This window comes from Amycolatopsis sp. NPDC104819 (assembly GCF_055583145.1).
On sequence record NZ_JBVJON010000001.1, the window covers coordinates 495,510 to 550,256 of the forward strand.

The following is a 54,747-nucleotide window of genomic DNA, read 5'->3' on the forward strand; positions in this document are numbered from 1 at the left end:
CCTCCCCCCCACCCCCCCCCCCCCCCCCCCGCCCTCCCCCCCCCCCCCCCCCCCCCCCCCCCCCCCCCCCCCCCCCCCCCCCCCCCCCCCCCCCCCCCCAGCCCGGGTATCGTGAGGTCGTGACGGACAAGCCCCGCATTCCGAACGTGCTCGCCTCCCGCTACGCCTCGCCGGAGCTGGTCCGGCTCTGGTCGCCGGAGCAGAAGGTCGTGCTGGAGCGGCAGCTCTGGCTCGCCGTCCTCAAGGCGCAGAAGGACCTCGGTGTCGACGTGCCCGACGGTGTCGTCGAGGCCTACGAGCGCGTCCTCGAGAACGTCGACCTCGAGTCGATCGCCGCGCGCGAGCGCGTCACCCGGCACGACGTCAAGGCGCGCATCGAGGAGTTCAGCGCGCTCGCCGGCCACGAGCACATCCACAAGGGCATGACCTCGCGCGACCTCACCGAGAACGTCGAGCAGCTGCAGCAGCTCCGTTCGCTGGAGCTCGTGCGCACCCGCGTCGCGGCCGTGCTGGCCCGGCTTGCCGCCCTCGCCGTCGAGCACGCCGACACGGTCATGGCCGGCCGCTCCCACAACGTCGCCGCGCAGGCCACCACCCTCGGCAAGCGGTTCGCCACGGCCGCGGACGAGCTGCTGGTCGCCTTCGAACGGCTCGACAACCTGATCAGCCGCTACCCGTTGCGCGGCATCAAGGGCCCGGTCGGCACCGCGCAGGACATGCTCGACCTGCTCGGCGACGAGTCCACTTTGGACGAGCTCGAAGACCGTGTGGTGCAGCACCTCGGCTTCAGCCGGCGGTTCGTCAGCGTCGGCCAGGTGTACCCGCGCTCGCTCGACTTCGACGTGCTGTCCACCGTGGTCCAGGTCGCGGCGGCGCCGTCCAGCGTGGCCAAGACGATTCGGCTGATGGCCGGCCACGAGCTGGTCACCGAAGGCTTCAAGCCCGGCCAGGTCGGCTCGTCCGCCATGCCGCACAAGATGAACACCCGCTCGTGCGAGCGTGTGAACGGCCTCGCCGTCGTGCTGCGCGGGTACCTCTCGATGATCGGCGAGCTGGCCGGCGACCAGTGGAACGAGGGTGACGTCTCCGACTCGGTCGTCCGCCGCGTCGCGCTGCCGGACGCGTTCTTCGCGCTCGACGGCCTGCTGGAGACCTTCCTCACGGTGCTGGCCGAGTTCGGCGCCTTCCCGGCGGTCATCGAGCGTGAGCTTGATCGCTACCTGCCGTTCCTCACCACCACGAAGGTGCTCATGGCGTCGGTCCGCGCCGGCGTCGGACGTGAGACGGCCCACGAAGCGATCAAGGAGCACTCCGTCGCCGTCGCGCTGGAGATGCGGGAAGGCCGCGCGGAGAACGACCTGCTCGACCGCTTCGCCGCCGACGACCGCATCCCGCTCGACCGCGGTGAGCTGGACAAGCTGCTCGCCGACCGGATTTCGTTCACCGGCACGGCCGGGCGCCAGGTGGCGCAGGTCGCCGAGCGCGTCGCGCAGGTGCTCGAGCGGTTCCCCGAGGCGGCGGGGTACGCGCCGCAGCCGATCCTGTGAGCTGACGCACCAGTCCACGGACTGGAACGAATCCACACCAACGGGTCAAATCCCTAATCTCGATCGCTGAACCCGGAGCGCCGGGCCGCCCATCCCGCGGCCTGGCGCGCATTCATCGCGCCCCGTGCGCGATCAACCATGGAAGAAGCGATGAGATCCACGCTGTCGAAAATCGCCGCCGTCGTCACTGCGGGCGCGCTGACGCTGACCCTGGCCGCGTGCGGCGGCTCGGACACCTCCGCCGCCGGCCAGACCTTGCGCGTCGGAACCCTGGGCAACGCCCCGCCGTCGATCTACCTGGAGAACGGCCGGTTCACCGGCTACGACAACGAGTTGCTGCGCGACATCGCGAAGCGTGAAGGCTTCGAGGTCGAGTTCGTCGGCACCGAGTTCTCCGGCCTGCTGGCCGGCGTCGCGACCGGCAAGTTCGACATCGGCAGCTCGACGATCTCCAGCACGGAGGCGCGCAAGAAGACCGTCGCCTTCTCGAACGGTTACAACACCGGCTTCACCACGGTCGTCACCGCGAAGGGCGCGAACCTCAAGGACGCCGGCGCGCTGTCGGGCAAGCGCCTCGGCGTGGTCCAGGGCTCGGTCCAGGACGAGTTCGCGGGCAAGGTCGCGAGCGCCCAGGTCGTCCGCTTCCCCGACTACAACGCGGGTTTCGCGCAGCTGAAGAACGGCACGCTCGACGGCTGGGTCGTGCCGCAGGACATCGGCCAGAAGTACCTCGACCAGAACCCGGCGGTCCCGCTGGAGCTCGGTTACACCGTCGAGGACAAGGACACCCCGTCCGCGTTCGCCGTGGCGAAGAAGAACACCGACCTGCTGAAGAAGCTCAACGACGGCCTCGCCAAGGCGATCGCCGACGGCACGGTCGCGCGGATCTACGCGCAGTTCTACAAGAACACGCCGCTGTCCAAGGAGCTCCAGCAGGGCGGCCCCGGCCTGCTCGTCACGAACCCGGGGGTCTGACGTGAAGAAGCTCCTGCTCACCGGCCTGGCCGCCGCCCTCGTCGCCACGCTCACCGCGTGCGGCGGTGGCTCGGACGCCGCTTCCGCGACCCTGCGCGTCGGCACCCTCAGCGACGCGCCGCCGAACATCTTCCTCAAGGACGGCAACTACACCGGCTTCGACAACGAGCTGCTCAAGGCCATCGCGGTCAAGCAGAACCTGAAGCTCGAGTTCGCCGCGACGGATTTCTCCGCCCTGCTCGGACAGGTCGCGTCCGGTCGTTACGACATCGCCAGCTCGGCGATCGCGCAGACCGACGAGCGCAAGAAGACCGTCGACTTCTCCGCGGCCTACGACTTCGAAACGATGAGCATCCAGGCGAAGCAGGGCACGTCGGTCACCGACGAGAAGGGGCTGGCCGGCAAGCGCGTCGCCGTCATCCAGGCGACAGTCGGCGACCACTGGCTGACCAGCACGGTCCCCACCGCGCAGGCCGTGCGCTTCCCCGACTACGCGGCGGCGCTGACCGCGTTGAAGACCGGCGCCGTCGACGCGTACATCCTCGACCAGAGCATCGCCGAGACGAACGTGACCGACAACCCGGACGCCCGGCTCGTCGTGGTGAAGAGCTTCGTCACCGACGTGCCGCACGGCTTCGCGGTGAAGAAGGGCAACAGCGCACTGCTCGGCAAGATCGACGACGGGCTCAAGCAGGTCATCGCCGACGGCACCTGGCTGAAGCTGCACCAGCAGTTCCTCCCGTCCGTCCCGGTGCCGGCCGGGTTCTCGGGAGGAGGAGCGTGAGGAAGGCACTCGTCACGGCCGTCACCGCGACCCTGCTGGCCGCGCTCACCGCGTGCGGCGGCTCGGACAGCGCGTCGGACACCCTGCGCGTCGGCACGCTGAGCGACTCGAAACCCAACGCCTACCAGGAAAACGGCACCTTCACCGGATTCGACAACGAGCTGCTGAAGGCCATCGCGCAGCAGGAAGGCCTCAAGGTCGAGTTCGTCGCGACGGACTTCTCGTCGCTGCTCGGCCAGGTCGCGAACGGCACCTTCGACATCGGCAGCTCGGCCATCGCGCAGACCGACGCCCGGCGCAAGACCGTCGACTTCTCGGCGCCGTACAACTACCAGGCCCTGGGCATCGCGGCCAGGAACACCGCCGGCATCACCGACGAGAACTCGTTGGCCGGCAAGCGGATCGGGGTGGTCCAGGGCACGGTCTCGGACACCTGGCTGGGCTCGAACGCGCCCACCGCCCAGGCCGTCCGGTTCCCGAACGACGCGGCAGCGCTGAGCGCGCTCAAGACCGGAGCTGTCGACGGCGCGGTGTTCGACCAGGCCACCGCCGAGGACTACGCGAAGAACAACGCCGGTCTCGAGGTGACCAAGTCCGTCGTGACGACCATCCCGCACGGCTTCGCCTTCAGGAAGGGCGACAACGAGGTGATCGGCAAGATCAACAGCGGCATCAAGAAGGTCGTCGCCGACGGCACCTGGCTCAAGGTGCACGACCGCTTCGAGCCGACCGCGCCCGTGCCCGCCGAGTTCAAGCCGGGGCAGTAGATGGACCAGTTCCTCGACACCTTCTTCAACTGGGAGTACATCTGGCAGGTCTTCCCGGACCTGCTGAAGACCGGCCTGCTCAACACGCTGATCCTGGCGCTGACGTCCGCGCTGATCGGCATCGTGCTCGGCATGGTCGTCGCGGTGATGGGCCTGTCCACCAAGCCGTGGCTGCGCTGGCCGGCGCGGGTGTACACCGACATCTTCCGCGGCCTGCCGGCGATCCTGACCATCCTGGTGATCGGCCAGGGCCTCGGCACCCTCGCGCGCGACGTCGTCGGAACCAACCCGTACCCGCTGGGCATCTTGGCACTGAGCCTGATCGCGGCCGCCTACATCGGCGAGATCTTCCGGTCCGGCATCCAGAGCGTCGAGAAAGGACAGCTGGAAGCCAGCCGCGCACTGGGGATGAGCTACAGCAAGGCGATGCTGCTGGTGGTCATCCCGCAGGGTGTGCGGCGGGTGCTGCCGGCGCTGGTGAACCAGTTCATCGCGCTGATCAAGGACTCCAGCCTGGTGTACTTCCTCGGCCTGCTGTCCGAGCAGCGCGAGCTGTTCCGGATCGGGCAGGACCTCGCGGCCAACACCGGCAACCTGTCGCCGCTGGTCGCCGCCGGGTTCGTCTACCTGGTGATCACCGTGCCGCTGACGCACCTGGTCAACTACATCGACAAGAAGCTCCGGACCGGCCGCAAGGTCCGGGCGGACGAGGCCGATCCGGTGGAGCTCGGCGCCGGAGGAAGGGTCATGACGTGGTGACGGCAGTCCGCTCGTCCAGTGTGGAACTGCGCGACGTCCACGTGCGCTTCGGCACGCTGGAGGTCCTGCGCGGGGTCGACCTCAAGGTGGCCAGCGGGAAGACGACCTGCGTGATCGGGCCGTCCGGCTCGGGCAAGTCGACCCTCCTGAGGTGCGTGAACCGCTTGCAGGAGCCCAATTCCGGCGATCTGCTCCTCGACGGCGAGTCGGTGATCCACGCCGACCCCGACGCGCTGCGCCAGCGCGTCGGCATGGTGTTCCAGCACTTCAACCTGTTCGGTCACCGCAGTGTGCTCGACAACATCGTGCTGCCGCTGCGGAGCGTGAAGAAGCTGGGCAAGGAGGAGGCGACGGAGATCGCCCGCGCCCGCCTCGCCGACGTCGGCCTCGCGGACAAGGCACCGTACCGCCCGAGCGCGCTCTCCGGCGGCCAGCAGCAGCGCGTCGCCATCGCCCGGGCGCTGGCGATGGATCCCGAGGTGATGCTGTTCGACGAGGCCACCAGCGCCCTCGATCCTGAACTGGTCAAGGGTGTGCTGAACCTGATGGCGGGCCTCGCCGAACGCGGGCTGACGCTCGTCGTCGTCACCCACGAGATGGGTTTCGCGCGGAGTGTCGCCGACGAGGTGGCCTTCATGGACGCGGGCAAGATCGTCGAGCAGGGTTCGCCGGCCCAGATCTTCGACGCACCGCAGAGCCCGCGCCTGCAGCGGTTCCTCTCCCAGGTGCTCTGAAAAGCGCGGGCTTCGGCGGCCGGGCCCCGGGTAGCCTGCGGACATGGCGAGGATCGCGCGGCTGACATACTACCCGGTCAAGGGCTGCGCCGGCACTTCGGTGCCGGCCGCCGAGGTCGGGCCGGCCGGCCTGGCGCACGACCGCGTGTTCCAGGTCGTCGCCCCGGACGGCGACTTCCGCAGCCAGCGTCGGTACCCGGTCCTGGCGTCGGTCCGGCCCCGGGTGCTCGGCGACCGGCTGTCGCTGTCCGCGCCGGGCCTCGACGACCTCGTCCTCGACGTCCGGCGCGAAGGCCCGCGGCACCCGGGCTCGACGTTCTCCTGGCACGGCACCGGAGTCCACCAGGGCGCCGAGGCCGCGGAGTGGTTCTCGGACCTCCTCGGCCTGCCGTCGGTGCTGATCGGGGTGGCGCCGGACCACGAGCGCGTCACCAGCGGCGAGACCCCGGGCACGGCCGCCTTCGCCGACGGCCACGCACTGCTCGTCGCCTCGGAGTCCTCTTTGGATGGACTGAACTCGCGCATCCTCGAACGAGGAGCCGAGCCGGTGCCGATGGACCGCTTCCGGGCCAACGTGATCGTCTCCGGCTGGGTCGAGCCGCACCTGGAGGACGAAGTCCGCGCGATGTCCGTGGGCACCGCGATGTTCGGCTATGCCAAGCAATGCGTGCGCTGCACGGTGCCGATGGTCGATCAGGAGACCGGCGAGAAGGCCGGCCCCGAGCCGATCCGCACGCTCGCCGCCTACCGGCGTCACCCGGACGGCGGGGTGATCTTCGGGATGAAGGCCGCGGTGCTGCGGCCGGGTCAGGTCGCGGTGGGCGACGAGGTGATCGTGCATTCCTGGGCGGGACCCAGCCCCAGCACGTCGGCCGCGGAGCCGCCGTTGACCGCGACGGCCAGCCGGCCGGCCGAATCGGTGTAGAGCACGCTCGCCCCGGCGGGCACGTCCGCGAAGGTCCGCCCGAGCACCGTGGTGACCGCGACCCGTTCGCTGTGCACGGAAACCGCGCCCGACAGACCGGACAGCTCGAGGTCCGCCGGGGTCGCGGCCAGCTGGACGTTCCCGAAGTGGTCGACGGTCAGCACCTCCGACACCAGCTTCCCGGGAAACGCCGCGACGAACGGCTCCGGCATCACGACCAGGTCGGTCACCGGGTCGCCGAAGTCCGCCGGCGCGACACCCAGCGCGAGGTGCGCGGCCGCCGGCGCGAAGACGTCCCGGCCGTGGAACGTCGCCGACGTGACCGCCAGCCGCAGCGACGGCTCAGCCAGCTCGTACGCCGCCCGCACCCCGCCGAGCGCTTGCGCGGCGGGCAGTAGAAGGCCGTTGTCCGGCCCGACCAGCAGCCCGCCTTCGGCCACGACGACCACACCGAGCCGAGCCGTGCCCACACCCGGGTCGACCACGGCGACGTGCACCGCCTCCGGCAGGAACGGCACCGTCTGGGCCAGCGCCATCGCTCCGTGCCGGATCTCCTGGGGCGGCACTTCGTGGGTCACGTCGATCACCCGCACGGCGGGCGCCAGCCGCGCGATCACGCCGTGGCAGGCCGCCACGAAGCCGTCGCGCAGGCCGTAGTCGGTCGTCACCGAGATCCAGTCGTACGCCATGCCAGCATCATCCATGGTGGCGGAGCGTGCCCGTTAGGGTTCAGCGCGTGACCCCCCTCCCCGCATGCCGGGAGCTCGTTCCCGGCAAGGTTCGCGACCTCTACGAAGTCGGCGACGACCTCCTCCTGCTCGTCGCCTCCGACCGCATTTCCGCCTTCGAACAGGTCTTTCCCACCCCGGTCCCGGACAAGGGCCATGTCCTCACCGCGATGAGCGTGTTCTGGTTCACCGAACTGGCCGACGTCCTCCCGAACCACCTGGTGGCCTACGACGGACCCGGGATCCCGGACGAGGTCCGCGGCCGGGCGCTGCTCGTCGAACGGCTCGACATGCTCCCGATCGAGGCCGTCGTCCGCGGTCACCTCACCGGCCGCGGCTACGCGGACTACCGCCGGTCCGGCTCCGTGTGCGGGGTCCCGCTGCCGGCCGGGCTGGCCGAGTCGGCCCGCCTGCCCGAGCCGATCTTCACGCCGTCCACCAAGACCCGGCCCGGCGAACCCGACGTGAACATCGACTTCGCGAAGTTCGCGGAGATCGTCGGCCACCGGCTCGCCGAGGAGGTCCGTGAGGCCTCGCTCGAGCTGTACCGCCGCGGCGCCGCACGGGCCGCTGAGCAGGGCCTGCTGCTGGCCGACACGAAGTTCGAGTTCGGCCTCGGCAGGAACGGCGGGCTCGTGCTCGCGGACGAGCTGCTGACGCCGGATTCGGCGCGCTACTGGCTCGCCGGCGCCCTCCGGCCCGGCCGTCAGCGGCCGTCGTTCGACAAGCAGCAGGTGCGCGACTGGCTCGTCGGCCCGGCGTCCGGCTGGGACTGCGTCTCCGCACTGCCGCCCCTGCCGCCCGAGGTGGTGACCGCCACGCGCGAGCGGTACCTCGAGGCATGCCACCGCATCACCGGGCGTTCCCTGGCAGACTGGTTGGGTGATCCTGCTGATCTGCGGCAGCCTGCGGGCAGGCTCCGGCAATGCGGCGGTGCTGGGGACCGTGGCGACGCTCACCGCGAGCACGACCTATCCCCGTCTTGGCGACCTGCCGCACTTCAACCCGGATGACGACCACGACCCCCTGCACCCCGCCGTCGCGGAGCTGCGCGCCGCGATCAAGGCGGCCGACGCCGTCCTGATCTGCACACCGGAGTACGCCGGCGGGCTGCCGGGGTCCTTCAAGAACCTGCTCGACTGGACCGTCGGCGGCGGCGAGATCTACGGCAAGCCGGTGGCGTGGATCAACGCGTCCTCGGTCGCGGCCCCGACCGGCGGCCGCGACGCCCACGACTCGCTCCGCAAGGTCCTGACCTACGCGGGCGCGCGCATCGTCGACGAGGCGTGCGTGCGGATTCCGATTTCACGCGTGGACGTCGCCGACGGTCAGGTCGCCGACCCCGACCTGCGGGGCCGGATCGCGGTGGCGGTGCAGCGCCTCCGCGAAGGCGGCTGACCCTTCCGGCAAGTGTCGGCCGCCCGTTCTGCGCAGTTCACGCGTGCGTCAGACGCGTGCGTCCCAATGGTGGCGTGGACGCTCGCTTGCTGGTTTCGCTGTCGGGAATCACCCCGCGCACGCTGCACCGGTGCGCCGACCTCGCGGCCGAGCTCGACCGCCGCAAGGTGCCGCTTTCGGTGCTGCACGCCGCTCGCACCGGCGAAGGCCCGGTGACGGAGTGGGTGCGCACCCGCGCCCGCCACGGTGATTCCGTGCTGCTGCACGGTTACGACCACGCCGTCACGCCCACGCACCGCGCGGTGTACCTGGGCAAGAAGGCGGAGTTCGCCACGCTGCCGGCGCACGAGGCCCGGCTCCGGCTCATCGCCGCGAAGGCCGCTTTGGACGCCGCCGGGCTGACCGTCGACGGCTTCGCGCCGCCGCGGTGGATCGCTTCGCAGGGCACGCTGCAGGCGCTGGCCGAGCACGGGTTCCGGCTGTGCGCGGACCTCGGCGCGGTGCGGGACCTCGTCACCGGCGAGGTGCGCCGCGCCCGGGTGCAGGAGTTCACCAGTCAGTCCCACCGCACGGAGACGGTGCGCTGCTTCGCGCTCGTGCTCGCCTCCGCGCGCGCAGCTCGCCGGGGTGGGCTGGTCCGGCTGGGGGTCGACGCGACGGACCTCACCCGCCCCGGCCTCCGCCAGGCTCTGCTCGACGCGGTGGACGTCGCGCTGGAGAACCGCGCGTTCGGCGCCACCTACGGCTCGCTGCGCGCGGTGGCGGCCTGACCGCTACCGCTTCTCTCTGGAGTTTTCAATCAACAAGGGTGCGATCAGGCCTGTCCACTGATCGTTTTGCCGGGCTGTGGGCCGGCCGGCTGTCCAGGAGCACGTCGAGCTGCCCGAAGGCCACGTCGACCGCGGGCGCCAGCGCCGGGGCTTCGGCTCCGGCGAGCCGGCTCCCGGCCTGGTAGCACGCGACCGCGATCTGCGCGGCCAGCACCGCGACTTCCCGCGGAGTGCCGCGCTCCAGCAGGATCGCCTCGCCCAGCTCGGCGAACCGCTGCATCTTCCGCGCACTGCGTTCCCTGAGCTCCGGGTTCTGCTCCAGCAGCCGCCGGTGCATTTCGTAGTGCGCGATGTCCGCAGTGGCCTCGGCGCAGACATCGAGCACCAGCCCGCGGACCTGGTCGAGGGCCGTCGACAGGTCCTGTGGCGCGCCACCCGGCAACGCCCGCTGCCGCTCCGCCAGGTGATCCAGCAGCTGCTGCTCGTCCGAAAACACCACCTCCTGCTTGTCGCCGAAATATCTGAAGAACGTCGTACGCCCCACCTCTGCGCGCTCCGCGATGTCCGTGACCGTGACCTCGGTGAAGCCGCGCTCCGCGAACAGGGCGAAGGCCGCTTCCACGATCTGCTCGCGAGCTTGCTTCTGCTTGCGTTCCCGCAGCGAAGGGCGTTGATCCATGCCCTCACACTAGCGCAACTGGTATCGAGTGCGCTACGGTACCGAGTACCAGTTCGAATCGAGTACCTGTTCGAGTGAGGGAGCGATGACATGACCGAACCGACGAAGACACTGCTGATGTCCGGCGCGAGCCGGGGCTTGGGCCTGGCCGCGGCCGAACGGCTGCTCCGGGACCACCCGGACCAGCTGCTCCTGATCACCGTGCGCGGGGACGCCGGTCAGCGGGTCACGCGGGACCTGGCGGCGCGCACCGGAAACCCGAACGTCCAGGCGGTTTCCTGCGACCTCGGTTCGCTCGCGGAGGTGCGCGCGGCGGCGGAAACCGTGCGAAAGCGCCTCGATGCGGGTGAGATTCCGCCGCTGACCGGGTTCCTGGCCAACGCGGGTGTCCAGATGGCCTCTAGTACTAAGGCCACCGCGGACGGCTTCGAGGCCACCTTCGGGATCAACGTCCTGGCGAACTACCTGTTGATCCGCCTGCTGGCCGACCGGTTCGAGCCGGGCGCGCGGATCGTCGTGACCGGCAGCGAGTCGCACTTCGGCGACTTCCGGCACAACCTCGGCCTGGTGCCGGCGCCGCGTTGGACCAGCCCGCGGAGCCTCGCCACGCCGGGAAGCGGGCCGGAGGCGGACACCCTCGACGCGGGCCGCCGGGCGTACTCGACCAGCAAGCTCGGGGTGCAGTACCTCGTGCATGCGCTCGCGAGGCGGCTGCCGAACGTCGACGTCTACGCCTACACGCCGGGGCTGGTGCCGGGCACGGGTCTGGTGCGGGATGCGAGCGCCATCCAGCGCTTCGGCTTCCGGTGGCTGATGCCGGCGTTGTGGGCGACGCCGATCGCGTCCAGCCCGCGGACGGCGGGGGTGAAACTCGCGGCGGCCATGGGCGGGGCGCGGCCCGCGGAGTCCGGGGCCTACCTCGACCGCGGCCGGGTGGTGCCGTCGTCGAAGGAGTCCTACGACGAAGGGCGAGAGGAGGAGCTGTGGCGTGACGCCGCCGAACTGTGCGGCGTGCCGGCGGACTCGAGGTCCTGAGCGGGCACGCCGCACGGGGTTCAGACGGTGGTGAGCCCACCGCGGTCGAGCACCTTGAGCTCGGTGCCCTCCGGCGCGAGATTGCCGAACAAGCCGTAGTGCATGGCCGGGTTGGCGAGCACGGCTTCGTGGATCGGCACGGCGATCCGCGGCGCTACCGCGCGCAGGTAGTCGACGGCTTCGCCGGCCTTGAGCCACGGCGCGCCCGTCGGCAGGCCGAGGACGTCGATCTTCTGCTCGGGCACGAAGAACGAGTCGCCCGGGTGGTAGAACGCGCCGTCGTCGACGAGGTAGCCGATGTTCGGGATCACCGGAATGTCACTGTGGATGACGGCGTGCTCGCCGCCGACGGCCTTGAGGGAGGTGTCGCCGATCGCGAAGGAGTCGCCGACGTTGGCGATGTCGAACGGGACGCCGAGCTTCTCGACGGCTTCGGCCGAGCCGGGGTCGACGATCAGCTTCGCGCCGGGGTTGGCTTCGAGCACCTTCGGCAGCCGCTCGACGTCGAGGTGGTCGAAGTGCTGATGGGTGATCAGCACGGCGGACAGCTCACGCTCGCCCTCGAAGTCCGTGGAGAACGTGCCCGGGTCGATCAGGATCCGCTCCGAGCCGGTCTCCACCAGCACGCAGGCATGTCCGAAATGGACGATACGCATTGATGATTCTCCTTAGGGGGTGGTCGATTCCAGCCTAGTCCCGGTTCGTCAGATCTTGCCCGTGAGCAACGCGTCGCCCAGCTCCGTCCGCCGGTACAGCACCCGGTGACCCCGGCGTTCCGAGGCCAGCAACCCGGCCCCGCGCAACGCTGTGAGGTGCGCCGAAACCGTCGCCGGGGCCAGGCCGTGGCGCTGGGCGAGGTCGGTCGTCGCGGCCGGCTGGTCGAGCGTTGTCAGCAGCAGGGCCCGGGTCCGGCCGAGCACCTCGGTCAGCGGCTCCGGCGGAGTCGTGACCGACGTCCACAACGAGGCGACACCCCGAGCGGGGTAGAGAAGGGAGATCTGCCACGGCGGAACCGTGACCACACCGACGTTCGGCCAGGCGAACACCGCCGGGATCAGCAGCAGCCCGCGTGAGTCGATCTCCAGCCGTTCGCGGGATCGGACGTCCACCAGCAGGGACGTCCCGGTCAGGCGGACGCGCGGGTGGAGCTCGGCGAGCATCGTCGCGACACCCCCTTCGCCGAGCACCCGGGTCCGGTGGGCGATGTCGGCCGCCAGCAGCTCGCGCAGGCGAGGCCACTGCGGTGCGAGCATCGTGTGCCAGACCGTCTCGAGCTGGTCGGCGAGCAGGTCGCGCGCGGCTGCCGGGTCGGCGGGCAGGCTGCTCAGGTCGGCGTCGACCATCGCCAGCTCCAGGGCGACCTGGTGCGGCGGCGTCGCGCGGACCGCGCGCAGCTGGGCTTCGGCGGTCGTTTCCGGGCCGTCGGGCGGCGGGCTCAGGAACTCGGTGAGGTAGTGCCGGGCGCTGAGCACCGCGGCGAGCTCCGGGACGTCGACGCCGGGCGCGCCGGACACCCACGGCAGGTGGGCCGGGTGCGTGCGGACGCCGAGCAGCGTCTGGACGGCGCCCAGCACCTCCTCCAGCGGCGAGATCGCGAAGCGGACTCGTTGGGCGCCGGCCGCGGTCAGGATCAGCTCGATCATCGGCGATTCGCTCTCACCCGAATAAGTGTGCCTCGGCCCGGGGACACGCGAGGTTACGAACATGTCGTTGTTCACCCATCGCGCCTACTGGCGCTGGTCGGCGGGCGTCCAGTTCGCCCGGCTGCCGGCGACCATGGCGCCGCTCGCGTTCACCCTGCTGACCACCGCGACGACCGGCTCGTACCGCCTCGGCGGGGTGCTGATGTCGGTCTACGTCGTGGCCGAGATGGCCGGCGCGGTGCCGGTCGGGCGGCTGATCGACCGGGTCGGGCCGGCCCGTGGCCTGCCGGCGCTGCTGGTCCTGACCGCCGTGGGCTTCGTCGTGCTGGCCGCGGCCGCGGCGGCGGACGCGCCGAACGCCGTGCTGCTCGGGCTCGTCCTGCTGCCCGGGACCACGGCGGGAGCGTTGTCGGGCGGCTTCCGGACGCTGCTCGCCGACACCGTCGACGACGCGCTGCTGCCGCGGGCGATCTCCGTGGACGCGATGATCCTCGAAGGGGTGCTTATCGGCGGTCCGGCGCTGGTTGCGCTGCTCGACCTGGCCGGCACGTTCGTCCCGCTCGCCGCGATGGCCGTCGCCTGCGTGGCCGCCGCCGCGCTCGTCCCGCGCCGCGCGGGTGAGCGCGAACGGGTGGAATCCGGCGCCGAAGGCGGACGGGTGCCGATGAGCGCGTACCTGCCGTGGCTGTGCTGCGCGTTCACCGTCGGGCTGCTGCTGTCGACGATCGAGGTCGCGCCGTTGCCGCTGGTCCAGCGTCTCGGCGCGCCCGAGGCCGCCGCGCCGGTGGTGATCGCCGTGCTGAGCGGGGCGAGCATCGCGGGCAGCGCGCTCTACGCGTGGCGAGGCAAGACCGGCGACGCGCGGCTGTTCCTCGGCGGGTTCGTCGTCGGTGGCCTCACCCTCGCGGCGGACCTCGGCTGGCCGGGGCTGATCGGGTCGGTGGCGGTGATCGGCGCGTGCACCGGGCCGCTGGTCGCGGCGACGTCGGTCAACCTGCAACGGCTGCTGCCGAAGAACCGCAGGTCGGCGGGGTTCTCGCTGAGCTTCACGGTGCAGGCAGCCGGCTTCGGGCTGGGCTCGCTGGCCGTCGGGGTGCTGCCGTTGTGGGTCGCTCCGTTGTTCGGTGTCTTTGCCTCGGCGATCGCCGGTGGAATGCTGGTGCGGAAGCCCGCGCGAGCTATTGGCACGATGTCAGTAACGTCGTAACCTGGGCTGACCCGCGACCTCCAGGGAGACGCCGATGACTGCCGTCCAGCCGAAGCCGACGTCGGTCGGCGAGACCTTCGACTCGCTGAGCCCGGCGACCGACGAGGTGGTCGGAACCTACCCCGTGCACAGCGCCGAAGACGTGCAGGCGGCCGTCGCGCGAGCGCGCGTCGCGGCGCAGTGGTGGGCCGACCTCGGCTTCGCCGGGCGCGCGGAGCGGCTCAAGAGCTGGAAAGGCGTTCTGACGCGGCGGCTGCCGCAGCTGTGCCAGGTGGTGCGCGACGAGACCGGCAAGCCGATCGCCGACGCGCAGCTCGAGAGCGTCCTGGCCATCGAACACATCGCGTGGGCGGGCAAGCACGCGAAGAAGATCCTCGGCAAGCAGAAGCGCTCCGCAGGGTTGCTGATGTCGAACCAGGCGGCGACCGTCGAGTACCAGCCGCTGGGCGTGGTCGGCGTGATCGGCCCGTGGAACTACCCGGTGTTCACCCCGCTCGGCTCGATCGCGTACGCGCTCGCCGCGGGCAACGCCGTCGTCTTCAAGCCCAGCGAGTACACGCCCGGTGTCGGGAAGTGGCTGGTTGACGCCTTCGCCGAGATCGTGCCGGAGCAGCCGGTGCTGCAGCTGATCACGGGCTTCGGCGAGACGGGCGCCGCGCTGGTTGGCGCGGGTGTCGACAAGATCGCCTTCACCGGCTCGACCGCCACCGGCAAGCGCATCATGGCCGCAGCCGCCGAGACGCTGACCCCGGTCGTCATCGAGGCGGGCGGCAAGGACCCGGTGCTCGTCGACGTGGACGCCGACCTCGACGCCGCCGCCGACGCGACCGTGTGGGGCGCGTTCTCCAACTCCGGCCAGACCTGCATCGGCGTCGAGCGGGTGTACGTCCACGAGAAGGTGCACGACGAGTTCGTCGCGAAGGTCGTCGAGAAGACGAAGGACGTCCGCGCGGGTTCGGACGAGGCCGCGCAGTACGGCCCGGTCACGATGCCGTCGCAGCTCGGCGTGATCAAGCGGCACATCCAGGACGCGCTGGCCCGCGGCGGCAAGGCCGTCCTCGGTGGTGAGGAGTCCGTCGGCGACCGCTACGCCCAGCCGACGGTGCTCATCGACGTCCCGGAGGACTCCGAGGCGGTCACCGAGGAGACGTTCGGCCCGACGGTCACCATCGCGAAGGTCCGCGACATGGACGAAGCGATCGAGAAGGCGAACCACACGAAGTACGGCCTGGGCTCGACGGTCTTCTCGAAGTCCCGCGGTGTCGAACTGGCCGAGCGGCTGCGCACCGGCATGACGTCGATCAACGCGCCGCTCTCGTTCGCCGGGATCGCGTCACTGCCGTTCGGCGGCGTGGGCGACTCCGGCTTCGGCCGCATCCACGGCCCGGAAGGGCTGCGCGAGTTCGCCCGCACGAAGGCGATCGCGCGTCAGCGCTTCACGGCGCCGTTGACGCTGACGTCGTTCAGCCGCAAGGAGTCCACGGACGCGCTGGTGGTCAAGCTGGTGACCATCCTCCACGGCAAGCGCTAGCGGCCCCGGATCAGGTCGGCCGCCTTCTCGGCGACCATGATCGTCGGCGCGTTCGTGTTGCCCCGCGGCACCACGGGCATCACGGACGCGTCGACCACGCGCAGGCCCTCGACCCCGAGCACCCGCAGCTGCGGGTCGACCACCGACCCGATCGAGCACGTGCCGACCGGGTGGTAGAGCGTCTGCGTGTTCTCGCGGATGTGGTCGGCCAGCTCGGCGTCGGTCAGATCGTGCCGCGCCGGCAGGAACGGCTGGTCCAGGAACCGCTTCAGCGGGCCGACCCGGCCGATCTCGATCAACGCGCGCAGGCCGGCGATCATCTTGTCCATGTCGGCCGGCTCCGCGTAGTAAGCCGGGTCGATTTCCGGCTTCCACAACGGGTTCGCCGACTTCAGCCGCAGTCGGCCGCGGCTCGCGACGTCCACCAGCGTCGCCGCCGACGTGAACCCGGGGACGGTCGGCTCGCGCAAACCGTTGTCGTAGAACAACGTCGGCGCGACGTGGATCTGCATGTCCGGCGCGGGCAGGCCGTCGCCGGTCGGGAAGAACGCGCCGGCTTCGCCGATGTTCGACGCCAGCGGCCCGCGCTTCGTCAGCTGGTAGCGAACGAGACCGGCCGGCGTGGCGGCGTCGACGAGGTCGGTCGTGCCGCGCGTGGACCAGATGATCCCGCACGCCGGGTGGTCGTGCAGGTTCTCGCCGACGCCGGGCAGCGCCGCGACGACGCTGATGCCGTGCTCACGCAGGTGCTCGGCCGGCCCGACGCCGGAGACCATCAGCAGCTGCGGCGAGTTCACCGCGCCACCGCTCAACAGAACCTCGGCCGACGCGCGTGCCGTGACCTCGACGCCGTTGTCCAAATAGGACACGCCGGTCGCACGCGTGCCCTCGAAGACGACCCGGGTGGCCGGCGCGTTCGTCTTCACCGTGAGGTTCGGCCGCTCCAAGGCGGGCCGCAGGTAGGCGTCGGCGGTCGACCAGCGGCGGCCCTTCTTGCAGGTCACCTGGTAGACGCCGGCGCCTTCCTGGCTCTCGCCGTTGAAGTCGTCGGTGCGCTTGAGGCCCCATGCGACGGCCGAGTCGACCCACGCGCTCGACAGCTCGTGGGTGAAGCGGCGGTCCTCGACGTGCAGCGGGCCGTCGGTGCCGTGCAGCGGGCCGCCGAGCCGCTGGTTGCCCTCGGCACGCTTGAAGTAGGGGAGGACGTCGTCCCAGCCCCAGCCCTCGGCGCCGTGGGAATCGCGCCAGCCGTCGTAGTCGGCGCGGTTGCCGCGGATGTAGATCATCGCGTTGATCGACGAGCAGCCGCCGAGCATCTTGCCGCGCGGCCAGTAGGCCGGCTTGCCGGTGTGCTTCTGCTCGACCGTCTCGTAGTTCCAGTCCCACTTGGTCTTGAACAGCGAGGCGAACGCTGCCGGGATGTGGATTTCGTCCGCGGTGTCCTCGCCGCCCGCTTCGAGCAGCAGGACCTGGGCCGACGGATCCTCGGTGAGCCGGTTCGCCAGCACGCAGCCCGCGCTCCCGGCGCCGATGATCACGTAGTCGTAGGAGTCCACGGTGCCTCCACAGCTGTTGGCGCGATGTCAACGACTCATCATGGCGCAGGTCGGCGTCCGCGGCCAGTCTAGGTGCCCGCCGCCTGCGGAACTGGGTGAACTATGCTCGCGGGGTACCCACGACCTGCGTGAATAAGGAGCAGCCTGCCGTGGCCCGAGTCGTCGTCGACGTCATGCCGAAGCCCGAAATCCTCGACCCGCAGGGACAGGCCGCGCTCGGCGCCGCCGGCCGTCTCGGCTTCACCGGGATCAAGGAGATCCGCCAGGGCAAGCACTTCGAGATCGAGGTCGACGACACGGTCGACGACGCGACGCTTGAGAAGATCGCCGAAGGCTTCCTCGCGAACCCGGTCATCGAGCAGTGGACCATCACGCGGGTGGACGCGTGAGCGCGCGCATCGGCGTCATCACCTTCCCCGGCACGCTCGACGACGGTGACGCGGCCCGCGCGGTCCGCTACGCCGACGCGGAGGCCGTGCCCCTCTGGCACGCCGACGAGAACCTGCACGACGTCGACGCCGTGGTCGTCCCGGGTGGCTTCTCCTACGGCGACTACCTGCGCGCGGGTGTGATCGCCCGGTTCGCGCCGGTCATGACGCCGGTGATCGAGGCGGCGCGCGCGGGCATGCCGGTGCTCGGCATCTGCAACGGCTTCCAGATCCTGTGCGAGGCGGGCCTGCTGCCGGGCGCGATGATCCGCAACCAGGGTCTGCACTTCATCTGCCGCGACCAGTGGCTGCGCGTCGAGAACACCGAAACCGCGTGGACCACCCGGTACGAGCAGGGCGCCGAGATCCTGATCCCGATGAAGAACATCGACGGCTGCTACGTGGCCGAGCAGTCCACTTTGGACGAGCTCGAGGCCGAGGGGCGCGTGGTGTTCCGGTACGTGGGCGGCAACCCGAACGGGTCGCGCAACGACATCGCGGGGATCCGGAGCGAGAACGGCCGGGTCGTCGGGCTGATGCCGCACCCGGAGCACGCGATCGACGCGCTGACCGGGCCGTCGGACGACGGGCTGGGCATGTTCTACAGCGCGGTGGACGCGCTGATCAAGGCTTGAGGGCGGGCGGCGCCCCCCGGTATCCATTTTACCGAGGGGCACCGACAGTTCCGGGCCCGTGGACGCGGGTTGTCCACAGGGCTCAACTCTTGCTCTGGTCGTTCGACAGCCACTTCTCCGGGCGGACGCGCACCAGGACCGACCGCTCGCCGAGCGCCGAGTCGACGTACGCCGTCGCCTCGGCCGTGGGCCAGTAGCGGCCCGCGATCCGCAGCGCCTGTTCGCGCGTCGGCGGCTTGTCGTTCGCGATCACCGGGCCCTCGACCGTCACGTACCTGTACGGCGGGTTCTCGTCCTGGACGGCCAGGCTCAGCCGGCCCGCCGCCGTGATCGCGCGGTCCTTGACCGTCTCGCGTTCCATCCAGATCAGCAGCTCACCGCCGGGTTCGTAGTCGTACCAGACCGGGACCGCGAGCGGGGCCCGGCCGGCGCGCTCCACCGCCAGCACCCCGACGTGGACACCGCTCAGGAACGATTCGCGCTCGGCCGCCGTCATCACGAAGGACATGTCACTCCCCAGGCAGAAGATCCGCTACCCGGGGAGCAACACCGCGCGAACTCCGGACATTCCGGACTACGAAGCCGCCGCCACCAGACGCGCGTACGAACCGCCCGCCGCCAGCAGCGCCGAGTGCGAACCCAGCTCCGTGATCCGGCCGCCTTCGACCACCGCGACCCGGTCGGCCGCCGCGGCCGTGTGGAGGCGGTGGGCGATCGCGATCACCGTCCGTCCCTCCAGCACGCTGTTCAGCGAACGCTCCAGGTCCCGCGCCGAGCCGGTGTCCAGCAGCGACGTCGCTTCGTCGAGCACCAGCGTGTGCGGGTCCGCCAGGACGACGCGGGCCAGCGCCAGCTGCTGCGCGATCGCCGCCGGCACCGGGTGCTCGCCCGAGCCCAGCTTCGTGTCGAGGCCGGAAGGCAGCGACGCGACCCAGTCGGACGCGCCCGCCGAGGTCAGCGCCGCCAGCAGCTCGTCGTCCGTCCAGTCGCCGCCCGCGCGCCGCGCCGGGAGCGCGAGGTTCTGCCGCAGCGTGCCCGAGAAGACGTGGTGCTCCTGGGTCAGCAGCAGGACCTCGCCGCGCAGGACGTCGTCGGCCAGCGCCGAAACGTCCTGGCCGCCGATCCGGACCGAGCCCGACGACGGCGCCGCGATGCCGGCCAGCAGCCGGCCGAGCGTCGACTTGCCCGCGCCGGACGGCCCGACGATCGCCAGCCGCTCGCCGCGTGGCACCCGCAGGTCGATGCCGTGCAGCACCTCGCGGTCGGCGGTGTAGGCGAACCGGACGCCGTGCACGTCGATGTCGCGCCCGCGCGGCACCTCCGTCACCTTCGGCGCCTCCTCGAGGGCCACCGAGTGGACGCCCAGGATCCGCCGCGCCGCGGCCCCCGCGACCTGCAGGTCCTCCAGCCAGAACAGCGCCTCGTTGAGCGGGGTCGCCATCGCCTGGACGTACAGCAGCATCGTGGTGATCTCGCCGAGCCCGGCCCAGCCGCGCGTGTACGCGAGCAGCCCGAGCGGCAGCATGACCGCCAGCGGCAGCACGTAGCTGATCTCCAGCGACGGGAGCCAGCGCAGCTGCAGGGCCCGCATCCGGCGCTCGCCGTAGATGCTGAGCTCCAGTGCTTCGTGCGCCGCGTCGATCCGCCGGTCGGTGAGGCCGAGCGCCTCGACCGTGCGCGCGCCCTCGGCCGTCTCGTGGACGCTCGTGGTCAGGTCCGCCCAGCGGTCGAGCATCCACTGCATCACCGACGGGATCCGCCGCTGGTACCAGATGTTGACGGTGACCAGCAGCGGCAACGCGACCAGCAGGCTCAGCGACAGCAGCGGTGACGTCAGCACCATCGCGACGACCGTGAACACCACGGTCACCGCAGCGACCAGGATCTCCGGCGCCGCGAACCGCGCCGCGTGGTCGATCCGGCCGAGGTCGGTGGTGGCGCGGCTGAGCAGGTCGCCGGTGCCGGCCGCCTCGACCGTGCCCAGCGGCAGCTGCAGCGCCGTCCCGACGAACTCCTCGCGGGTCTCGGCCAGCACCAGCTCGCCGAACACCGCGCCGCGCATCCGCGCGATCTTCCGCGCCAGCGCCTGCAGCACCAGGATCACCACGAACACGGCCGCGAGCAGGTCGACGTGCCCGGTCGTGGTGCCGGCCGCGACGTCGTCGACGAGCGCGCCGAGCAGCTGCGGCGCGGCGAGCCCGATCAGCGTCGCGACGGCCAGCGAGCCGAGCAGCAGCCCGAACTCGCGTTTGTGGCTCACCGCCGTCTTCCGCGCCCAGCGGCGGACGTCCTGCCGGGACGCCGTGGGAAGCCTTCTCATACCGTCACCCCTTTCGCCGTGAAGACCTCGTCGGCCACGTGTGTCCACAGTGGACTCTGGCTGAACACCACCGTCGTCTTGCCGCGGCGCAGCGCCGTGACGCGCTCGGTGATGCGTGCCTCCGTGTGCGCGTCGACCGCCGACGTCGGCTCGTCCAGCACCAGCACGTCGGCGTCGACCGCCAGCGCGCGGGCCAGGTTCAGCCGCTGCCGCTGACCACCGGACACCTCGCGGCCGCGCTCGCCGATCAGCTCGTCGACGCCGTTGGGCAGCGCCTCGATGATGTCGTCGGCGTCGGCCGCGAAGAGCGCTTCGGTGATGCTGACGTCGCTCGGCCGCGCCGGCGCCAGCTGCTCGCGCAGCACACCGGAGAACCAGATGTCCTGGTTGTGCGCGTACACGACCCGCCGCCGCAGCTCCGCGAGCGCGACGTGGTCCGCGCGGATCCCGCCGACCAGCACCTCTTCGCCGTCGGCCGGATCGGCGAACCGGGCCAGCCGGTCGGCCACCGCCTCACCGTCGGCGCCGAGGTCGACGACCGTCAGCCGCCCGGCCGCGACGCGGATCCCGGACTCGGTGTCCACCAGCTCCAGCGGCCCTTCGGGCAGCCGTTCGGGTGTCTCCGGGTCCGCCAGCTTCGGCTGGATCGCCAGCAGCGCCGCGACCTTCCGCGACGCGACCAGGCCCGACGTGATCGACCCGACCGCCTCCGTCGCGGCGGAGACCGGCCAGATGAGGAACGCCGAGATGCCGTAGAACGCCACCAGCTGCCCGACGTCGATCGAGCCCGCGACGGCCAGCCGCGCGCCCAGCCAGGTGATCACCACGGTGACCAGGCCGGGCAGCGCGATCTCGGCCGCGGCCAGCCAGGCCTCGGCCTGGCCGACCTCGATGCCGGCCACCCGCACCCGCTGGCTCGTCTCGCGGAAGCGGGTGAAGAACCGCCGCTCACCGCCGATGCCACGCAGGATCCGCAGGCCGGACACGATGTCCGCGCCGAGCGCGTTGACGTCTCCACGCTTCTCGCGCTGCTTGGCCTTGCGGTTCTGCAGCGGCGCCAGCAGCGGCCCGATGCCCAGCACCGCGACCGGCACACCGACCAGTGCGACCAGCCCGAGCAGCGGTGACGTCGAGAGCAGCCACACCGCGACCACGACGAACGCCAGCAGCGAGCCGAACGCGCGCCCGGTCATCTCGACGGTGTTGCCGATGTGGTTGATGTCGGTCGTCGAGATCGCGACGAGGTTGCCGGTGGTCGTCTGCTCGCGCAGGCCGGCGCCGACGCGCGTGGTGTGCGCCGACACCGCCCGCTGCGTCGAGCCCGCGCCGTGCAGCCACAGGCCGTAGTTGAGGAAGTGCAGCCAGGTCCCGGACAGGGTCTGGACGACGCCGAGGGCGGCCGCGGCCAGCGCCCAGCGCCAGATCGCCCCGCCGTCGTGCGCGACGATGGCGCCGATGCCCTGGCCGACGACCAGCGGCAGCAGCGCGCCCGGGAGCGCCCAGACGACACCGATCGCGGCCGCGCCGAGGACCGAGCCCACCCGGGCCCGGAACACGGCGAGCAGGAAGCGGCTCGCGGTCGGCCGTGCGGGCAGCCGCAGCGGCGGAAAGGGATATGTGGCGGAAAGCACGATTCCCGACGGTAAGCCGACCACCAGCGGAAGGCGACCGATTTTCGCCGCGGCCGTTCCGGTGTCGGCCCGCTCACACCGGCCGCGGCGCGCCCGATTTCGGCGGCCCACCGTCCGGGGCGCTGCCGGGCTGCCCGTATCCTGGCGGCCGTGGCGAACCCTGACACGGACACCGTGACCAGCACCGTTGACACCACCGAGCGCGCCGGGGCGACCCCGGACCACAGTCAGCCGTATCGCGAGCTCGGGCTCGCCGACGACGAGTACGCCCGCATCCGGGAAATCCTCGGCCGCCGGCCCACCGACGCCGAGCTGGCCATGTACTCGGTGATGTGGAGCGAGCACTGCTCCTACAAGTCGTCGAAGAAGCACCTGCGGTACTTCGGGGAGACCGCCACCGACGAGATGAAGGCCAAGATGCTGGCCGGCATCGGCGAGAACGCGGGTGTCGTCGACATCGGCGAGGGCTGGGCGGTCACCTTCAAGGTGGAGAGCCACAACCACCCGTCCTATGTGGAGCCGTACCAGGGCGCCGCGACCGGTGTCGGCGGCATCGTGCGCGACATCATGGCGATGGGCGCGCGCCCGCTCGCGGTCGCCGACGCGCTGCGCTTCGGCCCGGCCGACGCCCCCGACACCAAGCGCGTGCTGCCCGGCGTCGTCGCGGGTGTCGGTGGTTACGGCAACTGCCTGGGCCTGCCGAACATCGGCGGCGAGCTGGTGTTCGACCCGTCGTACAGCGGCAACCCGCTGGTGAACGCGCTCTGCGTCGGCGCGATGCGCGTCGAAGACCTGCACCTGGCGTTCGCGTCCGGCACCGGCAACAAGATCATCCTGTTCGGCGCGCGCACCGGCCTCGACGGCATCGGCGGCGTTTCCGTCCTGGCGAGTGACACCTTTTCGGGTGACGAGTCGTCGGGCGGCCGCAAGAAGCTGCCGAGCGTCCAGGTGGGTGACCCGTTCACCGAGAAGGTGCTCATCGAGTGCTGCCTCGAGCTGTTCGCGCAGAAGCTGGTCGTCGGCATCCAGGACCTCGGCGGCGCCGGGCTGTCGTGCGCGACGTCGGAGCTGGCCGCGGCCGGCGACGGCGGCATGCACATCTACCTCGACCGCGTTCCGTTGCGCGCCACGGGAATGACGCCCGCGGAGGTGCTGTCGAGCGAGTCGCAGGAGCGCATGTGCGCGGTCGTCTCGCCGGAGAACGTCGAGGCGTTCATGGCGGTCTGCCGCAAGTGGGACGTCATCGCCACCGACATCGGCGAGGTCACCGACGGCGAGCACCTGGTGATCACCTGGAACGACGAGGTCGTCGTCGACGTCCCGGCGCACACGGTGGCGCACCAGGGCCCGGTGTACGACCGGCCGATCGAGCGACCGTCCTTTCAGGACGCGCTGATCGCGGACACGTCGGCGTCGCTGCCGCGTCCGTCCACTCCGGACGAACTGCGGGCGGACATCCTGCGCTTGATCGCGTCGCCGAACCAGGCGTCGAAGGAATGGGTGACGTCGCAGTACGACCGGTACGTGCGTGGTAACTCCGTGCTGTCACAGCCGTCCGACTCGGGGATGATCCGGATCGACGAGTCGAGTGGCCGCGGCGTCTCGGTGGCGACGGACTGCAACAGCAAGTTCGTCTACCTCGACCCGTACCGCGGCGCGCAGCTGGCGCTGGCGGAGGCGTACCGCAACGTGGCGACGGGCGGCGCGACCCCGGTGGCGGTGTCGGACTGCCTGAACTTCGGCGCGCCGACCGACCCGGGCGTGATGTGGCAGTTCGAGCAGGCCGTGCACGGTCTCGCGGACGGCTGCGTCGAGCTGGGCATCCCGGTGACGGGCGGCAACGTGAGTTTCTTCAACCAGACGGGGTCGACGGCGATCCTGCCGACGCCGGTGATCGGCGTCCTCGGCGTGATCGACGACGTCACCCGCCGCATCCCGACGGGCATCGGCGCGGAGGCGGGCGAAACCCTGCTGCTGCTGGGCGAAACGCACGACGAGCTGGACGGCTCGGCCTGGGCCCGCGAGCTCCACGGCCACCTCGGCGGTGTCCCCCCGCGGGTGGACCTGGCGCGCGAGAAGCTGCTGGCGGACGTTTTGGTAGCGGGCTCGCGCGACGGAATGATCTCGGCGGCCCACGACCTCGCGGACGGCGGCCTGATCCAGGCGTTCATCGAGACGGTCCTCATCGGACAGTGCGGCGCGCGGGTGTTCCTGGACAGCGACGAGGACCCGTTCGTGCAGCTGTTCTCGGAGTCGTCGGGCCGCGTGCTGGTGGCGGTCCCGCGCACGGAGGAGCTGCGCTTCACGGAGATGTGCACGGCGCGCGGCCTGCCGTGGCGCAAGACCGGTGTGGTGGACCCGGAGTCGGGGACGTTGGAGCTGCAGGGGATTACGGAGTTCACGTTGGACGAGCTGCGGACCGCTTGGGAGAGCACGCTTCCCGCGCTGTTCGACTGAGCTACGAAGGCGAAGGCGGCGGAACCGCCGTCTTCGCCTCGCGGGCTCAGCCGAGCTCGGCGACGATCCGGGACTCGCCGTCGCGCAGTTCCTCCAGCTTCCAGCCCGCCGGCAGCTGAGTGTCCTTTTCGGACCGGACGCGGGTGTTGTACAGCGAGACCGACTCCGGCAGCGTGGCGAACCGCAGGTCGGTCTGGCCCTCGAAGCCGGTCCGTCGCAGGTCGAGCTCGCACGAGGCGACCACGCCGGTGAACACGGCGTCCTTCCGGAACTTCGCGTCCTTGAACGTCGTCTTCCCGGCGAACGTCGTGTCCGTGAACTCGGCGTCCTCGGCGAAAGTCGTTCCGCTGAACCAGGCGTGGCTTTCGAACACCGCGCCGCGGCAGCGGAAGTAGCCCAGCAGCCGGCCCGAGCCGGTGCCCGCCGCGGTGAGGTACACCCGGCCTTTGAAGCGGCTGCCGCTGAGGTTCGTGCTGCTGTGCAAGGACGCGTACCGCAGCAGAAGACCGCCGACGAGCTTGCCGGAAAGGTCGAAGTACTCCAGCGACGCGCCGGTCAGGTCCAGGTCGTACGCCGGAGCGTCGTCGTCTCGCGGGGGCAGCAGGTCGGCGACCAAGCGCTGCGCCGTGAGCCGGACCGTCAGCTCGCGCTCCGGTTCCGGGTCGGCATCGGCCGCGGCGGACGGACGGGTGAACGGCCGCCGCAGGTACGAGCACAGCACGTCCAGCACCGTCTGCGTGTACCCCGGCCGGCTCCGCGCCAGTCCCGCCAGCGCGTGCAACGCCCCCACCCGCACCTGGTCGGCGTCGTGGCCGAGCAGCTCGACCGCCTTTGCGAACCGCTCGTCCGCGACGCGCTCGCGGTCCTGCTCCGCGCGCTGCGACTCCAGTTCGTGCCGCCGGCGCTCGATGTCCTGACGCCGTTCTTCGACGCGGCGGCGCCGGTCGTTCAGCCACAGCGCATACAGCGCCACGATCGCGCCGCCCGCGAGGCCGCCCGTCTTCAGCGCGTCACTGCGGCTGGTGGCGGGGTCGGTCAGCAGCCAGCCGCCGACCCCCACCAACAGCACCAGCGACGCGAAGAACGTCCACGCCAGCGGTGATCGCCACAGCTTCACCCGCTCAGGAAACCAGCATGGTGCTGATGCAGAAACCCTTGTCGTCGAAGTTCGTCGCGCTCAGGGTGCCCTTGACGTTCTTGCCCGCGGACGTCCCGGTGACCTGGCCCTCGACCAGGAACTCGTCGTCCGGCACCTCGCCGAGCTGCAGCTTCAGCGGCGGCTTGAGGAACGTGTCGAGCCACGAGTCGAGCAGTTCCTTCGAGTCGGCGCAGCCGAGCGCGATCGCGCCGGTCTTGTCGTCCGCGTTCAGCTTGTCGATGAAGCCCTGCAGCACCGCCTTGGCGTCCGCGCTGCCGTCCCCGCCGGACGGCGGCTTGGACGCCGACGTCGTCGTCTTCTTCGGGGTCGTCTTCGGCGCCGTCGGCTTCGCGGACGTGCTCGACGCCGGCGGCGCCGCGACGTTGGTGTTGTCGTCCTTCGACAGGAAGAACCCCGGCGCGACAAAACCGGTCACACCCAGCGCCGCCAGCACGACCACCACGGTGGCGCCGACGGCGATCCACATCCCGGTCTTGCTCTTCTTCGGCGGCGCCGGCGGCCCGCCGAAGCCCTGCGAGTAACCGCCGGTCGCCGGGTCCCAGCCCGACATCTGGCCACCCTGGTTCGGGTCCCAGGCCTGCTGGCCGTACTGCTGCGCGTTCGGGTCCGCCCACGCCGACTGCTGCTGCGCGTTCGGGTCACCCCACTGCTGCTGGGTGTTGGGGTCGCCCCACTGCGGCTGCGGGCTCGCCGGGAACCCGCCCGACGGGTACCCCTGCTGCTGGCTCGGGTCCCAGCCCTGCGGGTACTGCTGCGTCGGGTAGGGCTGCTGCTGGTTGGGGTCCCACCCGCCCTGCTGCGGGTACGGCTGCTGCTGGAAGCCGCCGGACTGCGGCTGCTGCCCGTACGGATCGGGCTGACCGGGCTGGCCCGGCTGAGGCGGGTACGTCATCTTTCGTGCCTTCCGGGCGCTGGCTGTTCGTGCGCTTCCGACGTCCGGCAGCCCCGTGCGGTTCCCCCAGACGTGTGCGCAGCATTCTGCAAGCTCGGACGGTACGGCATGAAACCGGCTCCCGGCCGAGCCGACGCGAAGTCGTCACGATCCGGGAGCCGGGGGTGGGGCGGGTCAGCCGTTGGCGAGGGCCTGGAGCCGGTCGTAGGCACCGTTGAAGGTGTCCTGGTCGAGCGGGCTCGAGGTGTACTGCCAAACGGTGTAGAAGCCCCAGTTGTAGGGCAGGGTGCCGACCGACGACGCGTACCGCGCGACCCACAGCGGGGCCGTGCTGGAGAAGTCACCGCTGACGCACTGGCTCCACCAGCTGGTCGACGTGTAGATCACCGGGTACCGGCCGGTCAGCGAGTGGTAGGTGTCGTGGAAGTCGAGGATCCACGACGTCATCCCCGCCTTGCTCAGGCCGTAGCAGGTCGCGCCGTACGGGTTGTACTCCATGTCGAGCGCGCCCGGCAGGGTCTTGCCGTCCTTCGACCAGCCGCCGCCGTGGGCGACGAAGTACCGGGCCTGCGCCGCGCCACTCGCGGTGTTCGGGGTCGCGAAGTGGTAGGCGCCGCGGATGAAGCCCTGGTTGAAGGAGCCGTTGTACTGCTGCGCGAAGTACGGGTTGGTGTAGCTGGTGCTCTCCGTGGCCTTGGTCCAGACGAACCGCTTGCCCTGGTTCCAGTAGGTCGCCCAGTTGACGTTGCCCTGGTAGCTGGCGACGTCGATGCCGGCGACGGTGGCCAGCACCTGGCCGGGGATGGCCTGGCCGGGCTGCGGCTGCTGCGCCGCCTTCTGCGAGTCCGGCGTCGACGTGTCCCCTTCGACGCGCCGGATCTGCGACCCCAGTTCGTGGTTGTGCTGAGCGATGTCCGCGTTGATCGCGGACACGGGGTCGACTTCGGGGGAAAAGGTCGTCGCCTGGGCCGTGCTGCCGAGCAGGAGCAGCGTGGCCGGGACGACGAGGGCAGCGAACAGCCGCCCTCTTCGGGGAATGGACATCGTTGAATCCCTTCACGGATACCCTCGCGGAGGGCGGCTTACTGCAGGTAGCCGCCCGTGCACGATTGTTAAGGACGAAGTGGCGTTTGTCACTCAGTTCCGTGAAATTGGGTATACGTGTGGGTGATTTTCCTGGGAAGACGATCTTCAATTGGTGACTGGTTAACACCTATTACCGGGATGCTGCGCCGATCGGCCGAGCGTGGGAACCCGCGATCGGGCGGCACTCGAAGCGCCGCTGGTCAGCCCAGTGCGAGCGCCCGCAGCCGGTCGGCCGAGCCGTTGAACCAGTTCTGGTCGCCCGGCAGAGTGCCGCGGTCGGCGAACTGCCAGATCGTGTGCACCGCCCAGCCGGCCGGGAGCTCGCCGACGAACGTGTTGTAGCGGGCGATCCACAGCGGGTTTCCGCCGAAGCCGCCGTTGTTCGCCGTGCAGCGCTTCCACCAGCTCGTCGACGTGTAGATCGTCGGGTACCGGCCAGTCGTCGCGCGATAGGTCTCGGAGAAGTCGCTGAGCCAGCGGACCATTCCGGCGGCGTCCTTGCCGTAGCAGGTTTCGCCGTACGGGTTGTACTCCGCGTCGAGCGCGCCCGGCAGGGTCCGGCCGTCCGCCGACCAGCCGCCGCCGTGGGCCAGGAAGTAGCGGGCCTGGGACGCGCCGTCGGAGATGTCCGGGCGGGCGAAGTGGTAGGCGCCGCGGATCAGGCCCGCGTTGTAGGAACCGTTGTACTGCTGGGCGAACTGCGGGTTGACGAAGCCGGTGCCTTCGGTTGCCTTGACGTAGACGAACTTCGCGCCCGACCCCGCCGCGCCGGACCAGTCGACCGGGCCCTGGTGCCCGCTGACGTCGTGGCCGAGCTGCTGGTCTTCGGTCGCGTACAGGACGCCGGGCACCGCTTCGACGCCTTCGACCTTGGCGATCTGCGAACCGGCGAAGTGCTCTTCGGCACCGGCGTAGACGTCGTCAGCCGTCGCCGGGGCCTGCCCGGCGAAGAGCAGGCCCACGGCCAGGACGACGGGCGGCAGCGAACGACGTTTCACCCTCATGCTCCCCACCGGTCCCGTGAGTTTCCGTCAGCCTCACGATGCACCGGTGTCGCCGATCCGGCGAATCGATGCTCACTCGATGGGGTGATACCCGCAGGTCAGCGCGTTTCTTCGGCGAGGGCCTTCACGAGGTGCTCCGCCGGCACGACGGCCGTGATCAGGTCGTGCGGGTTGATCGCGACCGGGTGCCCGCCGAGCAGGCCGACCATGTCGCGGCCGAGCACCGCGCGGGCGTGCGGCCACTCGCGCGGGACGAGCGTCTTGCGCGTGTACGCGGGCACCATCACCCGGCCGTCGGTGTTGTGGAAGCCGATCACGGTCCGCTGCACCGGCGACATCGCGTAGACGAACAGCGTCGCGTCGAGGACGATCTTCGGCAGGTCCGACGCCGGGCGGTGCTCGGTGCGGACGAGCTGCAGCGCGTGCTCGAGGTCGTTCGACGGCTCCGGGAAACCGAGCGCCTTGGGCGAGGGCCGGTAGCGGTCGTTGGGGTGGAAGTCCGCGACGACGTCGCCCGCGCCGTTCACCGGGTACGCGCCGACGACCGCCCACGACGGGACCGGGCCGTTCGGGTCGAAGGCCTCGTCGATTACGTAGAGCCAGCTGTTCGGGTTAGCGCGGGCGTTCTCGCGCATCTCCGCAGTGATCTCGGGTGTGCCGTGCTTGCCCGAGCGCCGCGCCTGACGGCCGCTGCGCCGCGCCGCGCGGCTGTGCTTGCCGGGGTGGTCGGCCCCGCTTCCGGTTGGCTGCTGCGAAACCATCCGATCTGCCTCGTCCCGCTGCGCCATCTCATCCCCACGTTCTCGGGTGTGCCTGAAAACTCTTGGTGCGCCACTCTACTGTTTGCCCATGGCCTCTTCGCGTTCGGTCGACCCCGGACAGTTACGTGCGGCGGTGCTGGCGATTTCCCCGTGGCTGCAGGGCGATGCGCCCGACCCGGCGCGGCCCGAGCTGGCCGCCGCGGTCCGGCTGAGCCTCCGCGCGCTCGCGGCCGACGCTCCGGGGCGGACGGTCGAGGTGCGCGTGCCGCCGTTCGCCGCGGTGCAGTGCGTGGCCGGGCCGCGGCACACCCGCGGCACGCCGCCGAACGTCATCGAGACCGACCCGCGCACGTGGCTCGAGCTCGCCACCGGCCGGTTGGACTGGACCACTGCGGTGGCCGGCGGCCGGGTGTCCGCTTCGGGCACCCGGGCCGACCTTTCGCAGTGGCTGCCGATCGTCCGCGTCTAGCTACGGCTTGCGGCCGACGCCGCCGGCGATCGTCCGCTGGGCGACGTTGAGCTCCTTGAGCCGCGGGCCGTCCGGCCACCAGTCGGCGCACAGCGTCACGCCGGGGTCGACCATTTCGAGGCCGGGGAAGAGCTCTTCGATCTCCTGCTGCGTCCGGAACGTGCCGGAGCCCATCGGGCTGTGCACGAAGAAGTCCTCCATGCGGCGCGCGGTCGCGGAGTCGTCGTTCTGCGGGTCGAAGAAGTGGCTGAGCCCGACGAAGGAGCCGGACGGCAGCGCGTCGACGTACTCCTTCATGATCTCCTTCGGCCGGTCCTTGTCGCCCTTGAAGTGGTGCAGCGTGCCCATCTGCAGCAGCACCAGCGGCTGCGTGAAGTCGATGTGCTCGCGCACGACCTCGTTCTCGAGGATCCGCTGCGGCTCGAAGATGTCCTCGGCGACGAAGTGGGTGTGCTCGTTCTCCTCGAGCAGCGCGCGGCCGTGCGCCAGGACCACCGGGTCGTTGTCGACGTAGACGACCGTGGCCTCCGGGTGGATGCGCTGGACGACCTGGTGCGTGTTCTCCGCCGTCGGGAGGCCGGATCCCAGGTCCAGGAACTGGGTGATGCCCGTCTGGCCGGCGAGGAACCGGCACGCCCGGATCAGGAAACCGCGGTTTTCGAAGGCGAGGTCCTGCGCCTCCGGAGCGGCCTTCTGCACCTGCCCCAGGACCTCGCGGTCGATCTCGTAGTTGTCCTTCCCGAGCAGGAAAGCGTCGTAGACACGCGCGATGCTCGCTCGGGTCGGGTCGACCCCCACGGGAACTCGTTCGGTCCGGGTCGCGGCGTCGGGCATCTTGAACCTCGCAAGTTCTGTGTCGAAAGTCTCGTACTCTACGTAGAGTAGGACTACACACGCATGCGGTAAACCGGGTCACCTCTTTGCGCAGGACGGCCCAACGTGTACTTTCGGTAGTCGGGCTAGAACCCCCTGGTGACGTGAGCGCGGAAGGTCCGGGAATGAACGCGGTGAACGCGTCCGCAGGCGAACAGAACATCGGCCCCACGGCGCGCCGGATGATCCTGGGCTCCCAGCTGCGGCGGCTCCGTGAAGAGGCCGGCATCACCCGGCAGCAGGCCGGGTACAACATCCGCGGCTCCGAGTCGAAGATCAGTCGGCTCGAGCTGGGCCGGGTCGGTTTCAAGGAACGCGATGTCACCGACCTGCTGACGATGTACGGCGTCGAGGACGAAGGCGAGCGCCAGAGCTTCCTCGACATGGTGAAGCAGTCGAACGAGCCCGGCTGGTGGCGGCGGTTCGGCGACACGATGCCGAACTGGTTCACCGACCTGGTCGGCCTGGAAGAGGCGGCCGCGCGGATCCAGATCTGGGAGCCGCTCTACGTCTCGGGACTGCTGCAGATCGAGCCGTACGCCCGGGCGATCTTCAGCCACGGCCGCTCGGAGATGGCGGACGAGAGCGTCGACCAGCTGGTCGCGCTGCGGATGCGGCGCCAGAAGATGTTCAGCAGGCCGGACGCCCCGCGCGTGTGGATGGTGCTCGACGAGTCCGTGCTGCACCGGCCCATCGGCGGAACGCGCGTGCTGAAGCAGCAGCTCGAGTACCTGCTCGAGATGAGCGCACTGCCGAACGTCTCGGTGCAGGTCCTGCCGTACGAGCGCAGCGGGCTGTCGGCCGAGCACGCGTTTTCGCTGCTGCGGTTCGGCGAGCCGGAACTGCCCAACATCGCTTACATCGAATACCTCACCGGCGCGCACTACGTCGAGAAGCGCGAAGAGATCGAAAAGTACAGCCGGCGGCTCGACATGCTGGCGGTCGACGCGGCCACTCCCGAGCGCAGTCGCGAGTGGATCTCGAAGCGTCGCCAAGAGATCTAAGATCACTGGTCAGACCGGTCACGTGGCGTAGTTTTCACTGTTCATTGATCCGGTGACGTTCACTCTATAGAGTTACTGTGCACAAAATTCTGCACGTGCATTTACCGTTGCAAGAACACGTGCTAGCGTTCGTCACGCGGGCAAATGCACATGCAGATGCATCGCCTTGAAATCTTCCGCATGGAGAGGTGGGACCCATGGCTGAGCGATTCGAAAACGGCATCCCGGCCGACCGGCTGTCCGGAGCCGCGTGGCGCAAGGCGAGCTACAGCGGTTCGGTCGGCAACTGCGTCGAGGTCGCCCCGTTGTCCAGCGGCGAGATCGCGATGCGCAACTCGCGCTTCCCGACCGGCCCGGCGCTCGTCTACACCCGCGCCGAGATGGCGGCGTTCCTCGCGGGCGCCAAGGACGGTGAGTTCGACGATGTCCTCGGCTGAGGCCGTCGCCCCCGTCTTCGACATCGAGACCGGCCTGCAGGAGCTGGTGGCTCGCGGCTACCAGTTCGTCCACCCCGCCGACGAGCGCGGCGAGGTCCTCGCCGTCGTCGGTGTGCGGGTGCACGACGACGTGGTGGACGTCGTCCGGCTCAACGCCGAAGACGACGTGGTGGCGACCCGGATGCCCGGCACCGAAGACAACATCTTCGAGCCGGAGCGCTGGCTGTGGCGCCGCAGCGGTGAAGGAGCCCAGGTGCTCACGGAGATCCTCTCGTTGCCGGACGCGTGTTAGTCGGCACTGTCTGCAGGCCCTGTCCGAAGTGGTCGGAACCACTCCGGGCGGGGCCTGACTCATGTCCGGACCGTCTACACTGAAATCGGCCTGACCACGTCTTCCTGGGAGCACCTCGGTGGTTTCCGACCCGCAGCTCGTGTCCGACCAGCCCGACCCGGAACCCCGCGAGGAGTGTGGCGTCTTCGGCGTCTGGGCTCCCGGGGAAGAAGTCGCCAAGCTGACCTACTACGGCCTCTACGCCCTGCAGCACCGCGGGCAGGAGGCCGCCGGCATCTCCGTCTCCGACGGCTCGCAGATCGTGGTCTTCAAGGACCTCGGCCTGGTCAGCCAGGTGTTCGACGAGCAGATCCTGCAGTCGCTGCAGGGCCACATCGCCGTCGGGCACTGCCGGTACTCGACGACCGGCGCCACCGTCTGGGAGAACGCCCAGCCGATCTTCCGCACGACCGAGACCGGCAGCGGCCTTTCCTTCGCGCACAACGGCAACCTCGTCAACACGGCGGAGCTGCGCGAGCGCACGATCGCCGCCGGGCTCAAGCCGCACGCGGGCCTGACCGGTTCGTCCAGCGACTCGGACCTCATCTGCGGGCTGCTCGCCGCGAACGCCGCGGACAAGGGCATCGAAGCCGCCGCCATGGAGCTGCTGCCCACTCTCCAGGGCGCGTTCTGCCTGGTGTTCTCCGACGAAAACACGCTTTACGCGGCGCGCGACCCGCACGGGGTGCACCCGCTGGTGCTCGGCCGGCTCGAACGCGGCTGGGTCGTCTCCAGCGAGACCGCGGGCCTCGACATCGTCGGCGCGTCCTTCGTGCGCGAAGTCGAGCCGGGCGAGCTCATCGCGATCGACGCCGAGGGCCTGCGCTCCTCGCGGTTCGCGAACCCGGACCCCAAGGGCTGCGTCTTCGAGTACGTCTACCTCGCCCGCCCCGACACCACGATCGCCGGCCGCGGTGTGCACGCCACCCGCGTCGAGATCGGCCGCCGGCTCGCCATCGAGCAGCCGGTCGAGGCCGACCTCGTCATGCCGGTGCCGGAGTCCGGCACCCCCGCCGCGATCGGCTACGCGCAGGGCTCGGGCATCCCGTACGGCACCGGCCTGGTGAAGAACGCCTACGTCGGGCGCACCTTCATCCAGCCGTCGCAGACCATCCGCCAGCTCGGCATCCGGCTGAAGCTGAACCCGCTGCGCGACGTCATCCGCGGCAAGCGCCTGGTCGTGGTGGACGACTCGATCGTCCGCGGCAACACCCAGCGCGCGCTCGTCCGGATGCTGCGCGAGGCCGGCGCGCTCGAGGTGCACGTCCGGATCGCGTCGCCGCCGGTGCGCTGGCCGTGCTTCTACGGCATCGACTTCGCCTCGCGTGCCGAGCTGGTCGCGAACGGCGTCGACCTCGACGGCATCCGCCGCTCGATCGGCGCCGACTCCCTGGGCTACATCTCGCTGGACGGCCTGGTCGCGGCCGCGGAGCAGCCGAAGTCGCGGCTGTGCACGGCGTGCTTCTCCGGCGAGTACCCGATCCCGCTGCCGGAAGACGCGCTGATCGGGAAGCACCTGCTGGAAAGCCTCGACGCGGTCAATGGCGCGGCGAAGCCGGTCAGCCCGGCCGGGTACGGTGCCGAAGACGCCATCCGGCGCCCCTAGCCCGTCCGGGCCAGTCCTTCCAGTTGGGAGTCCTTCAGCCGTGAGCGAGTCCACGAGCGCCACGTATGCCGCCGCCGGCGTCAGCATCGACGCCGGCGACCAAGCCGTCGAGCTGCTCAAGCCCCACGCCGCACGGGCGACGCGTCCCGAGGTGATGGGTGGCGTCGGCGGCTTCGCCGGGCTCTTCTCGCTGAAGCTCGACAAGTGGAAGGAGCCGGTGCTCGCGTCGTCGACCGACGGCGTCGGCACGAAGCTCGCCGTCGCGCAGGCGCTGGACAAGCACGACACCGTCGGCATCGACCTGGTCGCGATGGTGGTCGACGACCTGGTCGTGACCGGCGCCGAGCCGCTGTTCCTGCAGGACTACATCGCGGTCGGCAAGGTGCACCCGGAGAAGATCGCGGCGCTCGTCGGCGGCATCGCCGAGGGCTGCGTGCAGGCGGGTTGCGCGCTGCTCGGCGGCGAGACGGCCGAGCACCCCGGCCTGATGGGTGAGCACGACTACGACATGTCGGCCACCGGGGTCGGCGTGGTCGAGGCGTCCGCGCTGCTTTCGCCGGAAAAGGTCCGTCCGGGTGACGTCGTGCTGGCGCTCGGCTCGTCCGGACTTCACTCGAACGGGTACTCCCTGGCCCGGCACGTGCTGCTGGACATCGCCCGGATGCCGCTCGAGGGGCACGTCGAGGAGTTCGACCGCACCCTCGGCGAGGAGCTGCTGGAGCCGACGCGGATCTACGCGAAGGACTGCCTCGCGCTGACCGCGGAGACCGAGGTCCGGACGTTCGCGCACATCACCGGTGGCGGCCTGGAGGCCAACCTCGCCCGCGTCATGCCGCGCGGCCTGGTCGCCCGGCTCGACCGCGGCACCTGGACGCCGTCGGCGGTGTTCGCCCTGATCGGCCAGCGCGGCAAGGTCGAGCGCGCCGAGCTGGAGAAGACGTTCAACATGGGCGTCGGCATGGTCGCGATCGTCGGCCCGGAGGACGTCGACCGGGCGCTGGCGATGCTCACCGCGCGGCACGTCCCGGCGTGGGTGCTGGGCGACGTCCAGCCCGCCGACGACGTCGACGGCCCGCGCGCGCTGCTTTCGGGCGACCACCCGCGGTTCTGAAACGCTCTTGCTCACGGCTGTCACACTGATCGGGTGGCAGCCGAAGACGTGGTGGTCGGCTCCCGGTTCACGATCCCGGGAGCCGAGTTGAGCGAGCGCTTTTCGCGCTCGTCCGGCCCGGGCGGGCAGGGTGTGAACACCACGGACTCGCGCGTGGAGCTGTCCTTCGACGTCGCCGCGTCGCCGTCGATCCCCGAGCACCTGCGTGACCGCGTGCTGGCCGGGCTCGGCCCGCGCCTGGTCGACGGCGTCCTGACGATCGCGGCCAGCGAACACCGCTCCCAGCTGCAGAACCGCGAAGCCGCGCGGGGTCGGCTGACGAACTTGCTGCTCGACGCGTCGGCCCCGCCGCCCGCCAAGCGACGCCCCACGAAGCCGTCTCGCGGTTCGAAGGAGCGTCGCCTGGCGTCGAAGAAGCGCCGGAGCGACGTGAAACGAGGCCGCTCCGGCCGCTTCGACGACTAGCTCAGCGACAAGTGCACACACTCGCCCGCCGGCCGGTAGCCGACCCGGGCGTAAATGCTCCCGATCCCCAGGTCACCGGGGGTGAGGAACGCCGTGTGCGCGCCGGCTTCGTGGGCGTCGCGGGTGAGCCGGGCGGTGAGTGCGGCGGCGATGCCGCGGCCGCGGTACGCCTCGAGCACGCCGATTCCGGCGATCTCGGTGGTGCCGTCGACGATTTCGAGCGCGAGCCCGCCTCCGGCCACCGTCCCCGTCTCGACGTCCTCGACCAGGACGTGCCGCACGCCGGCGGCCAGACCGGCCTTCACCTGCTTGACCTCTTCGTCACTGACGTCCGGCGCTTCGCCGTACGCGGTGTTCTGCGCCGACCGCATGCGCCGGAAGTCTTCGTCGGACTCCGGCGCGCGCAGCCGGATCCCCGCGGGGACCGGCTTGTCGGCCCGCTCGGCGGGCGCGCACGTCATCAGCGGCACCCGTCGTTCGAGCTCGTACCCCGCGTCGAGGAGCAGTTTCTCCAGGTCAGGGGCGATTTCGGTGAAGTACTCCAGCCGCGGGAGCAGGTCCCGCCGCCGGTAGGCCTCGGTCAGCGCGCCGATCTCGGCCGCCGTCGGCTTCGCGCCGTCGTCCGGGATCGCGTAGTTGAGCATCGGGTGGTCGGTGCCCACCGAGTAGGTGGCCAGGAACGGGCCGACCCGCTCGGTGTCCCGGCCGCGGGGCGCCGTGTTGCGGACATAGGTCTGGATGGCAGACATTGCTGGGTTGGAGCCTTTCGAGAGCATGTCAAGGAACCGCGGCCCGGAACGGGACCTGCGGGATGGACGCTGGGCGTCGGGCCTAGCGCGGGCCGACGCCGGGAGCGGCGCCAGGCATAGGCGGTCATTCCTTGACTCGAAGGGGCTCTTCCGGGCCAGTGTCGCAGGGCCCGCAACCGGTTTACTGCCGGTCCGGATGCGCGATGGCCGCGTAGCGCGTGTCCCAGACCGAACGCGGGACGCGCAGGGTGAGCGTCGGGGACTCGCAGATCCGCCGCCGCTGGGCCGGGATGGCCACCGGCACCGGCGGTGGCAGGTCCAGCGCCCGCCAGCCGCGCCGGCTCAGCGCCGCGCCGAGCGTCGCGCCCGCGGTGTTGAGCAGGACGTCGTCGGTGGAGGTCACCCGGCCCGTGTGGATCAGATATTGCGTACCTTCCACCAGCAGCGACGCGGCCAAGGCGGCCAGCGCGACCTTGGCCAGCGTGCGCAGCCGGCGCATCCGCAGCGGGAGCAGCGCGCCGAGCGGCGACAGCAGCAGCACGTTGCCGATCACCTGCCAGAGTGACCCGTCGTCGGCGAAGGCGGCGGTGATGTCGGCGCCGGGCACCAGGTCGAGCGTGCTCGTGTGCGAGTTGCCGACGGGCATGATGACCAGGCAAAACACCAGGAACGCGACCAGCAGGACGGCGCTGTCGACACCGGCCGTCGCGGTCGCGTAGCGGGCCGGAAGTCTTCGGCGGCGCCGGGCGGCGAGCAGTGGCCAGCCGAGCAGCGCGTACGGCAGCGCGATGGCCGAAACCGGAATCATCCCCCAGAAGGCGCGCAGCAGGGCTTCCATGCGCCTCCCTTCTCGAACCCCTCAAGATCTTCGATGCGCGATGAAAAGCAGCCCTCCCAAGATCACCTTCGCATCACAAGATCGTCTCGGCAGTCCGAGCGGGCCGCACTATTCGGTGATCTTTGCGGTGGCGCGACGGGGCTTTCCGTGGTTCGGTCGGCAGGCGCACTGTCCACAGTGGATGCTGTGGACAACCCTGTGGATGAATTCGGGGAGTTTGTGAAGAAGCCTTACTTCACAACGTGAATCCGGCGAGGGGGCCTGTGTACTACTCGGCGAGCTCGCGGGCCTGCTCGAGCAGGTTCTGCAGGTGCAGACCACGCCGGACGTCGCAGGGGTGCGCCGTGGTGCCGCTGGCGATCATCGCCGCGAAGTCGTCGAGCAGGGCGGTGTAGGACTCCTGCGCCGAGCCCGGTTTGCGCCCGAGCGTCCGGTAGCCGTGCTGACCCCAGACGGCGACCTCGACGACGGTCGGCTGCACCGGCAGCCGCAGCGAGAGCGTCGCCGTGCTGACCACGCCGTCTTCGTGGGCCAGCATCAGGTGCCAGAGGTCGCCGGGACTCCGCCGCGCGGCCACGACCTGCGTGATCGGGCCGAGCGCGGCGTCCAGCATGTCGAGCGCGTGCGGGCCGATGTCGTACAGCGCGCCGCCGTCGTCCTGCCGCCACTCGGAAGACGCGTACTGGCCGCCGAGCAGGGCGCCGGACAGCCAGCGCGCGCCGCCGCCGGCCCAGCCGCCCGCCTGCGCGAGGCCGGCGAGCCACTCCTGGGTCTGCGCCGAATACCGCAGGGTCAGCACGACGAGCGCGGCGACGTCGGCGGCCGCGACCGCGTCGGCCAGCCGCTGCGCGCCGGCGAGGTCGGCGGCGATCGGCTTCTCGAGGATCAGGTGCTTCCCGGCCTCGGCCGCGCGCACGCCCAGCTCGGCCTGAATTGCGGGTGGCACGGCGAGCGCCACCGCGTCCACCTGCTCGAACAGCTCCTCGACGCTGCCGGCGGTGGCCGCGCAGTGCGTCTCCGCAAGCGCTTGCGCCGCCTCCGGCCGCCGGGCCCAGACCGCGGTCAGCGCGGTGCCGGGGTGGTCGGCCAGGCCGGGCGCGTGCACCGTCGCCGCCCAGGGGCCGGCGCCGATCAGGCCGACGCGCAGCTGTCCGTCCGCGATGAGCTGTCCCACGCGCCGCAGTCTAGGTGTGTCCCTCGTCGCGCCGGAACCGCGTCTTCCACTGGTTAAGGTGCCAGCATGATCGCCGCGCGCTTCGCCCGTTTCTCCGCTGCCTGTGCCCTGCTGCTGGGCGCCGCTCTGGTGGGCGCCGCGCCCGCGTCGGCGGCGGGCTCCGACGGCTCGTGCCCGGACGGCGGCGGGGTCACGGTGATCGTCGACTTCGGCGACCTGGGCCCGCAGCCCCTGGTCCGCTGCGCGCCGGGGACACCCGCGACCGGCATCGCCGCCCTGCAGGACGCCGGGATCGACGTCGCCGGCTCGCAGAAGTACGGCCTCGCCGTGGCCTGCCGGATCAACGGCAAACCGGGCCCCGACGTCGAGTCCTGCGCGGGCATGCCGTCGGCGACGGCGTACTGGAGCTACTGGCACGCGGCGCCGGGCGGCGCGTGGACGTCCAGCCAGGAAGGCGCCCAGACCTCGAAGCCGACGCCGAACGGCTTCGAAGGCTGGGCGTACGCGAAGCCGAAGACGGCCAACGACCTGCCCGCGCCGCCGCGTGTCGCGCCGGTCCGGCAGGCTGCCTCGCCGACTCCCGCACCCGCTGACCAGGGCAGTTCGTTCCCGTGGGGTGTGGTGATCGGGGCCGTGGTGATCGTGGTGGTCGGGGGCGCGGGCGTCATCGTGGCGCGACGGCGGCGTGCGCAGTAGGGCGCTGCACCCGGGCGCCTGGTGGGTCTGGGCGCTCGCGCTGGCCATCGCGGCCAGCCGGACGACGAACCCGCTGTTGCTCGGGCTCGTCATCGCCGTCGCCGGGTTCGTCGTCGCGAACCGGCGGAGTGACGCGCCCTGGGCGCTGGCGTTCCGGCTGTACGCGTACGTCGGCGCGCTGATCGTCGTGTCGCGCGTGCTGTTCCGGATCCTGATCGGCGGTGAGGACGGCGGGCACGTCCTGTTCACGCTCCCGCGGATCCCGCTGCCGGCGTTCGCGGCGGGGGTGTCGCTGCTGGGGTCGACGTCGGCGGAGGAGCTGCTCGGCGGGTTCTACGACGGCCTGCGGCTGGCGACGATGGTGATCTGCGTCGGCGCGGCGAACGCCCTGGCGAACCCGAAACGCCTGCTCAAGGCCGTGCCGGGGGCGCTGTACGAGGTCGGCACGGCCGTGACGGTCGCGCTGACCGTGGCGCCACAGCTGGTCGAGAGCGTCCAGCGCGTGCGGCGGGCCCGGCGGCTGCGGGCGGGCCGGGCTCGCGGGCTGCGGGCGGTCAAGGGCATCGTGGTCCCGGTGCTGGAAGACGCGATGGACCGGTCGCTGCGGCTGGCGGCCGCGATGGACTCCCGCGGGTACGGCCGGCGGGCGTACCTGAGCCGCGGTGTGCGGGTGCTGATCGCGTCCTGTGTCCTGTTCGGGCTGGTCGGGGTGTGCGTCGGCGTCTACGGGGTGCTCGACGGGACGTCGACTTGGCTCGGTGTGCCCCTGCTGGCGGCCGGGCTCGCCGTCGCCGTGGCGGGGTTTGTCGTCGGCGGGAAGCGGGTGCGGCGGACGGCGTACCGGCCGGATCCGTGGCGGTGGCCGGAGACGCTGGTCGTGCTGGCCGGGGTGGGAGCGTGTGTGCTGCTGTTCGTGACTTCGCGGGTTGATCCGGAGAACCTCTACCCGTCGCTGAGCCCGTTGCGGTGGCCGGAAGTGTCGGTTGTGCACGCCTTGTCGCTGCTGGTCGCGGTGCTGCCGGCGTTCGTCGCGCCGCCGCCGCCTTCGTTGTCGTCTTCGTTGTCGTCGTCGGAGGTGGGCCGGTGATCGAGTTTTCGCAGGTCACGGTGACCTATCCGGACGCCGCGCGGCCGGTGCTGACCGACGTCTCGCTGACGGTCGAGGAGGGTGAGCTCTGCCTGGTCGCCGGGCCCACCGGTGTCGGCAAGTCGACATTCATTGGTGCGATCAACGGGCTCGTCCCGCACTTCACCGGCGGACGGCTGGCCGGGCGGGTGCTGGTCGACGGGCTGGACACGTCGGTGTATCCGCCGCGGGAGCTGGCTTCGGTCGTCGGCGTTGTCGGGCAGGACCCGCTGGCCGGGTTCGTGACCGACACCGTCGAGGAAGAGCTCGCCTACGCGATGGAGCAGCTCGCGGTCGCGCCGGACGTCATGCGCAAGCGGGTCGAGGAAACCCTGGACCTGCTGGGGATCGCGGAGCTGCGCAACCGTCCACTTCGGACGCTTTCGGGCGGGCAGCAGCAGCGCGTCGCGATCGGCTCGGTGCTGACGGCGCACCCGCGCGTGGTGGTGCTCGACGAGCCGACGTCCGCGCTCGACCCGACCGCCGCCGAGGACGTCCTGGCGGTGATCACGCGCCTGGTGCACGACCTCGGGACGACGGTGGTCGTCGCGGAGCACCGGATGGAGCGCGTCGCGCAGTACGCCGACCGGCTGCTGTACCTGCCGGGCGACGGCTCGGTGCGGTCCGGGCCGCCGGCGGAAATCCTGGCGACGTCGGAGATCGCGCCACCGATCGCGGAGCTGGGCCGGCTCGCTGGGTGGTCGCCGCTACCGCTTTCGGTGCGGGACGCGCGGCGGGTCGCGGGGCCGCTGCGGACGCGGCTGGCGTCACGTCGTCAGAAATTGTCGGTGGTGGGTTCTACTCTCTCGGTGACCGGTCAAGCACTGGACGTGAGAGGGGTGGTGGTCCGATACGGAGATGTCCTGGCGGTGCGTGGGGTCGACCTGCGCGTCGGGCAGGGGGAGATTGTCGCGCTGATGGGACGCAACGGCTCCGGCAAGTCGTCGCTTCTCTGGGCGGTGCAGGGCAGCGGGCCGAGGTTGGCGGGGAAGGTCGACGTCGGCGGCGCGGATCCGGCGTCGCTCAAGCCACGAGTGGCCCGTCGGCGCGTCGGACTGGTTCCGCAGACCCCGGCCGACCTGCTGTACCTCGATTCGGTCGACGCCGAGTGCGTACAGGCCGACACCGAATCCGAGGTCCCGGCGGGAACGGCCCGGGCCCTGCTGGACCGGCTCGCCCCCGGGATCACCGGTGAAGCGCACCCCGGTGACCTGTCCGAAGGGCAGCGACTGGCGCTGGTGCTGGCCGTCCAGCTGGCGGCGGCCCCACCGGTCGTGCTCCTCGACGAGCCCACGCGCGGCCTCGACTACCACGCAAAACGGCGCTTCGCGGCGACCCTGCGAGAGCTGGCTTCGCAGGGGCACGCGGTGGTGCTGGCCACCCACGATGTCGAGTTCGTGGCCACGGTGGCCCACCGCGTGGCGGTCCTGGCCGACGGCGAGGTGGTGGCCGACGGCCCGACGAAGGAGGTCATCGTCGCCTCACCGGCGTTCGCGCCACAGGTGGCGAAGATCCTGGCGCCGGAGCAGTGGCTGACGGTGGACGAAGTAGCCGAGGCGCTGGCATGACCGGGTTTGTGGTGCTGCGTGGGTCCGGCTCGGGTGTGCTGCGTGGGTTCGGCGTGTCCGGCTCCGGCGTGCTGCGCGGGTCCGCCGTGGCCGGTTCTGTTGAGCTGCATCGCGGGGCTCTGCCGGACCCGCAGCGCCACCGCGGCGGCCGACGGCCGCGGCGGTTCGGCGAGGCCGATTCGGGTGTGCCGTGCGGGTTCGGCGTGCCCGGTTCCGCGGAGCTGCGCGGCTCCGGGGTGCCCGGCTTCGTCGTGCTGCGCGGGTCCGGTGGTCCGGCGTGACCGGCTTCCTCGGCCCACCGCCGCGGGCGGTTCGGCTCACCCTTCGGCCCGCGTTGGTCCTCGGGGTCGCCAGCCTGCTCGGCATCGCCATGTTCTGCTGGCCGCTCTTCGCGCACCCGCAGCCCAGCGGCGCCGCGCACACCGCGGACGCGCCGTTTGTCTTCATGGCGACCCTGCCCGTCCTGATCCTGGTCGTGCTCGCCGAGCTGTCGCGCGGTGGCATCGACGCCAAGGCGCTCGCGCTGCTCGGCGTGCTGTCGGCCGTCAACGCCGGGCTGCGGCCGCTCGGGGCCGGGACCGGGGGCATCGAGCTGGTGTTCTTCCTGCTCGTGCTCGCGGGGCGGGTGTTCGGGCCCGGCTTCGGGTTTGTGCTCGGCTCGACGTCGATGTTCACCTCGGCGCTGCTCACCGCCGGGGTCGGGCCGTGGCTGCCGTTCCAGATGCTCGCGTCCTCGCTGATCGGGCTCGGGGCCGGCTTGCTGCCGAAGCGACCGCGCGGCAAGGCGGAGATCGCCGTGCTGGTGGTGTACGGCGTTGTCGCGGCCTACTTCTTCGGGCTCCTCATGAGCCTGTGGACGTGGCCGTTCCTGGCCGGCTCGTCGTTCAGCGGCTCGCACGCGGGGCTCGGGTTCGTGCCCGGCGCGCCGCTGCTGGACAACCTGCACCGGTTCGCCGTCTTCACCGTGCTGACGTCGACCCTCGGCTGGGACACCGGCCGCGCCATCACCAACGCCGTGGCGATCCTGCTGCTGGGGCCGGCCGTCCTGACGGTGCTGCGCCGCGCGGCCCGACGGGCGGCCTTCGACGCGCCCGCCGAGTTCGATCAGGCCAGCTTGTCGTAGATCGCGACCAGCTCGGCGAGCTTGCGCGCGTCCGGGACGTGGCTCGTGTCGAGGTCGAACACGCGGAAGCGGTTGCCCGGCGTGGCCGCGTCGGCTTCGCGGATCATGCGGTCCTGCAACGGGAGCGGGACGATCCGGTCCCGCAGGTGCCGGACGTACACCCGCGGCACGCGGCCCCACCGCGCGCGGTCGCCGCGGGACGGGGTTGCTCCCTTGGTGAGGAGGTCGTCCGGCGCCATCGTGTTGAGGAACGCGTAGAACTCGGCGTCCGTCGCGTCGGCCAAGAATGCCTTCTTCGCCGCCGCGAGCAGCTTCGGGTCCGCGAGGCGCCAGTTGAACCGGACCGCGCCGATCACTGCCGGGTCGGCGGCGAGGAAGCCGAGGAGGTCGCCGACCCGGGAGGTCGCCGCCTCGGGGGTGGCCATGTACTCGTCCGGGGTCGCGAGGTCGACGCAGCAGAACGCCGTGTCGTACACGAGAAGGTCGATCAGGTGCGGGACGGCGTCCGCGACCAGGCTGATCATCGCCCCGCCGATGCTCGCGCCCACCAGCACGACCGGGCCGTGCGCGGCCGCGCGGCGGACCGTCTCGACGGTGGCCGCCACCTGGTCGGCGACCGTGACGCCGGCCAGCGCCGACGGCTCCGTCGCGAACGCCGCAAGATCCTGCGGTGCCTGGTAGGAGCGGCGGAACTGCTGGCCGGGCTGGTCGACGCCGACTCCGCGGTGGCCGCACAGAACCAGCTCGTTCGGCGCGGCCGAGACGCCGTTGGCGCCGGCGGCGAAGACGAACGTGGTCACGCGACCGCGCGACGGCCGCCCCGCGACGGGCGAGGCAGCTCCGGCGGGCGAGGTGGCTCCGGCAGCTGCGGCGGCACCAGCGGGCCCCGCGGCAGCGGCAGGCGAGGCGGCGGCGGGCGCGGCGGCCAACACGGGCGTCACGACTCCGAGACCGGCGGCGGCCAGGGCGGTACGACGGCTCAACTCAGGCATACCTGACAGTGAAGCGAGCCCACCCGCTCCCGTCCAAGACGACAAAGTCGCCGCCCGGACCACCAAAAGTTGGTCGGGCGGCGACGAACGTCGATCAGCTGTAGGAGTAGAAGCCCCGGCCGGTCTTCTTGCCCAGCAGGCCCGCGTCCACCATGCGCAGCAGCAACGGCGGGGACGAGTACAGCGGCTCCTTGAACTCCGCGTACATCGAGTCCGCGATGGCCTTGATCGTGTCGAGCCCGATGAGATCGGACAGGCGCAGCGGGCCCATCGGGTGGGCGGTGCCCAGCTCCATGCCGCGGTCGATGTCCTCGGCCGAGGCGAAGCCCGACTCGATCATCCGGATCGCCGAGAGCAGGTACGGCACCAGCAGCGAGTTCACGATGAACCCGGCGCGGTCCTGCGAGCGGATCACGGTCTTGCCCAGGGCCGTCGTCGCGTGCTCTTCCGCGCGGCGGGCGGTCTCCTCGCTCGTCAGCAGCGAGGGCACCAGCTCCACCAGCGGCAGCACCGGGACCGGGTTGAAGAAGTGGATGCCGACCACCTGCTGGGGACGGCTCGTCGCCATGCCCAGCTTCATGATCGGGATCGACGACGTGTTGGACGCGAACAGCGCGTCCTCGGCCTCGACGATCTTGTCGAGCTGGCGGAAGACGTCGACCTTCGCCTGCTCCTGCTCGAGGATCGCCTCAATGACCAGTTCGCGGTCGGCGAACTCGGCGATGTCCGTGGTGAAACGGAGCCGGGCGCGCGCGGCGTCGGCGTCCTCGGTGGAGATCTTGCCGTTCTTGACGCCGCGTTGCAGGGACTTCTCGATCCGGGCCTGGCCCGCGTCGAGCGCCGGCTGGTTCACCTCGGTGACCACGACGTCCAACCCGGACCGTGCGTGCACCTCGGCGATGCCGGACCCCATCAGTCCCGCTCCGACGACTCCAACCCGACTTACCACCGGCTCACTCCTTCGTCCGCTTCGCAGCCCGCACCCTGTTCGAGGGCAGCACGCAGCGCGCGAGGGCGGTCACCGAGTTGTGCCCGGCTACGCCCTCGCGCGGTTACGCGTGCTCAACGACGGTACTCGTCGTACCCGTCGTCGTACGGGTCTTGATCATCGCTGTCCGGCTCCTCGTAATGACCACTCGAGGAACCACTCGACAGCTCGCGCTGCAAAGCATCGAAGTCGGTCTCGTGCGAGCTGTACTTGAGCTCGCGCGCCACCTTCGTCTGCTTGGCCTTAGCCCGGCCGCGCCCCATGGCTCGACCCCCTCGCACAGGGGCGGGGCGGCCGGGGGAATCGGCGGCCCCGCATCGTCTCGACAATTCTTTCCTGCTCACACCGTACCGTGTCCGGGGGGTTCGATGCGACGTGGCACGGTGTGCTGGTCGTGACAGTGTCCGCCGGACACCGGTTACCGGCCGGTCGGTGGCGATCGGCGCAGGTAGACGTGCCACGATCTACTGGTGCTCCGTCCCTTCGTGGCCTACCTGCGGGTGTACGAACCCCTGCTCGCCCTGGGCGACCAGCCGGACGAACGGCTGCGTGCGGCCGTCGCGGCGGCCAAGCTGCGGCGGACCGATGCGGGCGCTCGCGAGCAGGCCATGTGGCTCAAGTCACAGGTCGCCGCGCCGCGCCGGCTGCTGCCCGCCGAGCTCGCCGACGGGCGGCCGGCGCCGAGCCTGCTGACCGACGTCCTGGTGCTCGACCCCAAGGACGTGCCGGAGGGCAAGGCCGGCAGCGGCCCGTTCGTGTGCCCGCTGGAACTGCGGGCCCGCTCGGCCGCCGCGCTCGTCACCTTCCTGGGCGACGCGCACCCCGCGCTGAAGAACGTCGTCCTCGACGAGGGCGGGTTCACGCAGGAGACGATCCGCGCCCGGACGAAGTCGGCGATGGCGGACCTGAGCACCTCGGCGGCGCACACGCTCTCCACGACGTGGACCGTCCCACTGCCGTGGTTCGTCCTGGTCGACCCCGAAGAGCGGCGGCTCGTGCTCGGCAGCGGCCGCGACGATCCCGAGCGCGAGATGTCCTGGCGGACGACCCTGGCCGACGCCCAGCACCGGGCGCGCGAAGCCGGTGAGCTGCTGGAACAGACCTTCGGCGACTCCGGGCCGGGACGCGTGCTGTTCGAAACGCGGCGGTGGCTGGACAACTTCCACGCGGACTCCGTGGTCGAGCTCGACTACGGCGGGCTGGTGCAGCTGTTCACCGACGCCGTCCTCGAAGCCGACAACACCGCCGACGAGGTGCACGACATCCTGGACGCGCTGCGCTCGGGCAACGTCGAGGAGCTCGCCGAACTGTTCTCCGACCTGCGGGAGTTCTGGGGCGACCTGGCCGCCCGCGAACGCTCGAACTAACCGCGCAGCTCCGGCACCCGGAGCTCGCCGACCGGGCGGCCGCCGCCGAGCACCGAACCGCGGGCCAGCTCGGCGAGGCCCGAGACGTCGACGCCGAGGTACCGGAGCGCTTCGACGGCCAGCGGCGCGCAGGCGCGCTTCGCGCCGTCGTCGATCTTGATCGCCACCGCGAACCCGTCCGGGAGGGCGAACGCCTGGACCCCCTCGGCGCCGCCCTTCGCGACGAGACCGTCCACGGCGGACATCAGCTCGGTGTCCTCGCGCCCGGTGCCGGCGACCAGCCACGGGTGCGCGCGCATCGCGGACGCGACCGTCCACTCGGGCCCGTCGGCCGCGCTCGCGACCCGGCCGAACGCGCGGGCCAGCGCCGTCAGGGAAAACGCGAAGAGCGGGGCGCCACAGCCGTCGACGCCGGTGCGCGCGATCGGCTCGCCGGTCAGGTCGGTGACGGCGGCGGCGATCACCTGCTGCAGCGGGTGGTCCGGCGCTTCGTAGCCCGCCGTCGGCCAGCCTGCGCGGACGCAGGTGGTCAGCATCCCGGTGTGCTTGCCGGAGCAGTTCATCATCACGCGCCGCGGCTCGGCGGCGTCGCGCATGCTCGGCACGTGCAGCGGGAAGTCGGGCGGGCAGGCGAGGTCGTCTTCGTGCAGGCCCGCGGCTTCGAGCAGTTCGAGGACCCGCTTGACGTGCCCGGGCTCGCCGGAGTGCGACGCGCACGCCAGCGCGAGGTCCTCGCCGGTGAAGCCGAGCCCGGCCCGCAGCATGCCGACCGCCTGCAACGGCTTGTTCGACGAGCGAGGGAAGACCGGCGAGCTGACGTCGCCGAGCGCCATCCGGACGTCGCCTTCGGGGCCGGTCACCACGAGCGCGCCGCGGTGGACGCTTTCCACAAAACCGGATCGGACGACTTCGGCGAGGACGGGGTTGGTCACTGAGCCTCGCCGCGTCCGCCTTCGCTCTCCAGCAGCTCGTCCACAGTGGCCGAACCCTGCTGGTAGCGCTTCGCGATCTCCGCGTTGAAGGTGTCCATCACGCCTTGGACCTCACGCCGGAAGGACGACACCGACAGCTCTTCGCGGGCGTAGGTGTCCAAAGCGGAGGCGAGCTTCTCGTCCGAGAGGGACTCGACGTCGGTCAGGTCGGTGTCGCCGATCAGGGCTTCGGCGTGGCGCCGGTGCTCGCCGGCGCGGGAGGGTTCGAGCTGCTGGTGACGTCCGGAGCCGGCCGCCGGGCCCAGCGCGTTGTCGGCCAGGATCGTGGCGAGCTGGTCGACGATGCTGTCTTCGCCGCCGGAGCTGCGCCGCGCCTGCTCCGCGCGCACGATGTCGATCCGGGCGTGGAGGAGCCGGCGCAGGTAGGACAGGTCCGTCTCTTCCTGCGCGGCTTCGTCGCGCCGCTCGCGCAGCACCTTCAGCGGCAGTTCACCCAGGCCGCTGAGGTACCCCGGGCCGAGCACGCGGTCGATCCGCCGCCTGCCGCCGGGCCGCACTTCGATCACAGCGCAGTTTATCCCGGTTGAGGGTGATGTCGCTGTCAGGGGCTTTTGTTCAGCCACGAAGTTGGGCCGCTGCCGCACGCCCCGGCGCGGGCTGCTCGGACGGGACGGAGTCGGGGTCGATCGCCGCCTGGACGAGGTTGTCCTCCGACCCGGTCAGCAGCTCCGCGCCCACCGGCGTCGAGCGCTTGACCAGGGCCAACGCGATCGGGCCGAGCTCGTGGTGCTGGATCACGGTGCCGACGCGGCCGACCGTCCGGCCGTCGAGCAGTACCGGGTCGCCGGGCTCCGGCCGGATCTCGGGGGATCCGTCGAGGTGCAGCAGGAGCAGGTTCCGCGGCGGACGGCCGACGTTGTGCACCTTCGAGACCGTCTCCTGGCCGCGGTAACAGCCCTTCGCGACGTGCGCGGCGGAGCCGACCCAGCCCACCTCGTGCGGGATCGTGCGGTCGTCGGTGTCGACCCCCAGCCGCGGCCGGACCGACTCGACGCGCAGGGCCTCGAACGTCCAGCTGCCGGCCGCCCGCGCGCCCGCGTCGGTGAGGCGCTTCCACCAGTCGGCGAGGGCGTCGCGCGGCACCGCCAGGTCGACGCTGGAGCGGCCCGGCCACGGCATCCGCCGGGCGAACCCGCCGCCGGAAAGCGCTGTCACCGCGTACGGCTCCGGGCCGACTTCGGCGCCGGCCGCGCTCAGCACGCGCTCGGCGTCCGGGCCGAGCACGGTCAGCAGCGCGAGCTCGCCGGTCGCGTCGCGGATGTCCACCTTGGACCAGAACTTCATGGCCTCGAGGTATTCACGCAGTGTTTGGGGACCGCCCTTGGGCAGCGCGCTGGTCACGCTGGTGCCCGGGTCGGTGTCGAGCCAGACGGTGCCGTCGAGGTGCGCGAGCACCATGTGCGTCTCGACGCGGCCCTGGCTGTCGAGCACCAGCGCCTCGGTGCCGGTCCCCTCGGCGAGCTCGGTCACGTGCTGCGAGATCACCAGGTGCAGCCACGAGAGCCGCTCTTCGCCGGTGACCGCGATGAACTCCCGGTGGGAGCGGTCGATCACGACAGCGCCACGCGACGCCGTGCGCTGCTCCGCGAAGGGGTCTCCCCAGTGCCAGGGGACGCCGGCTTCGGGGTGGTCGTCGGGCGGAGGGATGGATCCGGGCACGTCCAGCAGCGGCGAGCGGTACGGCATACCGCCCAGCCTAGGTGAGTACGGTGCTTGTATGCGCGTGCTCGTCTTCCTCGACGGAACCCCGGCCGACCCCGACACCGCCCAGATCAGGGCCGACGACCTCGGCCTGACCCGTGGCGACGGCGTCTTCGAGACGATCCTCGTGGTCGACGGGAAGCCCCGCGAACTGCGGCCCCACCTGGAGCGGCTGGCGCGTTCGGCGGCCATGCTCGACCTGCCGGAGCCCGATCTCGCGGCCTGGGAGCACGTGGTCTCGGTGGTGCTCGACCGGTGGGCCGGCGGCCCCGAAATGGCGCTGAAACTGGTGTACACCAGGGGTTCCGACGGTGACCCCGACGCGGTGCCGACCGGGTTCGCGCTGGGTTCGGAGGTCGCGCCGTCGATCTTGCGGGCCCGCGCCGAGGGCGTCGCCGCGGTTACCCTGGACCGGGGTTTCCCGCCGGACCTCGCCGAGCGCGCGCCGTGGCTGCTGCTCGGCGCGAAGCCGTTGTCCTACGCGGTGAACATGGCCGCGGTGCGGGAGGCGGGCCGCCGCGGGGCCGATGATGTGATTTTCACCGCCACCGACGGCTCGGTGTTCGAAGGCCCGACCTCGACCGTGGTGCTCGCGAAGGGGCGGACGCTCTACACCCCGCCGCCGGCCATCGGCATCCTGCCGGGCACGACCCAGGCCGCGCTGTTCCGCGGCGCCGAGAAGGCCGGCTGGGCGGTCAAGGTGGAGCCGCTGCGCGTGGCCGATCTGGTGGCGGCCGACGGGGTGTTCATGGCGTCGAGCGTGCGCAAGCTGACGCGGGTGCACACGCTGGACGGCGCCCGCCTGCCCGACTCGTCGGCCGGGTACGCCGAGCTGCTGGCGGCCTACGAGGGCGAATACGCCTGAGTGATCCGCACGATCGCGGGGGCGACCGCTTCGGCGCGGTAGGCGGCGATCTTGTGGTGACCGTCGATGATCAGCTCGCGGTCACCGTCGGCCAGCACGACGGCGACCGGGCGGTGGCCGCTGCGGATCGCGGTCCGGTAGTAGCCGACGCGGGCTTCGTCGGACGGCGGCCAGACGTCGGTGGGGGTGAGCAGCTGGTCGTCGGGCAGCCGCTCGGGGCCGCTCACGCGGTAGTCGCCGTCGACGAGCAGGTCGAGCACCGGGCCGAGCGTGGTGGCCAGCGGACGCCGGAGCTGGCCGGTGGCGAGCGCGATCCGCAGCGCTTGGGGCAGCTCGGCCCGCGCCCGGTTGTTCACGTCCAGGAAACCCGTGCCACCGCTGATCGTCACCTGTTCCACGCCTATCAGGACGGGCGGCGGCGCGACATGGTTCCAGCCGCTACCCGGAAGGGTGCACCGGGTGACCCGGGTCTCACCCGCGCGGCGGTACCGGACTTTCAGGACATCCGGAACCGCATCCGGGTGCCCGGCCGGGCCTGCGCGAGCGCGCCCAGTGCGGCCCCGCGCACGACGGCCGCGACCGGGTAACCACCCGTGGTCGGGTGGTCGGCCAGGAACACCACCGGCAGGCCGTTCGGCGGCACCTGGATCGCGCCCGTGACGACACCTTCGCTCGGCAGCTCGCCTTCGGTGTACTCCGCCGCTCGCCGCAACGCCGTCCCGTCGAGCCGCAGGCCGACGCGGTTGGACTCCGACGTGACCGTCCACCACGCGGCCAAACCGTCGGCCGCGGAAGTGAGCCAGTCGTCACGCGGGCCGAGCGTCACCGGCACCACCAGCTCGTCCGGCGCCGAAGCGGGCACCACGACGTCCGCGCCGGCCGGGATTCCGGTCGGCGCGCCGAGCGGAAGCACGTCTGACGCGCGAAGCGGCGAAGGGCCGATGCCGGACAGGACGTCGCGAGAGCGGCTGCCCAGCACCGGTTCCACCGCGATCCCGCCGGACACCGCCAGGTAGCAGCGCAGCCCGGCCGACGGCGTCCCGAGGGTGAGCGTCTGGCCCGCTCGCACGGGCACCGGCACGTGGGAGCCGTACGCGCGGTCGTCGACGACCACCGAGACCGGCGGTCCGGTCACGGCGACCGTCGCGGACGCCGTGAAGCGCACCGAAAGGCCGCCGAGCAAGGCTTCGATCCCGGCCGCCCCCGCCGGGTTGCCGACGAGCCGGTTCGCCAGCCGCAACGACGCCGTGTCCAACGCCCCCGACGGCGCGACGCCGAGATACGCGTAACCCGGCCGGCCCAGGTCCTCGACCAGCGCCTGCGGGCCCGGCACGAGGACCTCCAGGGACCTCACCGGACGCTCCGGAACCGCACACGGTCACCCGGGGCGAACAGCGCGGGCGGGTCCGCGCGCGGGTCGAACAGCGTCGCCGACGTGTGCCCGAGCAGCCGCCAGCCGCCGGGTGACTCGCGCGGGTAGACACCGGTGAACTCACCGGCCAGCCCGACCGACCCGGCGGGGACGCGGGTGCGGGGTGACTCCAGCCGCGGCTGCCGCAGCGACGACGGAAGCCCGGTCAGGTAACCGAATCCGGGCGCGAAGCCGGTGAACGCGACCGTGTAGACCGTCTCGGTGTGTAGCGAAACGACGGCTTCCTCGGACATCTCGGCGTCCGAAGCGACGAGCGCGAGGTCCTCGCCGTCGTAGCGGACGTCAAGGGTCACTTCCCGCGGCTCGCCGGCGGGCGGGTGCGTCAGGTCGGCGTCTTCGAGCAACGCCCGGACCGCCGCCACCCCGCCGACGACCAGCAGGCTGCGGGCGCCCGGCACCAGCTCGACGACGTCTTCGGGGCGGGCCGCGCAGACGGTCGCGTGGGCCGCGCGCATCTGCTCGAGCGAGTCGCAGTCGAGCAGGGCGGCGTCCTCGCCACACCGCCGCCAGCGCACGCTGTCAGCCGACGACGCGGCGAAGCAGGGCCGAAGAGTGGGGCTGCATCTCCTGGCCCACCATGGCGCGCTCCTCGACGTAGCCGAGGGAGCCTTCGATCAGGCCGTACAGGCGCTGGGCCGCGGTGACGTCCTTCGCGGAGGCCGTGCGGATCACCGCGTCGGTGCCGAGCTCCCAGGACGTCTGGTTGCGCGGCTTGCCGTAGTACAGCTCGACGATGCCGGTGTTGTGCGTGAGCAGGAGCTCGAGCGTGTCGTCCTCCCGCGGCCGCCAGAACCCGGACTCGCGGGCGGCGGGGCGGATGACGTTGCCCTCGTCGTCGAGCAGCCACGCGCGCGACTCGTGGACGAGGAACGGCCGGCCGTCGTGCGAGATCGTCAGCTGCTGCGCGAACTTGCGCGGGCCTTCGATGGTCGGGTAGTCGACCTCGCCCTCACCACGCCAGACACCGACGAGCGGCAGCAGCGCGAGGCAGGCGTCGTTGAGGTTCGGCCCCTCACGCAGGTTCGCGGTGTCGTTGGGGATGGGCAGGTCGTCCCACAGCGGAAGGTTGCGCTCGCGGGTGCTCTCCGCGCGCATCTCCGCTGCTGCGATGGCGTCGTCGCCGCTGGCGGTCATGGGTCAGCGCTGGTCCGCGTAAAGCCGGTAGACGACGTACACGGCGAACCACGTGATGGCGACGCCCGCGAGCACCAGCAAGGTCGTAAACAGAGCTTCCACGTCCAGCAGGATAGTCCGCCGCCGCTCACCCGGCCCGGCGCAGGGTCGTCGCGGTGAGGACGGTCACCGCCAGCAGCACCACCCCGGCCACGCCCATCGCCGCGTGCAGGCCGCTCGGCAGTGTCGGACCGGCGGCCAGCAGCGCGCCGAGCGCGGCGACCCCGAGGGCGGTGCCGGTCTGGCGGGCCGCGTTGACCGTCGCCGACGCGATCCCGCTGCGGTTGCCCGGCAGCCCGGCCAGCCCGACGATGTTCGACGGCGTCACCGACAGCCCCACCCCGGCGCCGGCCAGCGCGAACGCGACCGCCACCAGCCAGTACGGGCTTTCGGCGTCGAGCAGGAGGAACGTGAAGGAGCCGACGGCCGCGACGAGGTAGCTGACCGGCAGGAGCCGCTCCGCGCCGTAGCGCGCCGAGAGCCGTCCGGCGGTGAACGCGGCGACGACGTTCGTGAGCACGTACGGCAGCATCTGGACGCCCGCCTCGGTCGCCGTCGCGCCGCGGGCCTGCTGCAGGTAGACGCCGATCAGGAAGACCGCCGGATAGGCCGCGAACCCGAGGCTCCAGGCGGCGAAGATCGCCACCGAGAACCGGGTCCCGGCGAACAGCCGCACCGGCAGCATCGGGTGTGGCACGCGCAGCTCGACCACGATGAACGCGGTCAGCGCGGCGAGCCCGAGAACCCCGGTGAGCAGCACGGACGTGCTCAGCCCGAGCCGGCCGGCCTCGATCACGGCGAAGGTAAGCAGGCCGATCCACAGCGCGCCGAGCACCTGCCCGGTCAGGTCGAGCGCGCCGTGCGCCGGGTCGCGCGACTCGGTGATCCCGCGGCGGCCGAGGACCACCGCGACCACCCCGATCGGCAGGTTGACCAGGAAGATCGCGGGCCAGCCGAAGGCGTCGGTGAGCGGGCCGCCGATCAGCGGGCCCAGCACCAGCGCGCAGCCCGCCACCGTGCCCCACAGGCCCATCACGCGCGCCCGCTCGGCCGGCGCCGGGAAGGCGTGCGCGAGCAAGGCGACCGAGCCCGGGATCACGGCGGACGCGGCAAAACCCTGGACGATCCGGGCGGTGACCAGCAGCTCGAGGGTCGGCGCGAGCGCGCAGCCGACCGACGCGACCGTGAACAGCGACAACCCGGTGAGGTAGACGAGCTTGCGGCCGTAGCGGTCGCCGAGCGTGCCGCCGGAGAGGATCACGGCGGTGAGCGCGACCGTGTAGCCGTCGATGATCCACTGCAGCCCGCTGAAGCTCGTGCCGAGCGTGCGTTGCATGGTCGGCAGCGCGACGCTCACGACGCTGACGTCGAGGAGGGCCATGAAGCTGCCCAGGAAGACGGCGGCGAGCAGGCCGGCGCGGCGCGTCACGGGAGCGGTAAGGGTCACCTAAACAGCTTGCGACCTCAACCCGGCTTGAGGTCAACTCATCGCATGCTTTCCATCGGTGAAGCGGCCTCGACGGTGGGGGTCGCGGTGTCCGCGTTGCGCTACTGGGACGAGCGCGGGATCGTGCGCCCCGCCGCGCGCCGCGGCGGCAAGCGGTTCTACGGCCCCGACGAGCTGCACCGGCTGGCCGCGGCGAAGATGCTGCAGGACACCGGCCTCTGCAGCCTCGACGAGATCGCCGCCGTGCTGCGCGGCCCGGAGCACGGCGACTGGCGGGCCGTGGTCCGTGCCCGGATCGCCGAGCTCGCCGAGCGGCGGCGGAAGCTCGCGGTCGCGGAGACGTTCCTCGACCACTTCCTGCGCTGCCCGCGGGACCACCCGATCGAGACGTGCCCCTCGCTGCGGGACCACACCGACCGGGTCCTGAACGCAGCGAAGGCCTCCCCACCGGAGTAGGGAGGCCTTCGCGAAAAGGACGTCAGGCGACGGAGATGGCCAGCTGGTGCACGCCCGGCCCGTCGGCCGTCACGGACGCTTCGCCGTTGCCGGTGCGGTGCAGCGCGCGCACCGTCCAGTCGCCGGGCGCCGCGTAGAAGCGGAAGTCACCGTCGGCCGAGGAGACGACCTCGCCGGTGAAGTCGCCGCCGCCGTCCAGGAGCCGGACGAACGCGCCGCCGACCGGCCCGTCCGCACCGGTCACCTTGCCCGCGAGCACAACCTGCCCGCGCGTGTCGTAGTCCGCCGGCGTGGCCTCCTGGACCGGTGCGCCGCAGCTGTCGTCTACCGCCATCACTTGGCTCCCAACTCGA

General features: G+C 71.3%; 61 protein-coding genes (1 of these 61 cut by a window edge). 31 read left to right on the forward strand and 30 right to left on the reverse strand.

Annotated features, from left to right (window positions below; translation table 11 throughout):
* Positions 1-119 precede the first annotated feature (119 nt).
* The 7 genes from purB to ACZ63E_RS02480 all read left to right on the forward strand — a co-directional run bounded on the left by purB (position 120) and on the right by ACZ63E_RS02480 (position 6,491).
* Entirely contained in the window at positions 120-1,547 is a 1,428-nt protein-coding gene (gene purB / locus ACZ63E_RS02450; RefSeq protein WP_465333673.1) for an adenylosuccinate lyase, read from the forward strand.
* A 150-nt stretch (positions 1,548-1,697) separates the two neighbouring features.
* Positions 1,698-2,522: a substrate-binding periplasmic protein gene (locus ACZ63E_RS02455; protein WP_465333675.1), complete on the forward strand. Its 825-nt coding sequence runs from the start codon at positions 1,698-1,700 to the stop codon at positions 2,520-2,522.
* Between the two features lies 1 nt (position 2,523).
* A complete protein-coding gene (locus ACZ63E_RS02460; RefSeq protein WP_465333676.1) occupies positions 2,524-3,306 on the forward strand; it encodes an ABC transporter substrate-binding protein in 783 nt (260 codons plus the stop codon).
* Complete coding sequence (locus ACZ63E_RS02465; protein WP_465333677.1) at positions 3,303-4,073, forward strand: ABC transporter substrate-binding protein; 771 nt, start codon at positions 3,303-3,305, stop codon at positions 4,071-4,073. Before ACZ63E_RS02460 ends, ACZ63E_RS02465 begins: the two co-directional genes overlap by 4 nt.
* Positions 4,074-4,832 carry an amino acid ABC transporter permease gene (locus tag ACZ63E_RS02470; RefSeq protein WP_465333678.1) on the forward strand — a complete coding sequence of 253 codons (759 nt, stop codon included), beginning with the start codon at positions 4,074-4,076 and terminating at the stop codon, positions 4,830-4,832.
* Complete coding sequence (locus tag ACZ63E_RS02475; RefSeq protein WP_465333680.1) at positions 4,826-5,566, forward strand: amino acid ABC transporter ATP-binding protein; 741 nt, start codon at positions 4,826-4,828, stop codon at positions 5,564-5,566. Before ACZ63E_RS02470 ends, ACZ63E_RS02475 begins: the two co-directional genes overlap by 7 nt.
* 43 nt (positions 5,567-5,609) lie before the next feature.
* Positions 5,610-6,491 carry an MOSC domain-containing protein gene (locus ACZ63E_RS02480; protein ID WP_465333681.1) on the forward strand — a complete coding sequence of 294 codons (882 nt, stop codon included), beginning with the start codon at positions 5,610-5,612 and terminating at the stop codon, positions 6,489-6,491.
* Here the strand turns inward: ACZ63E_RS02480 and ACZ63E_RS02485 are convergent.
* On the reverse strand, positions 6,374-7,180 hold the full coding sequence (locus ACZ63E_RS02485; protein ID WP_465333683.1) for an SAM hydrolase/SAM-dependent halogenase family protein: 807 nt from the start codon (positions 7,178-7,180) through the stop codon (positions 6,374-6,376). The genes ACZ63E_RS02480 and ACZ63E_RS02485 overlap by 118 nt on opposite strands.
* Positions 7,181-7,227: 47 nt before the next feature.
* Here ACZ63E_RS02485 and ACZ63E_RS02490 point away from each other — a divergent pair, with 47 nt between their 5' ends.
* From ACZ63E_RS02490 to ACZ63E_RS02500, 3 genes are all read left to right on the forward strand, one after another.
* Positions 7,228-8,232, forward strand: a complete 1,005-nt coding sequence (locus ACZ63E_RS02490; RefSeq protein WP_465333685.1) for a phosphoribosylaminoimidazolesuccinocarboxamide synthase — start codon at positions 7,228-7,230, stop codon at positions 8,230-8,232.
* The gene (locus ACZ63E_RS02495; RefSeq protein ID WP_465312944.1) at positions 8,153-8,617 is read left to right on the forward strand and encodes an NADPH-dependent FMN reductase; all 465 of its coding nucleotides are present in this window, start codon (positions 8,153-8,155) and stop codon (positions 8,615-8,617) included. Before ACZ63E_RS02490 ends, ACZ63E_RS02495 begins: the two co-directional genes overlap by 80 nt.
* Before the next feature lie 74 nt (positions 8,618-8,691).
* Entirely contained in the window at positions 8,692-9,387 is a 696-nt protein-coding gene (locus ACZ63E_RS02500; protein ID WP_465333687.1) for a DUF2334 domain-containing protein, read from the forward strand.
* A 25-nt stretch (positions 9,388-9,412) separates the two neighbouring features.
* On the opposite strand, the gene ACZ63E_RS02505 is transcribed toward ACZ63E_RS02500, so the two are convergent.
* The gene (locus tag ACZ63E_RS02505) at positions 9,413-10,066 is read right to left on the reverse strand and encodes a TetR/AcrR family transcriptional regulator (RefSeq protein WP_465333689.1); all 654 of its coding nucleotides are present in this window, start codon (positions 10,064-10,066) and stop codon (positions 9,413-9,415) included.
* Positions 10,067-10,156: 90 nt separating this feature from the next.
* Here ACZ63E_RS02505 and ACZ63E_RS02510 point away from each other — a divergent pair, with 90 nt between their 5' ends.
* Complete coding sequence (locus ACZ63E_RS02510) at positions 10,157-11,101, forward strand: SDR family NAD(P)-dependent oxidoreductase (protein ID WP_465333691.1); 945 nt, start codon at positions 10,157-10,159, stop codon at positions 11,099-11,101.
* Between the two features lie 20 nt (positions 11,102-11,121).
* On the opposite strand, the gene ACZ63E_RS02515 is transcribed toward ACZ63E_RS02510, so the two are convergent.
* Together ACZ63E_RS02515 and ACZ63E_RS02520 are read right to left on the reverse strand one after the other, a co-directional pair.
* Positions 11,122-11,757 (reverse strand): MBL fold metallo-hydrolase, encoded by a 636-nt coding sequence (locus ACZ63E_RS02515; RefSeq protein WP_465333693.1) that lies wholly within the window; start codon positions 11,755-11,757, stop codon positions 11,122-11,124.
* Positions 11,758-11,805: 48 nt separating this feature from the next.
* Positions 11,806-12,744 carry an ArsR/SmtB family transcription factor gene (locus tag ACZ63E_RS02520; protein ID WP_465333695.1) on the reverse strand — a complete coding sequence of 313 codons (939 nt, stop codon included), beginning with the start codon at positions 12,742-12,744 and terminating at the stop codon, positions 11,806-11,808.
* 61 nt (positions 12,745-12,805) lie between these two features.
* Between ACZ63E_RS02520 and ACZ63E_RS02525 the strand changes: the two genes are divergently transcribed.
* Positions 12,806-13,951, forward strand: a complete 1,146-nt coding sequence (locus tag ACZ63E_RS02525; RefSeq protein ID WP_465333697.1) for an MFS transporter — start codon at positions 12,806-12,808, stop codon at positions 13,949-13,951.
* A 34-nt stretch (positions 13,952-13,985) separates the two neighbouring features.
* Positions 13,986-15,482, forward strand: coding sequence for an aldehyde dehydrogenase family protein (locus ACZ63E_RS02530; RefSeq protein WP_465333699.1), 1,497 nt, complete (start codon positions 13,986-13,988; stop codon positions 15,480-15,482).
* Here ACZ63E_RS02530 and ACZ63E_RS02535 read toward each other — a convergent pair.
* Positions 15,479-17,038, reverse strand: a complete 1,560-nt coding sequence (locus ACZ63E_RS02535; RefSeq protein WP_465333701.1) for a GMC family oxidoreductase — start codon at positions 17,036-17,038, stop codon at positions 15,479-15,481. The genes ACZ63E_RS02530 and ACZ63E_RS02535 overlap by 4 nt on opposite strands.
* A 149-nt stretch (positions 17,039-17,187) precedes the next feature.
* Between ACZ63E_RS02535 and purS the strand changes: the two genes are divergently transcribed.
* Both purS and purQ read left to right on the forward strand, forming a co-directional pair.
* Positions 17,188-17,427 carry a phosphoribosylformylglycinamidine synthase subunit PurS gene (gene purS, locus ACZ63E_RS02540; RefSeq protein WP_086675945.1) on the forward strand — a complete coding sequence of 80 codons (240 nt, stop codon included), beginning with the start codon at positions 17,188-17,190 and terminating at the stop codon, positions 17,425-17,427.
* Entirely contained in the window at positions 17,424-18,101 is a 678-nt protein-coding gene (gene purQ / locus ACZ63E_RS02545; RefSeq protein WP_465333703.1) for a phosphoribosylformylglycinamidine synthase subunit PurQ, read from the forward strand. Before purS ends, purQ begins: the two co-directional genes overlap by 4 nt.
* An 82-nt stretch (positions 18,102-18,183) precedes the next feature.
* Here the strand turns inward: purQ and ACZ63E_RS02550 are convergent, their stop codons facing one another.
* The 3 genes from ACZ63E_RS02550 to ACZ63E_RS02560 all read right to left on the reverse strand — a co-directional run bounded on the left by ACZ63E_RS02550 (position 18,184) and on the right by ACZ63E_RS02560 (position 22,052).
* Positions 18,184-18,609, reverse strand: a complete 426-nt coding sequence (locus ACZ63E_RS02550; protein WP_465333705.1) for a pyridoxamine 5'-phosphate oxidase family protein — start codon at positions 18,607-18,609, stop codon at positions 18,184-18,186.
* Between the two features lie 66 nt (positions 18,610-18,675).
* On the reverse strand, positions 18,676-20,421 hold the full coding sequence (locus ACZ63E_RS02555) for an ABC transporter ATP-binding protein (RefSeq protein ID WP_465333707.1): 1,746 nt from the start codon (positions 20,419-20,421) through the stop codon (positions 18,676-18,678).
* Positions 20,418-22,052, reverse strand: a complete 1,635-nt coding sequence (locus tag ACZ63E_RS02560) for an ABC transporter ATP-binding protein (RefSeq protein ID WP_465333709.1) — start codon at positions 22,050-22,052, stop codon at positions 20,418-20,420. The genes ACZ63E_RS02555 and ACZ63E_RS02560 overlap by 4 nt, the downstream gene beginning before the upstream one ends.
* 150 nt (positions 22,053-22,202) lie before the next feature.
* Between ACZ63E_RS02560 and purL the strand changes: the two genes are divergently transcribed.
* The gene (gene purL, locus ACZ63E_RS02565; protein ID WP_465312957.1) at positions 22,203-24,509 is read left to right on the forward strand and encodes a phosphoribosylformylglycinamidine synthase subunit PurL; all 2,307 of its coding nucleotides are present in this window, start codon (positions 22,203-22,205) and stop codon (positions 24,507-24,509) included.
* 46 nt (positions 24,510-24,555) lie between these two features.
* Here purL and ACZ63E_RS02570 read toward each other — a convergent pair whose 3' ends face one another.
* From ACZ63E_RS02570 to ACZ63E_RS02590, 5 genes are all read right to left on the reverse strand, one after another.
* The gene (locus tag ACZ63E_RS02570) at positions 24,556-25,626 is read right to left on the reverse strand and encodes a pentapeptide repeat-containing protein (protein WP_465333710.1); all 1,071 of its coding nucleotides are present in this window, start codon (positions 25,624-25,626) and stop codon (positions 24,556-24,558) included.
* Positions 25,627-25,630: 4 nt separating this feature from the next.
* A complete protein-coding gene (locus ACZ63E_RS02575) occupies positions 25,631-26,560 on the reverse strand; it encodes a hypothetical protein (RefSeq protein WP_465333712.1) in 930 nt (309 codons plus the stop codon).
* Between the two features lie 174 nt (positions 26,561-26,734).
* Entirely contained in the window at positions 26,735-27,604 is an 870-nt protein-coding gene (locus ACZ63E_RS02580) for a lysozyme (protein WP_465333713.1), read from the reverse strand.
* A gap of 242 nt (positions 27,605-27,846) precedes the next feature.
* Positions 27,847-28,650: a lysozyme gene (locus ACZ63E_RS02585; protein WP_465333715.1), complete on the reverse strand. Its 804-nt coding sequence runs from the start codon at positions 28,648-28,650 to the stop codon at positions 27,847-27,849.
* A 98-nt stretch (positions 28,651-28,748) separates the two neighbouring features.
* Positions 28,749-29,438, reverse strand: coding sequence for a type VII secretion system-associated protein (locus ACZ63E_RS02590; protein ID WP_465333717.1), 690 nt, complete (start codon positions 29,436-29,438; stop codon positions 28,749-28,751).
* A 61-nt stretch (positions 29,439-29,499) separates the two neighbouring features.
* On the opposite strand from ACZ63E_RS02590, the gene ACZ63E_RS02595 reads away from it, so the two are divergent.
* Positions 29,500-29,880, forward strand: a complete 381-nt coding sequence (locus ACZ63E_RS02595) for a sterol carrier family protein (protein WP_465333719.1) — start codon at positions 29,500-29,502, stop codon at positions 29,878-29,880.
* Here ACZ63E_RS02595 and ACZ63E_RS02600 read toward each other — a convergent pair whose 3' ends face one another.
* Positions 29,881-30,678, reverse strand: coding sequence for an SAM-dependent methyltransferase (locus tag ACZ63E_RS02600; RefSeq protein ID WP_465333721.1), 798 nt, complete (start codon positions 30,676-30,678; stop codon positions 29,881-29,883).
* A gap of 200 nt (positions 30,679-30,878) precedes the next feature.
* On the opposite strand from ACZ63E_RS02600, the gene ACZ63E_RS02605 reads away from it, so the two are divergent.
* From ACZ63E_RS02605 to arfB, 6 genes are all read left to right on the forward strand, one after another.
* Complete coding sequence (locus ACZ63E_RS02605) at positions 30,879-31,757, forward strand: helix-turn-helix domain-containing protein (RefSeq protein ID WP_465312964.1); 879 nt, start codon at positions 30,879-30,881, stop codon at positions 31,755-31,757.
* 197 nt (positions 31,758-31,954) lie between these two features.
* Positions 31,955-32,194, forward strand: coding sequence for a DUF397 domain-containing protein (locus tag ACZ63E_RS02610; protein WP_364522306.1), 240 nt, complete (start codon positions 31,955-31,957; stop codon positions 32,192-32,194).
* On the forward strand, positions 32,181-32,486 hold the full coding sequence (locus ACZ63E_RS02615) for a hypothetical protein (RefSeq protein WP_465312965.1): 306 nt from the start codon (positions 32,181-32,183) through the stop codon (positions 32,484-32,486). The genes ACZ63E_RS02610 and ACZ63E_RS02615 overlap by 14 nt, the downstream gene beginning before the upstream one ends.
* A gap of 118 nt (positions 32,487-32,604) precedes the next feature.
* The gene (gene purF, locus ACZ63E_RS02620; RefSeq protein WP_465333722.1) at positions 32,605-34,131 is read left to right on the forward strand and encodes an amidophosphoribosyltransferase; all 1,527 of its coding nucleotides are present in this window, start codon (positions 32,605-32,607) and stop codon (positions 34,129-34,131) included.
* Between the two features lie 40 nt (positions 34,132-34,171).
* Positions 34,172-35,242 (forward strand): phosphoribosylformylglycinamidine cyclo-ligase, encoded by a 1,071-nt coding sequence (gene purM, locus ACZ63E_RS02625; RefSeq protein WP_465333724.1) that lies wholly within the window; start codon positions 34,172-34,174, stop codon positions 35,240-35,242.
* A gap of 48 nt (positions 35,243-35,290) precedes the next feature.
* The gene (arfB, locus tag ACZ63E_RS02630) at positions 35,291-35,707 is read left to right on the forward strand and encodes an alternative ribosome rescue aminoacyl-tRNA hydrolase ArfB (RefSeq protein WP_465334360.1); all 417 of its coding nucleotides are present in this window, start codon (positions 35,291-35,293) and stop codon (positions 35,705-35,707) included.
* Here arfB and ACZ63E_RS02635 read toward each other — a convergent pair.
* From ACZ63E_RS02635 to ACZ63E_RS02645, 3 genes are all read right to left on the reverse strand, one after another.
* Positions 35,704-36,456, reverse strand: a complete 753-nt coding sequence (locus ACZ63E_RS02635) for a GNAT family N-acetyltransferase (protein ID WP_465333726.1) — start codon at positions 36,454-36,456, stop codon at positions 35,704-35,706. The two genes, arfB and ACZ63E_RS02635, sit on opposite strands and share 4 nt — an antisense overlap.
* 181 nt (positions 36,457-36,637) lie before the next feature.
* Positions 36,638-37,294: a VanZ family protein gene (locus ACZ63E_RS02640; protein WP_465333728.1), complete on the reverse strand. Its 657-nt coding sequence runs from the start codon at positions 37,292-37,294 to the stop codon at positions 36,638-36,640.
* Positions 37,295-37,562: 268 nt separating this feature from the next.
* The gene (locus ACZ63E_RS02645) at positions 37,563-38,468 is read right to left on the reverse strand and encodes a Gfo/Idh/MocA family protein (RefSeq protein ID WP_465333730.1); all 906 of its coding nucleotides are present in this window, start codon (positions 38,466-38,468) and stop codon (positions 37,563-37,565) included.
* Between the two features lie 66 nt (positions 38,469-38,534).
* Between ACZ63E_RS02645 and ACZ63E_RS02650 the strand changes: the two genes are divergently transcribed.
* Genes ACZ63E_RS02650 through ACZ63E_RS02670 form a run of 5 tightly spaced genes read left to right on the forward strand, consistent with a single transcriptional unit; the run spans position 38,535 to position 42,981 of the window.
* Positions 38,535-39,164, forward strand: coding sequence for a hypothetical protein (locus ACZ63E_RS02650; protein WP_465333732.1), 630 nt, complete (start codon positions 38,535-38,537; stop codon positions 39,162-39,164).
* A complete protein-coding gene (locus ACZ63E_RS02655) occupies positions 39,154-40,251 on the forward strand; it encodes a CbiQ family ECF transporter T component (protein ID WP_465333734.1) in 1,098 nt (365 codons plus the stop codon). The genes ACZ63E_RS02650 and ACZ63E_RS02655 overlap by 11 nt, the downstream gene beginning before the upstream one ends.
* Positions 40,248-41,858, forward strand: a complete 1,611-nt coding sequence (locus ACZ63E_RS02660; RefSeq protein ID WP_465333736.1) for an ABC transporter ATP-binding protein — start codon at positions 40,248-40,250, stop codon at positions 41,856-41,858. The genes ACZ63E_RS02655 and ACZ63E_RS02660 overlap by 4 nt, the downstream gene beginning before the upstream one ends.
* The gene (locus ACZ63E_RS02665; protein WP_465333738.1) at positions 41,855-42,139 is read left to right on the forward strand and encodes a hypothetical protein; all 285 of its coding nucleotides are present in this window, start codon (positions 41,855-41,857) and stop codon (positions 42,137-42,139) included. The genes ACZ63E_RS02660 and ACZ63E_RS02665 overlap by 4 nt, the downstream gene beginning before the upstream one ends.
* Positions 42,136-42,981: an ECF transporter S component gene (locus tag ACZ63E_RS02670; protein WP_465333740.1), complete on the forward strand. Its 846-nt coding sequence runs from the start codon at positions 42,136-42,138 to the stop codon at positions 42,979-42,981. The genes ACZ63E_RS02665 and ACZ63E_RS02670 overlap by 4 nt, the downstream gene beginning before the upstream one ends.
* Here ACZ63E_RS02670 and ACZ63E_RS02675 read toward each other — a convergent pair.
* The 3 genes from ACZ63E_RS02675 to ACZ63E_RS02685 form a co-directional block, all read right to left on the reverse strand.
* On the reverse strand, positions 42,963-43,781 hold the full coding sequence (locus tag ACZ63E_RS02675) for an alpha/beta fold hydrolase (protein WP_465333742.1): 819 nt from the start codon (positions 43,779-43,781) through the stop codon (positions 42,963-42,965). The genes ACZ63E_RS02670 and ACZ63E_RS02675 overlap by 19 nt on opposite strands.
* Before the next feature lie 286 nt (positions 43,782-44,067).
* Positions 44,068-44,922: a 3-hydroxybutyryl-CoA dehydrogenase gene (locus tag ACZ63E_RS02680; RefSeq protein ID WP_465333744.1), complete on the reverse strand. Its 855-nt coding sequence runs from the start codon at positions 44,920-44,922 to the stop codon at positions 44,068-44,070.
* Between the two features lie 113 nt (positions 44,923-45,035).
* Positions 45,036-45,224, reverse strand: a complete 189-nt coding sequence (locus tag ACZ63E_RS02685; protein WP_465312978.1) for a DUF3073 domain-containing protein — start codon at positions 45,222-45,224, stop codon at positions 45,036-45,038.
* Between the two features lie 207 nt (positions 45,225-45,431).
* Here ACZ63E_RS02685 and ACZ63E_RS02690 point away from each other — a divergent pair, with 207 nt between their 5' ends.
* Positions 45,432-46,328 carry a DUF8083 family protein gene (locus ACZ63E_RS02690; protein ID WP_465333746.1) on the forward strand — a complete coding sequence of 299 codons (897 nt, stop codon included), beginning with the start codon at positions 45,432-45,434 and terminating at the stop codon, positions 46,326-46,328.
* Here ACZ63E_RS02690 and ACZ63E_RS02695 read toward each other — a convergent pair.
* The 3 genes from ACZ63E_RS02695 to ygfZ are packed head-to-tail and all read right to left on the reverse strand — an operon-like array spanning position 46,325 to position 49,006.
* On the reverse strand, positions 46,325-47,260 hold the full coding sequence (locus tag ACZ63E_RS02695) for an asparaginase (protein WP_465333748.1): 936 nt from the start codon (positions 47,258-47,260) through the stop codon (positions 46,325-46,327). The genes ACZ63E_RS02690 and ACZ63E_RS02695 overlap by 4 nt on opposite strands.
* Positions 47,257-47,826: an RsiG family protein gene (locus ACZ63E_RS02700; protein ID WP_465333750.1), complete on the reverse strand. Its 570-nt coding sequence runs from the start codon at positions 47,824-47,826 to the stop codon at positions 47,257-47,259. The genes ACZ63E_RS02695 and ACZ63E_RS02700 overlap by 4 nt, the downstream gene beginning before the upstream one ends.
* Positions 47,827-47,875: 49 nt before the next feature.
* Complete coding sequence (gene ygfZ, locus ACZ63E_RS02705) at positions 47,876-49,006, reverse strand: CAF17-like 4Fe-4S cluster assembly/insertion protein YgfZ (RefSeq protein WP_465312982.1); 1,131 nt, start codon at positions 49,004-49,006, stop codon at positions 47,876-47,878.
* A gap of 31 nt (positions 49,007-49,037) precedes the next feature.
* On the opposite strand from ygfZ, the gene ACZ63E_RS02710 reads away from it, so the two are divergent.
* Positions 49,038-49,886, forward strand: a complete 849-nt coding sequence (locus ACZ63E_RS02710) for an aminodeoxychorismate lyase (RefSeq protein WP_465333752.1) — start codon at positions 49,038-49,040, stop codon at positions 49,884-49,886.
* Here ACZ63E_RS02710 and ACZ63E_RS02715 read toward each other — a convergent pair.
* The 5 genes from ACZ63E_RS02715 to ACZ63E_RS02735 form a co-directional block, all read right to left on the reverse strand.
* Positions 49,865-50,284, reverse strand: a complete 420-nt coding sequence (locus ACZ63E_RS02715) for a hypothetical protein (RefSeq protein WP_465333753.1) — start codon at positions 50,282-50,284, stop codon at positions 49,865-49,867. The genes ACZ63E_RS02710 and ACZ63E_RS02715 overlap by 22 nt on opposite strands.
* 98 nt (positions 50,285-50,382) lie before the next feature.
* Positions 50,383-51,240, reverse strand: coding sequence for a 5-oxoprolinase subunit C family protein (locus ACZ63E_RS02720; protein WP_465333755.1), 858 nt, complete (start codon positions 51,238-51,240; stop codon positions 50,383-50,385).
* Complete coding sequence (pxpB, locus tag ACZ63E_RS02725) at positions 51,237-51,833, reverse strand: 5-oxoprolinase subunit PxpB (RefSeq protein WP_465333757.1); 597 nt, start codon at positions 51,831-51,833, stop codon at positions 51,237-51,239. The genes ACZ63E_RS02720 and pxpB overlap by 4 nt, the downstream gene beginning before the upstream one ends.
* Positions 51,834-51,837: 4 nt before the next feature.
* Positions 51,838-52,452, reverse strand: coding sequence for a heme-binding beta-barrel domain-containing protein (locus tag ACZ63E_RS02730; protein ID WP_465333759.1), 615 nt, complete (start codon positions 52,450-52,452; stop codon positions 51,838-51,840).
* A 127-nt stretch (positions 52,453-52,579) separates the two neighbouring features.
* Positions 52,580-53,938, reverse strand: coding sequence for a DHA2 family efflux MFS transporter permease subunit (locus tag ACZ63E_RS02735; RefSeq protein ID WP_465333761.1), 1,359 nt, complete (start codon positions 53,936-53,938; stop codon positions 52,580-52,582).
* A gap of 45 nt (positions 53,939-53,983) precedes the next feature.
* On the opposite strand from ACZ63E_RS02735, the gene ACZ63E_RS02740 reads away from it, so the two are divergent.
* A complete protein-coding gene (locus ACZ63E_RS02740; RefSeq protein WP_465312989.1) occupies positions 53,984-54,394 on the forward strand; it encodes a MerR family transcriptional regulator in 411 nt (136 codons plus the stop codon).
* 22 nt (positions 54,395-54,416) lie between these two features.
* Here ACZ63E_RS02740 and ACZ63E_RS02745 read toward each other — a convergent pair whose 3' ends face one another.
* Both ACZ63E_RS02745 and ACZ63E_RS02750 read right to left on the reverse strand, forming a co-directional pair.
* Positions 54,417-54,728, reverse strand: a complete 312-nt coding sequence (locus ACZ63E_RS02745) for a DUF1416 domain-containing protein (protein WP_465312990.1) — start codon at positions 54,726-54,728, stop codon at positions 54,417-54,419.
* Positions 54,728-54,747: the final stretch of a sulfurtransferase gene (locus tag ACZ63E_RS02750; protein WP_465333762.1), read on the reverse strand. Its footprint extends 817 nt past the window's final position; the window shows 20 of its 837 coding nt (coding positions 818-837); the start codon falls outside the window, past its right edge; the stop codon is at positions 54,728-54,730. The genes ACZ63E_RS02745 and ACZ63E_RS02750 overlap by 1 nt, the downstream gene beginning before the upstream one ends.

Bases quoted from the DNA above. Each gene is read 5' to 3' on its own strand.
- ACZ63E_RS02605 (WP_465312964.1), top strand. From the start codon at position 30,879: ATGAACGCGGTGAACGCGTCCGCAGGCGAACAGAACATCGGCCCCACG.
- ACZ63E_RS02575 (WP_465333712.1), bottom strand. From the start codon at position 26,560: ATGACGTACCCGCCTCAGCCGGGCCAGCCCGGTCAGCCCGATCCGTAC.
- ACZ63E_RS02525 (WP_465333697.1), top strand. From the start codon at position 12,806: ATGTCGTTGTTCACCCATCGCGCCTACTGGCGCTGGTCGGCGGGCGTC.
- ACZ63E_RS02470 (WP_465333678.1), top strand. From the start codon at position 4,074: ATGGACCAGTTCCTCGACACCTTCTTCAACTGGGAGTACATCTGGCAG.
- ACZ63E_RS02640 (WP_465333728.1), bottom strand. From the start codon at position 37,294: ATGGAAGCCCTGCTGCGCGCCTTCTGGGGGATGATTCCGGTTTCGGCC.
- ACZ63E_RS02510 (WP_465333691.1), top strand. From the start codon at position 10,157: ATGACCGAACCGACGAAGACACTGCTGATGTCCGGCGCGAGCCGGGGC.
- ACZ63E_RS02455 (WP_465333675.1), top strand. From the start codon at position 1,698: ATGAGATCCACGCTGTCGAAAATCGCCGCCGTCGTCACTGCGGGCGCG.
- ACZ63E_RS02740 (WP_465312989.1), top strand. From the start codon at position 53,984: ATGCTTTCCATCGGTGAAGCGGCCTCGACGGTGGGGGTCGCGGTGTCC.
- ACZ63E_RS02550 (WP_465333705.1), bottom strand. From the start codon at position 18,609: ATGTCCTTCGTGATGACGGCGGCCGAGCGCGAATCGTTCCTGAGCGGT.
- ACZ63E_RS02590 (WP_465333717.1), bottom strand. From the start codon at position 29,438: ATGGCGCAGCGGGACGAGGCAGATCGGATGGTTTCGCAGCAGCCAACC.
- ygfZ (WP_465312982.1), bottom strand. From the start codon at position 49,006: ATGCCGTACCGCTCGCCGCTGCTGGACGTGCCCGGATCCATCCCTCCG.
- ACZ63E_RS02555 (WP_465333707.1), bottom strand. From the start codon at position 20,421: ATGAGAAGGCTTCCCACGGCGTCCCGGCAGGACGTCCGCCGCTGGGCG.
- ACZ63E_RS02685 (WP_465312978.1), bottom strand. From the start codon at position 45,224: ATGGGGCGCGGCCGGGCTAAGGCCAAGCAGACGAAGGTGGCGCGCGAG.
- ACZ63E_RS02485 (WP_465333683.1), bottom strand. From the start codon at position 7,180: ATGGCGTACGACTGGATCTCGGTGACGACCGACTACGGCCTGCGCGAC.
- ACZ63E_RS02480 (WP_465333681.1), top strand. From the start codon at position 5,610: ATGGCGAGGATCGCGCGGCTGACATACTACCCGGTCAAGGGCTGCGCC.
- ACZ63E_RS02515 (WP_465333693.1), bottom strand. From the start codon at position 11,757: ATGCGTATCGTCCATTTCGGACATGCCTGCGTGCTGGTGGAGACCGGC.
- ACZ63E_RS02610 (WP_364522306.1), top strand. From the start codon at position 31,955: ATGGCTGAGCGATTCGAAAACGGCATCCCGGCCGACCGGCTGTCCGGA.
- ACZ63E_RS02710 (WP_465333752.1), top strand. From the start codon at position 49,038: ATGCGCGTGCTCGTCTTCCTCGACGGAACCCCGGCCGACCCCGACACC.
- ACZ63E_RS02745 (WP_465312990.1), bottom strand. From the start codon at position 54,728: ATGGCGGTAGACGACAGCTGCGGCGCACCGGTCCAGGAGGCCACGCCG.
- ACZ63E_RS02665 (WP_465333738.1), top strand. From the start codon at position 41,855: ATGACCGGGTTTGTGGTGCTGCGTGGGTCCGGCTCGGGTGTGCTGCGT.
- ACZ63E_RS02595 (WP_465333719.1), top strand. From the start codon at position 29,500: ATGGCCTCTTCGCGTTCGGTCGACCCCGGACAGTTACGTGCGGCGGTG.
- ACZ63E_RS02615 (WP_465312965.1), top strand. From the start codon at position 32,181: ATGTCCTCGGCTGAGGCCGTCGCCCCCGTCTTCGACATCGAGACCGGC.
- ACZ63E_RS02505 (WP_465333689.1), bottom strand. From the start codon at position 10,066: ATGGATCAACGCCCTTCGCTGCGGGAACGCAAGCAGAAGCAAGCTCGC.
- ACZ63E_RS02580 (WP_465333713.1), bottom strand. From the start codon at position 27,604: ATGTCCATTCCCCGAAGAGGGCGGCTGTTCGCTGCCCTCGTCGTCCCG.
- ACZ63E_RS02530 (WP_465333699.1), top strand. From the start codon at position 13,986: ATGACTGCCGTCCAGCCGAAGCCGACGTCGGTCGGCGAGACCTTCGAC.
- ACZ63E_RS02585 (WP_465333715.1), bottom strand. From the start codon at position 28,650: ATGAGGGTGAAACGTCGTTCGCTGCCGCCCGTCGTCCTGGCCGTGGGC.
- ACZ63E_RS02650 (WP_465333732.1), top strand. From the start codon at position 38,535: ATGATCGCCGCGCGCTTCGCCCGTTTCTCCGCTGCCTGTGCCCTGCTG.
- ACZ63E_RS02730 (WP_465333759.1), bottom strand. From the start codon at position 52,452: ATGACCGCCAGCGGCGACGACGCCATCGCAGCAGCGGAGATGCGCGCG.
- ACZ63E_RS02635 (WP_465333726.1), bottom strand. From the start codon at position 36,456: ATGTCTGCCATCCAGACCTATGTCCGCAACACGGCGCCCCGCGGCCGG.
- ACZ63E_RS02520 (WP_465333695.1), bottom strand. From the start codon at position 12,744: ATGATCGAGCTGATCCTGACCGCGGCCGGCGCCCAACGAGTCCGCTTC.